Below are 55174 nucleotides of genomic sequence, written 5' to 3'. Positions count from 1 at the left end.
GCGATGCTGACCGAGTCGAGAGAAGTCATGAACCTCCGATATCGTCGCAAATACTTGCAATTGCATCCTTATCGTTGCCACACTTGATCGCCAACCCATTTATGCGATCGCGGCAATGTGCCCGATTTACCGGCCTGACCTTGCCCCGTTGCGGCGTATCGATGGCATCCGCACGTCGCCTGTGAGAATCTGCCTGCTATTCGCGAATCACCTTTGTCTGATGGGGCCAGAGCCTCGAACGAGAATTTCCGATGGACCTGAAAGAGATCATCGAGATCCTGCACAACGCCGCGCGTTCGGTCGGCGCGGAGGTCACCTCGCCCTGGTTCTATCTGCAACTGGGGCTGATCCTGACGGCCGCAGGCATCGCCTGGGCCGGCGCGACCGCCGTGCGCTCCAGGATAGACGTTTCGTCGGTTGCGATGGGCTGGCCGGCGCCGTTCCGGCTGTTCGTCCGCGTGCTGGTCGGCAGCACGTCGACGGCGGTGTTCGCCCTTCTGATGACGCTGGCGCGCGGGGTCATGATCGCGTCGACCTGGCCGAGCCGTAGCTATCTGCTCGCGGTTGCCGCCAAGCTCGCCTTCGCGTGGCTGGTCATCAACCTCGTTACCTCGGTGATCCGCAATACCTTCGTGGTCCGGCTGGTGTCGATCTCGGCCTGGCTGGTCGTGGCCCTGAGCGTCCTGGGCCAGCTCGAGCCGGTGGTCGAGGCGCTCGACTCGGTCTCGATCGTGCTCGGCGATCTCAGGTTGACGCCGCTGCTCCTTATCAAGCTCGGCGCGCTCCTGATCGTGGCGCTGTGGCTGACCAACATCGCCAGCAATTTCGTGGAAGGGCGCATCACCCGGTCCGGCGATCTGACGCCGTCGATCCAGGTGCTGCTGGTCAAGATCGTCCGGTTCACGCTGATGGTATTTGCCATCGCAGTTGCCCTGAGCGCGGTCGGCATCAACCTCGCGGCGCTCGCGGTGTTCACCGGCGCGGCCGGCGTCGGTATCGGCCTCGGCCTGCAGAAGATCGTCGCCAACTTCATCAGCGGCATCATCCTCCTGGTCGACAAGTCGGTGAAGCCGGGCGATCTCGTCACCATTGGCGACAACACCGGGCGCATCAGCACGATGAAGACGCGCTACATCTCGGTTGCCGCCGGCGACGGCCGCGAGTTCCTGATCCCGAACGAGGATCTGGTGACGCAGAAGGTCGTGAACTGGACCTATACCGACAAGAACACGCTGGTGAAGGTGCTGTTCAGCACCAATTACGACGCCGATCCGCGAGCGGTGTGCAAGCTGGCCATCGACATCGCCGGCGCCGTGCCGCGCGCCATCAAGAACAAGCCTCCGAACTGCATCCTGACCGAATTCGCCGAGGCCGGCATGAAGTTCTCCCTGACCTTCTGGCTGCCCGATCCTGACGGACTCGACAACGTCAAAAGCGACGTGATGCTGGCGCTGTGGGATGCGTTCAAGCGGGAGGGGATCCGTGTTCCCTATCCGGTCCGCGAAATCCGGGTCCGCGGCGGCGCGCTGCCGGTCGAGCCCGTGGTGGAAGTTTCCGGCTAGATGCAAGCCTTTTAAAGCCGCGCCGTGGCCCAACCTCGGCTTGCACTGACCGGTTGGATCATTAAATTAGGCATTCAAAATCAGCCCTTTTTCCGTTCCAGAAGTATGACCCGCCCATGAGCTATATCGAAGCCACCGACACCTCCTTGCGAAAAACCGGCCAGATCAAGCTGCATGGCGCCAGCGGCTTCGCCGGCATGCGCAAGGCCGGCGCGCTGGTGGCCAAATGCCTCGACGAGCTCACCGACGTCGTCAAGGCGGGCGTTCCGACGTCGCGGATCGACGAATTCGTCCGCGACTTCGCCTTCAGCCATGGCGCCTATCCGGCGACGCTGATGTATCGCGGTTACCGCTACTCGACCTGTACCTCGATCAATCACGTGGTCTGCCACGGCATGCCGGGCGACCGCGCGCTGAAGGAAGGCGACATCGTCAATATCGACGTCACCTTCATCGTCGACGGCTGGTATGGCGATTCCAGCCGGATGTATGTGATTGCTCCGATCGCCCGCAAGGCCGAGCGGCTGATCGAAGTCACCTATGAGGCAATGATGCGCGGCATCGCCGCGGTGAAGCCCGGCGCCACCACCGGCGACATCGGCCATGCCATCCAGAGTTTTGTCGAGCCGCAGGGCATGAGCGTGGTGCGCGATTTCTGCGGCCATGGCCTCGGGCGCATGTTCCACGACGAGCCCAACATCATCCATATCGGCCGGCCTGGTGAAGGCGTGATGCTCAAGCCCGGCATGTTCTTCACCATCGAGCCGATGATCAATCTCGGCAAGCCGCATGTAAAAATCCTGTCCGACGGCTGGACCGCGGTGACGCGTGACCGCTCGCTTTCGGCGCAATTCGAACATTCGGTCGGCGTGACCGCGACCGGCGTCGAGATCTTCACGCTGTCAGAGCGCAACGGCGAGAAGCCGCTGGCGGCCGCCTAAACTCCGCTTCGCCCCAATCCGGCTACATCGAACGCAGTCGGCTCAACTTTTTGGTTGCGATGAACGACGCGACTGCTTGCTGCCAAAGCGGCCTGTTGCAAGTCGTTCTCAATACGACATCGCCTTCCTGCCGCCAGTCAACTAATCCTAACCTTTGCGGAATAGGCCGGGCGCGCCGGTGTAGGACTCGGCACGGGGCGCCTTCCGGCAGCGAGAGCCTCTGGCGGGCTGGGGATCAACCAAGGGAGCAAGCGCAATGTTCGAGATTTCACGTCGCGATCTGGTCCTCGGGAGCACGGGGGCAGCACTCGTTTTCGGCCTCAAGGGACCGGTTTCTTTCATCGGCGCGGCGCATGCGCAGCGCGCCGCTGATAGCCTCAAATACAAGGTCGGCGAGATCGAGGCCTTCAGCCTGCATGAGGGCAGTGTCGAGCGCGCCGCCACTGAGGGAATGATCAAGAACGCCTCGCTTGAGGACATCAAGAAGGCGCTGACGGCTGCCAGCATCAACCCGGACAAGTTCGACAATCCCTTCACTGTCACCGCGATCCGGACTGGCGGCAAGGTCGTGCTGTTCGACACCGGTTTTGGCGGCAATGGCCCTGCGACAGTGGGCAAGCTCGCCGACAACATGAAGGCGGCTGGCCTTGATCCGGCGACGGTTTCAACGGTCGTGATCTCGCATTTCCATCCCGACCACATTTCCGGGCTGTGGGTGAAAGAAACCAACGCGCAGGTTTTCCCGAATGCGGAAATCCTGATGCCCGAGGTGGAGTACAAGTTCTGGACCGATCCGGCGCTGGTCGAGAAGATGCCCGAGAATATGCGGCCCCTCGTCAAGCGAATCCAGGCAACTTTCCCGACCTGGAAGAACATCAAGCAGTACAGTGACGGAGCCGACCTCGCGCCCGGCGTCAAGGCGATTGCCACGCCCGGCCACACCGTCGGCCACATGTCGTTCCTGGTCGCTTCGGGCGGGCAGCAGTTGTTCATCCAGAGCGACGTCACCGGGATGCACCAGTTGTTCGTGCGCAATCCCGGCTGGTTCTCGTCCTTCGACGCCGACGGGCCGAAGGGGGAAGCCACGCGGCGCGCGTTCTTCGACCGCGTCATCGCGGAAAAGGGCATGATCGCCGGCTATTACTTCGGCTTCCCGAATGTCGGCACGCTAACAAAGGACGGCAACGGCTACGCATTCGCGGCCGTGAAGGCCTGATCGCAGGTAAGAAGCGAAGGCGCCGCGCTATGTGTGCGGCGCCCTTTCTTCAGATGCTGTCGCACTTTAGAGTTGCAAAAGCTCGCAGGCGCGGCATGGTTACGGCCGATGCCCACCAAGACCAGCAATCCCCCGGATCAATCCACAGAGACGCCGCACTATCACGGCCATCGCGAGCGGCTGCGCGAGCGGTTTTACGGCGCCGGACCGGAGGCGCTGAGCGACTACGAGCTGCTGGAGATGGCGCTGTTTCCGGCCCTGCCCCGGCGCGACACCAAGCCACTGGCGAAAGCGCTGTTGAAAAAATTCGGCTCGTTTGCCGAGGTCATTCACGCGCCGGTGGCACGCCTGCGCGAGGTCGACGGCATCGGCGAGGCCTCGATCAACCAGATCAAGCTGCTCGCCGCGGCGGCGAGCCGGGTCGCGAAGGGTGAGATCAAGCGCAAGATTGCGCTCTCGTCCTGGAACGACGTGATCGAGTATTGCCGGAGCGGGATGGCGTTTGCCGACAAGGAGCAGTTCCGCCTGCTGTTCCTCGACAAGCGCAATCAACTGATCGCCGACGAGGTGCAGCAGACCGGCACCGTCGACCATACCCCGGTCTATCCGCGCGAGGTGATCAAGCGGGCGCTTGAACTGTCGGCGACCGCACTGATCCTCGTGCACAACCACCCTTCCGGCGATCCGACGCCGTCGCAGGCCGATATCCACATGACCAAAGCGATCATCCAGATCGCGACCCCGCTCGGCATTTCCGTGCACGACCACATCATCGTCGGCAAGAACGGGCACGCGAGCTTCAGGGGACTGAAGCTGATCTAATCTAGGCCGATAGGAACGGCGCACCTTGCTTGTATGAAGCGAAAGAGCGCGTCGCGATTCATGGATGGGCCAGGATATCTTCAATCATCTCAGCGACAAGCTCAGGGAACGTCTCCTCAACAAAGCGCTGAGCCCGATTGAGGGTAGGCCACAGAGCGTCGCCTTTATTGGCTTGCGCCACAGACACCCAATGTGTTGGGAAATAGCGCGCCAACATACCCAGCACAAATCCGACCATGTAAGTCACGCATAGCTGCGAGTATCTGTTACCGCTCGGCATCGGCGCAATGAGAAACAGATTTGGGATACTCCCGAACATCTTGTGGACATACGCGTGCATAAATTGAGGGGTACTCTTTGAAAACAGATCGGCACTACCCGTCAAGGTCGTCCATTGGTCGGCATCCTTCGTGACATATCCAAGCTTACAATAGGATTCTTCGAAGACCCTGAATGCCTTGCTCGGGACCTTGATGGTCACTCCACTCGCGTGTTCATATTTAATCTCATTGATGGAAGCGTACATAGCGTCGGCCCCTATGACGCGATGCTCTTTTGAAAGATCCGGAATGCGTGCCGTGAGCTGCCCGAGTGCGATTTCATCTCCAAGGATGGGCTGATCGTACTTAAGCCTCCAATCGACAGCACCAGACCTCACATGCATCGACAGTCGGTTCTCGGTATATTTCGCAAGGTCTGAGAAAAGTCCGGAACACGTCCGGATTTTCAATCCGCTCAACGCAGCTAGTCCAACCGATAGGTCGCCAGAGAGGTGTTTACTCCAGTCAATCGTCTCAAGTCCGTGGCCTTTCGTGAGCCCTTCTTCGCCGCCACCGCGCTTCAAGAGCAGCGTCAGCGCACGCGCCAAACTGGCCACGCCATAGAAAGTGAGTAGCGGTTTGACTGAATAATCGGCTGCATCCGAGTTACGAAAGAACTCCCGTCCTTGCTTCGCCGCCGCTGTAATCTCCTTCGCTCTGCGTGCGTTCAAGTCTCGACTATGTATCTTGTTGAACCACGCAGAAACGAGATCGCGACTTTCCAATGAGAGCAATTGCTGCCAGGTCTCGCGCTCCATTTGAACACCCCATAATCTCGAAAGTCACAAACGACAACCAACAGGTTAATATCATACCTAAATGCAACCAATGCACATGGTTATTGCGAACCGCATACCGCCACACAATCATCCCTCCGGCGATCCGACGCCGTCGCAGGCCGATATCCACATGACCAAAGCGATCGTCGAGATCGCAAAGCCGCTCGGCATTTCCGTGCACGACCACATCATCGTCGGCAAGAACGGGCATACGAGCCTGAAGGGGATGCGGCTGATCTAGCTAGTCGCCTGCATTTACCATTTATTAACTCTCCGCTTCGCGCTTTGGCGAACGCGTGAGAGAGTGGTTCATCGGATGAGAGGGGGTTGCTCATTCTCGATTGAGAGGGGATCGATGATGAATCAGCTAGCAGAGCGGATGAGAGGCGCGGCTCTTTCGATGAGCCCGGAGTACCTGGTCGACAAACTTCTGGACTGGCTTGAGGAACTGAGGGGCGCGCTGGCGCTTGCGGAAATCGACGGATTGGCCCGCAACGAGGTGCGAACCAGGATGCTGTACGATTGATCCGGCGACCATAGCGCGATGGCACGGTCGAACCACACAAAGGGCCGCCTCAAATGGGGCGGCCTTTTGCTCGTGCGGATCCGTCCCGCCGGAGGCGTTGTTTATGCGAAGCGCCTTGTCGCACGACATACGATCCCTATCGCTGCGCCACTCGGCATCTCCGTGCGCGACCACATCGTCGTCGGCGGGAACGGTCACGCAAGTTTGAGGGGACTGAAGCTGATCTAATGCTGTTTAGCTGAGGATGGCGCGCGCCGCATATTGGATCCGTGCGCCGCGATGATGGAGCCTCGGATGCAGACGACACGCCGAACGTTCCTGCAAACATCCTTTGCAACAACCGCTGCCGCGCTCTTGCCGACCTCTCTGCGTGCCCAACAAGGCCAGCCCGCGCGCCGTCCTATTCCCTCGAGCCGCGAGGAGATGCCGATCGTCGGACTGGGAACCTGGATCACCTTCAATGTCGGCAACGATCCGGTGCTCAGGGACGAATGCGCAAACGTCATGGCCGCCTTCTTCGAGGCGGGCGGCCGCATGATCGATTCCTCTCCCATGTATGGCTCGTCGCAACCGGTGGTCGGCTACGGCCTTCAAAAGCTCGGGCGGCCGGCTGCGCTCTTCTCGGCCGAAAAGGTCTGGACGTCCTCGGCGACGGCAGGCCCCGCCCAGATCGAGCAATCGCGTCGCTTCTGGGGCGTGCCGAAGTTCGACCTCGTCCAGGTTCACAACCTGCTCGCGTGGAAGGCGCATCTGCAGACGCTGCTCCAGATGAAAGCCGCCGGTACCGTGCGTTACGTTGGAATCACCACCTCCGAAGGCCGCCGTCATGATCTTGTCGAACAGATTATGCGAAACGAGCCTATCGATTTCGTGCAGCTCTCCTACAATGTCGTCGATCGCGAGGCGGAGGCACGGCTGCTGCCGCTGGCGGCAGAGCGCGGGATTGCGGTGATTGTGAATCGGCCGTTCCGGCAGGGCGAGCTGACCAATCGCCTCAAGAATAAGCCGCTGCCGGAGTGGGCGGCCGAACTCGGGGTGTCGAGCTGGGCGCAGCTCATGCTGAAGTTCATCCTGTCTCACCCGGCCGTCACCGTCGCAATTCCGGCGACCACCCGCGTCGACCACGTGCGCGAAAACCTCTCGGCCGCCGCCGGACCGATGCCGGACCTCGCCACGCGGCAGCGCATCTCGGCTCACGTGCAGGCGCTTTGATGTCGGAGTGGTGGACCTATCGCGCGGAGGATTTCCTGCTGTTTTCGCCGCGCGTCTACTGGCGCATGTTCGAAACGCACAATGCGGCGCTCTGGCCACTGCACGTCGTGACGCTCGCCGCCGGCCTCCTCATCATCCTGCTCATCGCGTGGCGGCCGGGAGTCTTTGCACGTTGGATCTCACTCATCCTGGCGATCCTCTGGATCTTCGTCGGGTGGTCCTTTCTGTGGAACCGCTACGCGACCGTCAACTGGGCTGCCGCCTATGTCGCGCCGGCTTTCGCCGTCGAAGCTGGGCTGCTCCTCATCTTGTCCTTGCGCGATGGCCTTGCCTTCGACCGCCGCGGGCCAGTCGCTTGGACAGGATATCTCCTCCTTGCCTCCGGAATTGCCGGACAGCCATTGCTTGCGCCGCTTCAGGGGCGCGGCTTGGCCTCATCCGAAGTCTTCGGCATCGCGCCGGATCCGACGGCGATCGCGACCCTCGGCGTTCTGCTGCTCGCCCGCGGCAGGCTTGTGCCATGGCTGCTGCCGATCCCCGTGCTCTGGTGCCTCCTGAGCGGTATGACACTCCGGACGATGGGAGAGCCGCAAGCCTGGGCTCCTTATGCCGCTGTGGCGCTTATCGCGATGGCCTGGATCTGGACGATCATCCGCCAGCGCGGATCGGCTCCGGCGGCGTGAATGCGCATCCGTCAGACGATCTGGGAAACATTGTAGGCGATGCCGCCCTCGACCAGGTATCCCGACCCGACGCAGACGATGTCGTTCATCCAGGCATATTGTTCCGCCCCGGTTTCGAACAGCGGGTTGGTGCGGAAGTAATAGCGCGACGGGTCAACCTGATACCGTTTCGCGGGATCAGCCATTTCTGATCGCAATTCGGGCGGCGTGATCCAGCGGCCGCCATAGGTCATGTGCACCAGCGCGCCGTCATGCGTGCGCAGCGTCAGGCGAACGTCGAGCGACATCGCGCCATCGGCTCGAAACAGCGCCCAGTCGCCGCCGCCGGGCACCACCTCGCCGCGCAGCTTTGGGCCTTCGAAGGTGCCTCCGGCCGCACCGAACAGGATGCGGCGGCCGAGCGGACCATCGCCGATGTTCAGTTTCGGATTGAGATCGACGACGATGTCGAACAATGGTGCCGTCCTGATCGCGGCGACCGGTTTGACGCGTGGATCTACTGTCATCATCTGGGTCCTGATTCGCGGGCGGAAGTCATTCGGCAGCAAGCTGCCGGACGCCGGCATCGCCAAATATCCTGCGGCGTACCGCGTCGGTTGAGACGCCGGACTGCGCGCAGAGTTCGGCAAGGTCAAAGAAGAACCGCTCGTGGACGATCCGGTCGTCCTTGAACGCAAACTGGATGAATACCGGGAGGTCTGCGCGACTGCCGTTCGGCACCACGCCGAAACGATCGCCGGTCATTGTCATCTGCACGCGGCCCCAGCAGACGAGCGTATCGTCATTGGCGGCATGGTCCTCCAGGGTGACATTGTAGTCAGGGAACGAAGCGAAGAACCGGCTCAGCACCTTCTCGTTCTCTGCAAGACCACGGGCGGTGGTTCCGAAGGCCGGGTTTTCCAGCACCATCTCGTCGTGGAGGACCTTTAGCGCTGCCGGCACGTCCTGGCGGCTCTTCGCGACCGCCAGAGCCTGCGCCAATTCAAACATTCGATCGCTGTTCATCACCTCTCCTCCCAAAGCTCCCACGGGTTCACCCTAAACTCATACCATATGTTTTTTACATACCGTATGTATGTTATATGTTGATAGGATCCTAAGCGTCAAGTGGTATGTCGGGGCATGCAGGAAGCTGGACGCGAACGAACCCGCCGCGAGGAATACACGGAAGCCACGAGGCAGGCGCTGCTGGCGGCCGGCCGGGACATTTTTGCGAGCGAGGGCTACCAGGCGGCGGGAATCGAGGCGATTTCGCGCGCGGCGCGCGTGACGCGGGGCGCCTTCTATCACCACTTCGAGGACAAGAAGGCGCTGTTCGACGCCGTGGTCGTCGCGCTGCAGATCGAGGCCGCGGCCCGGATCGAAGCGCGAGCGAAGATGGAGCGCAAGATATGGGACCGCCTGACCGAGGGCATCGAAGCCTATCTCGACGCCTGCCTCGAGCCGGCCTATGCGCGCATCGTCATCCAGGAAGCGCCGGCGGTGCTCGGCAATGCCCGCTATCGGGAGATCGAGGAAGCCCATCCGATGGCCCTGCTCACCGCGACGCTTGCCGCGCTAAAGCGCCAGGGCGAGCTCGATTTCGAGGATATCGAACTCCTGAGCCGCATGGTTGATGCGATGATCTGCGAGGTGGCGCTGTTGCTGCCCGGGGCAGAGAATCCGAAAAGGCTCCGTGCCCGCGGGCAAAAGATCATCGGCAGCCTGCTCGGCGCCTTCCGTACCACCTGAACGCAAGCGCACTCACGGCGCGACCCATCGTTGCACCGCCTCGGCGGTGTCAGCCGGCGTGGTGTTGAAGCAGATGCGCGTCTGCGGCGCGGCGAGGTGAACCAGATTGATGATCCGCTCGAACAAGTGCAGTCGCTCTCGCGGCTCACGTAGCCCGGCGCCGATCACCACGCAGTCATAATGCTTTGCGCCCAGCGCCGCCGCGGCGACGGCTTCGGCGGTGTCGCCGAGATCGATCAGGCAGCTATCGGCCTCATAGCCGATCGCGCGAAGCTGCTCGATCTGAGCTCCAACATAGCTCGTCATCAGTTCGGCCGTGAGCCCCGGGAAGGCGCTAAAGTCGACGAAGGAAGGCTCGATGCCGATGGCGAGCACGGTCTTTTTGGCCATGCGGCTGCTCCAGTCAAACTATCTCCGGGGAAACGCGCGCATCGCCAAGCTGGTTCCGGCTTCGACATTGACATCATTATTCGACATGTACCGAAGCATTCTTGTCGCAAGATCAGCCATTGTGATCCGCATCGCCGCTCCAACGAGCACGTGCTGGATGTTTCACAGGAGAACGCCATGGCTGTCACAAGCAACGCTAACCAGAACCTGGTCGTCACTGCATTCTGGGAAGTCAATTCGGGCGAGGAAGCCACCGTCGCGGAGCTTCTCAAGGATTTTCTGCCGCAGGCACAGCGTGAGCCCGGCGTCAGACAGTTCCAGATTCACCAGAACATCGCAAAGCCACGAGAATTCTTCTTTTACGAGGTATTTTCAGGCGAGGCGGCCTTTGCCGAGCATCAGCAGACCGACCACTTCAAGAACATCATTCTCGGGCAGGCGCTTCCGAAACTCGCCAAACGCGAGCGGTCGCAGTTCCGGTTCATCTGAAGTCAGGACGGCTTCGGCGCGCCACGGCTCGTCTCAGTGGCCCGCCGCCGCAACAATTCGCGTTCGCGCTTGTTGGTCGCAAGCGTTGACGCGAGCTCGAACGCCGCGCGGGCTTCTGCAACGCGGCCGAGCTTGCGAAGCAGATCGCCGCGGACGCTTGGGAAGAGGTGATAGGTCTTCAGCGCGGGCTCGCCCGCCAATCCGTCCACGATCGCAAGCGCAGCCGCCGGCCCTTCGGCCATACCGACCGCCACGGCGCGGTTGAGCTCGATGATCGGCGAGCGCACCAGCGCGCCCAATTTGGCGTAGAGCTCGGCGATGCGCGGCCACTCCGTTTCATCAGGTGTAGCGGCCCTGGCGTGACAGGCGACGATCGCGGCCTGCAGTGCATAGAATCCGCACCTGCCGCCGAGTTCGCAGGCTCGCGCCAGCGCCAGCAACCCGCGGCGGATCTGAAGCCGGTCCCACAGCGCGCGGTTCTGGTCCATCAGGAGAATCGGATCGCCGGATGCGTCGGTGCGCGCCGCGGTGCGCGAAGCATTCAACTCCATCAGCGCGAGCAGGCCGTGGGCTTCAGCTTCCTGCGGCGCGACCAGCGTCAGCACGCGGCCCATGCGCAGCGCGTCGTTGCAGAGCTGCGGCCGCAGCCATTCGTCGCCGCGGGCGGCCGTATAGCCTTCGTTGAAGATGAGATAGACGACCTCCAGCACCGAGGCGAGCCGTTCCGAAAGCTGCTCGCCGCGTGGCGTTTCGTAGGCCAGTCCGGATTCGGACAGCGTCCGCTTCGCCCGCACGATGCGCTGGGCGATGGTCGCTTCCGGCTGCAGGAAGGCGCGCGCGATCTCTTCCGTGGTCAGACCGCAGATCATCCGGAGCGCCAGCGCCGCGCGCGCCTCGCGCGACAGTCTCGGATGGCAGGCGGTGAAGATCAGCCGCAGCAGCTCGTCACCAATATCGTCGTCGAGTGCGGCGTCCGGGTCCGGCATCGCCAGTTGCTCCTGCTCGAGGTCGCGCGTCAGCATCTCATGCTTACGCGCGAGCATGCTGCGGCGGCGCAGATGATCCAGCGCACGGCGCTTGGCCAGCGCCATCAGCCACGCTCCGGGCTTCTCCGGCACGCCGCTGGCGGGCCAATGCTCCAGCGCCGCGACCAGGGCTTCCTGGGTCAAATCCTCCGCCAGCGGCACGTCGCGCAGCATTCGCGACAGCCCCGTGATCAGGCGCGGCTGTTCGATGCGCCAAACCGCGAGGATGGTGCGATTGATGTCGGCGGCCGTCATCGCCGCCGACTGTGTGCGCCGAACGTGCGCATCAGGCGTGAGCGCGAATGCCGACCTCGCATGCGCCATCCACGCCGGGCGTCGCCAGCACGCGAACTTCGCAGGTGCCTTCCCAGCCCGGCATATGCTCGATGTGCAGTTGCATGAACTCCCTCGCGGCGGCCACGGCCTCTTCCATGTCCCGCGAGCTCGAAGATTGCGTAACCGCCGATCAGCTCCTTGCTCTCGACGAACGGTCCATCGATCACGCCAAGCTTGCCGTCCGTTATCCTGACCTGCGCCCCGGTCATGGCAATCGGCATCAAGCCGCCGGTGTCGAGCATACGGCCGGCCTTGATCTCCCGTTCGGCGAGCTTGCCCATCGCCTCCATCAAAGCCGGCGTCGGGCCTTTGTCGGGCTGGGACGAAGTAACGATATACATGAAGCGCATGGCAAAACTCCCGTTGAGGCGAGTTGCGGCGGTGATCGCCCGCAAAACTGGCTCGCTATGGGAGACGACGAACGGGACGGCGCCGGATCGACAGGCGTTCTGGAAATATTTCGGGAGCCAGCCCAGCCGGGCGGCCGGCCGCCGGTCTACTGCCCCCGGACCATGATCAGCGGATCGGCGGTATCAGGCACGCGCCGCCATTGCGCATTGTCGTCGGCCTCGAACTGCCAGGTTTCGCCTTTGGCCGACATCAGGATCATCTGTCCGCGCTCCAGCCGCCACTGGTTTGGCGCAAAGGCCGCAACCGCCGGATCGCATTTCGGCTTCAGGAACACCTGGAAATTATCGCCCGTCGCCTCGGTGTTGGTCAGGGTCAGGCCGCAGACCGTCTGCCCATTGCCGCGAACCATCGACCAGTCGCCGATCATCTGGTCCATCGACTTGGCGAGCGAGCGGGCGGCAGCGAGGTTCTGCAGGATGTAGACGCCCTCGCCGGTCCGCAGGCCCTCGAAAATGCCGCTCTCGACTTCGGTGAAGTCGATCACCGGCTGGCCCGCCGCGTCCTGCAGCCGCACGATGTCCAGCCCCTTGATATTCCAGGCCGTGATGTCCTTGGTGAACGGCAATGCCTTGGCGCAACCGGGCTCAAGCTCGAGCTTGAGCCCTTGCGGGGTCGCATCGCCCTTCATCGTGATGACGCACGTCTTGCTGCGCTCGGTCGTCGCAAGCTCCCACTGCCCGACCATTTCCTTTTTCAGGGCCGAGGCATCCTGCGCCGAGACCTGCGGCGCAAGCGCGAGCAGCGCCGTCAGCGCTGCTGCCGTAATGCCTGAACGCCCAAGCACCATCAGCGTCCCTTCACCGGGGTCTCCGGAACAGGCGTCAAGGGCGCCTTGCCGGCAAACCAGTTTTTCAGGTTGTCGACGACCAGTTGATCCATGGCGTTCCGCGTTACCACCGAAGCTGAGCCGATATGTGGCAACAGCACGACATTTTGCATGGCCATCAACTCGTCCGGCACGTTCGGCTCGTTGGCAAACACATCGAGCCCGGCGGCGAGGATAGTGCCGGATTTCAGCGCCGCGACCAGCGCCGGCTCGTCGACGACGGAGCCGCGCGCGACGTTGATCAAAACGCCGCGCGGACCAAGCGCCTGCAACACGTCGGCATTGATCATCTTGGCGGTCGAGGCGCCGCCGGGGACGATGACGATCAGCGTATCGACCGCCTTCGCCATCTCCATCAAGTCGGGATAATGCTGGTAGGACACGGCCGGCGACGGATTGCGCGAATGATAGCAAACCGGGACGCGCGAGGCCTCGAGCCGGCGGCCGATCGCCTGTCCGATGCGGCCCATGCCGACGATGCCGATCTTGCGGTCGCGCAGCGAACCGGCGCTCAAGGGATAGTTCTGGGTCTGCCACTGGCCGGCGCGCAGATAGCGGTCGGCCTTGACGAATTCGCGCAAGGTCGCGATCAGAAGCCCCATCGCGACGTCGGCGACTTCTTCCGTCAGCACATCGGGCGTATTGGTGACGACGATATTGTGCTCACGCGCATAAGCCGAATCGACGTGGTCGTAGCCGACGCCGAAGCTCGCGATGATTTCGAGCTTCGGAAATTGCGACAGCGCCTTCGCGTCGGCCGGCACCATGTGATAGGTGACCGCCATGCCGCGGATTTTTGCGACCGTATCTGATGTCAACCGCTCGAGGTCGGCGCGGCTCTCCGCCATATGCAGGACGTACTGATCCGGAAAGCCGTTTTCCAGGATCGGCCTGACAGGTCCGTAGATCAACAGATCGATCTTCTCGGACGAAATATTCGCGGCAGCCATCAATTTTCCTTTCCAAGCGCGCTCTCATGCCAGCGCCGTAGTACCAGATGCGAAACTAGCGCCAGCAGCCCATAGATGACAATCCCGGCCACCGACAGCAACAACAACGCCGCGAACATTCGGGGAATGTTTAGGCGATAACCGGACTCGGCGATCCGGAAGGCAAGGCCGGAGCCGGCGCCTGCCGTACCCGCGGCGATTTCGGCGACCACGGCGCCGATCAACGACAGGCCGCCCGCAATCCGCAAGCCACCGAGGATGAACGGCAGGGCCGCCGGCAATTTCAGGTACCGCAACGTCTGAAGCCGTGACGCGCCATAGAGCTGAAAAAGCCCGGCCAGATTGCGATCCACCGAATTCAGCCCGAGCGTGGTGTTGGACAGAACCGGAAAGAAACCGACGATCCAGGCGCAGACAATGACCGCGGTCTGCTGCGGCAGATAGATCAGCAATAACGGCGCAATTGCGATCACCGGCGTGACCTGCAGGATCACCGCATAGGGAAACAGCGAATATTCCAGCCATTTCGATTGGTTGAACACGAGCGCCATCGCGACGCCGCCGACGGCTGCGGCGATGAAACCTTCCAGCGTGGTGAGCAAGGTGACGCCCAGCGATTCCGACAGCACCGGCCAGTCACTGACGAGCGTCTGAAACACGGTTGTCGGACTCGGGAGCACATAGGGCTGGATATCGTTGACGCGTACCACGAATTCCCACAACGCCAGGCCCGCTGCGAGCACGACAACGGGAAGCAGCATGCGGCCGATGTTCTGCAGGGAACTCATGCGCTACGCTGCCCGGAATAGGAAGGCGCCAGCGCATTCGAGACCTCGCGGCAATAGCCGGCATAGTCGGCCGAGGTGCGAAACTCCTCCCCGCGCAGCTCCGGCGTTGCGATGCGAAACTCGGCGCGGACGCGCCCCGGGCGCGCCGTCATCACGATCACCCGCTGCGACAGATAGACCGACTCGAATACCGAGTGGGTGACGAAAATGACGGTCTTGTGCAGCTTCCGCCACAGCGCCAGCAGGTCGTTGTTGAGCCGAAAGCGCGTGATCTCGTCGAGCGCCGCGAACGGCTCGTCCAGCAGCAGAATATCCGGGTCGGTGACCAGCGCCCGCGCCAATGACACCCGCATCTTCATGCCGCCCGACAATTCGCGGGGATATGCACCGGCAAATTCGGCAAGGCCAACCTGCGCCAGCGCCTCCTCGATACGCCGATCGGCTTCGGCCGCCGCCGCATGCGCAAGCTTCAGCGGCAGGCAAACGTTGTCGCGCACGCTCGCCCACGGCATCAGCGTGGGCTCCTGGAACACGAAACCGATGGGATGCCGCCCATCCGCCTTGTTGGCGCGATGGGAAACGCTCACCGCGCCCGCACTCGGCGCGCCGAGCCCCGCGATCAGCCGCAGCGCGGTGGATTTTCCGCAGCCGGAAGGCCCGAGCAGCGAGACGAATTCGCCCTTTGCGACATCAAGGTCGAGCGGCCCGAGCGCGGTCACGCCATTGTCATAGGTCTTGCTCACCGCGCGCAGACGCACTGCAAGGCCCGCCGCATCGCTATCCGTCTCCGACAATGCGGGCCCAGCCATCTTGCGTCAGTTCTTCGGCCGCAGATCGAGACCGACGGCCTTGTTGACGAAGCGAAGCGTGTAGGCCTGGCGGTAGTCGATATCGCGGCGAACCACGCCGGCCCGCACCATCTTGTCGAAGAAGCTCGCCACGCGCGCGTCGTTCATGGCGCCGATGCCGTCGCGCAAGGTATCGCCGGAATCGACGATGCCGTATTCCTTCATCTTGGCGACGGAATAGCTCAGCAGTTCGTCGGTCATTTCGGGGTTGATCTTCTTGATCATCGCGTTGCCGGCGGAATTGTCGCCGTAGAGATAGTTGTACCAGCCGATGACGGAGGCATCGACAAAGCGCTGCACCAGGTCCGGCTTCTTGTCGACGATCTCGCGGCGGGTCTCGATCAGCGTCGAATAGGCGTTGAAGCCGTGATCGGCGAGCAGGATCACCCCGGGCTTGAAGCCGGCCGCCTTCTCGACGGCGTAGGGCTCGGAGGTAACGTAACCCTGCATCGCGCTCTGCTTGTTCACGATGAAAGGCTGCGGATTGAAGGTGTAAGGTTTTACCTTGCTCTCGTTGAAGCCGTATTCCGACTTCAGCCACTGAAAGTAGCTCGCCACGCCTTCCTTGGAGACCAGCAGTGTCAGCGGCTTGAGATCTTCGAGTTTTGCAATCCTGGTTTCCGGATGGGTGAGGAATACCTGCGGATCCTTCTGGAAGATCGCGGCGACCGCAATCAGCGGCACGTTATTGGCAACGGCGTCGAACGATTGCAGCGTGTTCGCGCTCATGAAAAAGTCGAGCTTGCCGGCGGTCAGCAGGATGCGGTTATTGGTGTTGGGCCCGCCGGGAACGATCGTGACGTCGAGCCCGTATTTCTTGTAGGTGCCGTCGGCGACCGCCTGGAAGAAGCCGCCATGCTCGGCCTCCGCGACCCAGTTGGTTCCGAACGACACCTTGTCGAGGGTTTCGGCGCGCACAGGCATCGGTCCTGCGGCCAACGCCAGAAGACCTGCGGTTAACGCTCGCAGCAAAAAGGCCGGGTTCATGGTTGGACTCCGTCGATCATTCTGGCCCATGATGAGAGGCTAAGGACAACGTCCCCGAGGGGTTTGATCCAGGGATCGGACCATCCCCGGACTATCTAACAAACTACCCTGCAAATTTATCCAAAGAAACGCTTCGCTCGATGGCCTCAACCGTTCCGCCCCGCGACTGGACCGACATCCGCTGGCCCGACATCGCCGCGGCCGACGCCGCGCGCTGGATCGCGGTGCTGCCATTGGCAGCCACCGAACAGCACGGCCCGCATCTGCCGCTGGAAACCGACGTCCTGATCGGCGAGGCCTATCTGGCGCGGGTGCGCGAGCTGTTGCCCGTCGCGCTGCCCGTTACCTTTCTGCCGCTGCAGCCGGTCGGCATCTCCACCGAGCACATCGATTTTCCGGGCACGCTGACGCTGCCGACCGACGTCGCATTGAAGGAGTGGATGGCGATCGGCGAGCGCGTCGCGCGGTGCGGAATCCGCAAGCTCGTGATTGTGACGAGCCATGGCGGCAACAGCGCGGCGATGTCGCTGGTCGCGCAGGATCTGCGCGCACATCACGGGCTGCTCGTGGTGACCACCAGTTGGTCGCGCTTCGGCGCGCCGGATGGATTGTTTTCCGCGGAAGAGCTGCGTCACGGCATTCATGGCGGCGCGGTCGAGACCTCGATCATGCTGGCGCGCTATCCGCACGCTGTGCGGATAGAGGCGATCGCCGATTTTCGCCCTGCCAGCATCGCGATGGAGAAAGAATTTCGTTGGCTCTCGGCGCATCGGCCGGTCCCTTTCGCGTGGCAGGCGCAGGACCTTAACGAAAGCGGCGCAGTGGGCGACGCCACCAAAGCCACTGCGGAGAAGGGCGAACAGCTGCTCGATTACGGCGCGCGGGCGTTCTGCGAACTGCTCGATGACGTCGACAAATTCGATCCGGAATTGTTTCTTCGTAAAGCATAGAATCGCGATTTATTCTCGTAACTATCTGAAATATCGAAGAAATAAACGACGAAACCATATTTCCGGCCGTCTTTTCGAACCGCTTTCCAGCGCGTTCCGTCCAACTGGGCATGCGGACCACAATGGCCGCTTAACAGAGGATGGAGACTTCCATGTCGATCAAGACCAAGTTCGCCGCTCTCGCTCTCGCTACCCTTGCCGTTACCGGCGGCATGGCTTCCACACAGGCTCAGGCCAAGCCGCTGCACTGGGGTGTCGGAGCCGGCCTCGTTGGCGCAGCCATCGTCGGCACTGCGATCGCAGCTTCGGGCCCCCACTACTACTATGACGGCTATCGCCGTTGCGGCTGGGTCCGCCAGTTCGACGCTTTCGGCAATTACATCGGCCGCGTCCGGACCTGCGCTTACTGATTTCTGCGGCTGACTTGGTTGCTGTTTGAGAAGCGATTTCTTTGCAAGCAAGCCACTTCAGACCCTGAAAACGCTTCTCTTGTCTAACGCGCTTTCTTCACGCGAACCGGAAGGGCCACTTCGCTCGAAAACGCTTTGTCGTGGATCAGCGTCCGGCACGGGCGCCTCATCCACCCCCGTGCCGCACCCGACCCGCCCGGTTGTCCCCCCGGGCGGGTCACCCATTTGCGGACTATCGCCCTGACCGGGCCCGGTATGTTGCGCGCACGTCACGCAACGATGTCATTTAGACGAAGCAGTTCAATGCTTCTTGCAATTGCGAATTGTTCCCAACAAAGCTCGCAAAGCGGATTGCGCTCCTGCTCGATCCGGCTTCGGCCGGGAACAGCCGCTAATCCACAAAAAGAGGCTGGGCCGACGATTTCAGGCGATCTCTTTGGTGGTGGCGCGCCGGCAAATCTGCAGTGATAAGAGCGACCGCCGGAACGTTAGCGCCCAGAGTGCCCACACGATGACCCGCCGCAGCCAATACCGAGTTTACTTGCTGGCTGGCCTGGGCTTCGGCCTGCTCGCATTGGATGGCGTTGCCAGCGCTGCCGACATGTCCCTAAAGGCCCCGGCCGTCAGAGCCGTCCATAGCTGGACAGGTTTCTATCTCGGCGGCCATGCCGGTTATGGCGGCGGCAGCTTCGGCCCCGGCACCAATCCGCTGCCGCTGCAAGGCGTGTTTTTTCCCCACAGCATCACGGGCCTGATCGGCGGCTATCAGGCCGGCTATAATTTCCAACTCCCGAACGATCTGGTGTTGGGCGCCGAGGTCGATATTTCATTCGTGAGCACGCTTGACCGTGCACGGCTTGTGCCGGCCCCTTTCAACACCACCCTCGACTACATTGCCACGGCCCGGGGCCGCGTCGGGTACGCCTTCGGAACGCTGCTGCCCTACGTGACCGGCGGTGTCGCCTGGGCCCGGACCCACGTCGACATCAACGATGTCGACGGCAGCGTGGTATCCGAGCGCGGGCACGCGCCTCTCGGCTGGACCGCAGGCGCTGGCGTCGAATATGCCGCCGATGCCAAGTGGAGCGCGAAACTCGAATACGGCTACATCGATCTGGGTACCCGAACGCACGGGCTTGCGGACGTACCGCTGCCGGACGTCGCAGTCGACCCGAAGATCCACACCGTCAAGCTCGGATTGAACTACAAGATCTGGGACGGTCTGCCTTCGGCGACGGCAGGCGATTACGCCATCAAGCCACCCATCCCTCCTGCATCCAGGGGCTGGAACGTCCACGCTCAGACGACCTTCATATCTCAGGGCTATCCGAGCTTCCGCTCGCCGTATCAAGGCACGAACAGTCTGCCCGGCGCCGGACGCGTCAGAGAGACCTGGACGGTCGGAGCCTTTCTCGGCTGGCGATTGTGGGACGGCGGAGAGCTCTATTTTGGTCCGGAGCTTGCGCAGGGCTTCGGAATCGGCGGCACATTAGGCTTGGCAGGTTTTTCAAACGGCGAAGCGCAAAAAGGCGGCGCCGAGTATCCGAGATTCCGCGCGCAGCGCTATTTCTTCCGGCAGACATTCGGGCTGGGTGGCGAACAGGAAGAAGTGGCCGATGCGGCCAATCAGTTGCCGGGCAAGCGCGACATCGACCGCGTCACGGTAACGGTCGGGCGATTTGCGGTCGGAGATTTTTTTGACGGCAATTCCTACGCAAAAGATCCGCGCATCGATTTCATGAACTGGGCAATGTGGGCGTCCGCGGCCTATGACTTTCCGGCCGATCTCCCCGGATTTACGCGTGGCGCCGTCGTCGAACTCAATCGCAAGGACTGGGCCGTGCGCGCCGGCCTGTTCCAGGTGCCGTCCGCTCCCAACAGCGACGTCCTCACTTTTAAGACCGGCGGCGCGGTGGTCGAGTTCGAAGAACGTCACACCGTGCTTGACCAGCCCGGCAAATTGCGACTCGGCATCTTCGCCAACCGCGGCAATACCGGCAACTACCGCAACGCGCTGACGATCAGCGCCGCAGACCCGACGCTCGACATCAACAACGTCATGACAGACATCCGGCGCCAAAATCTCAAATACGGATTCTACGTCAACGCCGAGCAACAGGTCATGAACGACGTCGGCGTGTTCGCGCGCGCGAGCTGGAACGACGGCCGGAGCGAAATCCTGTCGTTTACCGACATCGACCGCAGCGTCTCGGCAGGCCTATCAGTCAAGGGCGGCTATTGGGGACGGCTGAGCGATACATTCGGTCTGGGTGGCGCAATTAACGGGCTTTCCGGCGCGCACCGCGATTTCCTGGGGGCCGGCGGTCTCGGCCTGCTGATCGGCGACGGCCGTCTCAACTACAGCAACGAACGAATCCTCGAGACCTACTACGCTTACGCGCTCACCAAGCAGATCACGCTGACGGCAGACTACCAGTTCATCACCAATCCCGCCTACAATGCCGACCGCGGCCCGGTTCACGTGTTCTCCGGCAGGCTGCACGGAGAGTTCTAGTGCCCCTCGAGGCACCCCATGCTCTACTTCGTGATCAAATGCGCCCTGTCCGGCATTATCATCGCGGCGGTGTCGGAAATCGCCAAGCGCAGCCCGGCGTTCGCTGCGCTCATCGTGTCGCTGCCGCTGCTTTCGCTGTTGAGCTTCCTGTGGCTCTGGCATGACACCGGCGATGCGGAGCGCATTGCCGGTGTCGCGGAATCGACGTTCTGGTACGTGCTGCCGTCGCTACCGCTGTTCCTGATATTGCCGGCGCTGCTCAGGGCGGGCGTGGGCTTTTGGCCCAGCCTCGCCGCCGGCTGCGCGGTGACGATTGCGCTTTACTTCCTCACCGCCTGGATGCTCGCCAAATCCGGCATCCGCCTTTGAAGCGACAAATTCTCCCGGCCGCGCCTTTCGCAGATGCGCCCTGCCGCCTAGATGCAGGTGGCTCTTGGGGGATGTTCGGCCGGCTGCGGGAGACCGCTGGGATTTTATCCCGCCGGTTGGAACGAATCTGCGCGCGCCATCGCCCATGCATCGCGGAAGCGCGGATCCTGGGTGCCTTCGATCAACTCGCCCGGACGCAGCGACGGATAGAGTTTCGCGAATGACATGACCTCTGTGCTCGACGTGCGCTTCGAGAAGTGGATTGGCCGCAGTTGCTTCGGGTGGTCGAGGCCGGCGGCCGCGAGAAGCTCGGACAGCGCGTGCAAGGTGGCATGATGGTACATGTAGACCCGCTCGGTCTTGAGTGGCACCACCAGCGCCCGGGCGCGGGTAGGATCCTGCGTCGACACGCCGGTCGGACAACGATCGGTGTGGCAGCTCAAGGACTGGATGCAGCCCAGCGCGAACATGAATCCGCGCGCGGAATTGCACCAGTCGGCGCCGATTGCCATGGCGCGCGCCATGTCGAAGGCGGTCGCGATCTTGCCGGCAGCGCCGATCTTGATGCGGTCGCGCGCATTAATGCCGATCAACGCGTTGTGGACGAAACTGACGCCCTCGCGCATAGGCATGCCCAGATGATCCATGAACTCCAACGGCGCCGCGCCGGTGCCACCTTCATTGCCGTCGACGACGATGAAGTCCGGATAAATGCCGGTCTCCAGCATCGCCTTGCAGATGCCTAAGAATTCCCAGGGGTGGCCGATACACATCTTGAATCCGGTCGGCTTGCCGCCCGACAGCCTGCGCATCTCGCCGATGAATGCCATCATCTGCAGTGGTGTCGAAAACGCGCCGTGAGTGGCTGGCGAAATGCAATCCTCGCCCATCGCGACGCCCCTGATCTTGGCGATCTCCGCAGAGACCTTGGCTGCCGGCAGCACACCGCCATGCCCGGGCTTGGCGCCCTGGCTGATCTTGAGTTCGACCATCTTGATCTGGTCGTCGGCCGCGACGCGGGCGAATTGCTCCGGGTTGAACGAACCATCGCGGTTGCGGCAGCCGAAATAGCCGGAACCGATCTCCCAGATGAGGTCGCCGCCGTTTTCGCGATGATAGGGACTAACACCGCCTTCGCCGGTGTCATGCGCGAAGCCGCCCTTCCTGGCACCTATGTTCAGCGCGCGCACGGCGTTGGGGCTGAGCGCGCCAAAACTCATCGCCGAGATGTTGAAGACCGATGCCGAATAGGGTTTGGTGCAATCCGGGCCGCCGATGGTGACGCGGAATTCCGACGCGCTACGAGTCTTCGGCGCCACCGAATGATGCATCCATTCGTACCCCTCGCGATAGACGTCTTCCTGGGTGCCGAACGGCCGCTTGTCGAGCTGCATCTTGGCGCGCTGATAGACCAGAGCGCGGGTGTCGCGGGAAAACGGCATGCCGTCCTTCTCGCTCTCGAAGAAGTACTGCCGTATCTCCGGACGAATTTCTTCGAGCAGAAAACGAATGTGCGCCGAGATCGGATAATTGCGCAACACCGCGTGGTTCTTCTGCAGGAGATCGCGAATGCCCAGCAATGTAAACGCGCCGAAGATCACGATCGGCAGCAGCAGCAACTCCCACACTTTCAGATTATTGTCGAAGATCCCGATGCCGATCAGCAATGCCGTGATGACGGCGCAGATCGTCAGCACGATGTAGCGTGGCGAGAACGGAAGCAGCAGCGTTTCCATGGAACCCCCTACCCAAATTATCCTTGCCGGACGGCAGCTTAGTCCAATCGCCGGAACGGGCGCTACACGATATACGGAGCGACCTTCACGGAAGTGACGGCAGCTTGAAAAATAAACGGGATGCTCCCGGTCCGAATGAACCTATCGCCTTTTTGCAGTGCAGCGTAATGGCGTGGAGACGAGTGCAGTCCTTGCCGCACAACCTCACCACGCACCGGCACGCACGCTCTATCAACCGTCGCGGGCAACGAGCCGCGCGACGTCCGAGAGTGGTTATAGCAGTGAGGGAGATTGGAGGTAACGTTCCCCGGATGCTGCGCAACGCGCCGCACTTACGGCGTGGTGCGCTGCTGATCCGGGGTCCATCCAAGGTGGCAGGTCCCGGCTCTGCGGCGCACCGCCGAAGAAGCGCTGCACCGCGTCCGGGACAAGAAGTCTCAGCGCTCGACGAACGCCTTTTCGATCACGAAATGGCCGGGCGTGTTGCCGCTGCCTTCGATGAAGCCGCCGGATTCGAACATCTGCTTCAGCTCCTCCAGCATGGCCGGGCTGCCGCACATCATGATGCGGTCGGTCTCGATATTGAGCGGCGGCTGGTGGATGTCGTTGAACAACTGCTCGGATGAGATCAGGTCGGTGATGCGGCCGCGATTGCGGAACGGCTCGCGGGTCACGGTCGGGTAGTACAGCAGCTTCTCCGACAGCAGCGGCCCGAACAGCTCGTCGTCGCGCAGCTTGGCGACCAGGTCTTCTCCATAAGCAAGTTCGGAAACCTGGCGGCAGCCGTGAACGAGCACGATGGTCTCGAACCGCTCATAGACGTCGGGGTCCTTGATCAGGCTGGCGAACGGCGCGAGGCCCGTGCCGGTCGAGAGCAGCAGCAGGCGCTTGCCCGGAATCAGATTGTCGGTGATCAGCGTGCCGGTCGCCTTGCGGCCGACCAGAATCTCGTCGCCCTCGCGGATCTTCTGCAGCTTCGAGGTCAGCGGCCCGTCCGCGACCTTGATGGAGAAGAACTCGAGCTCTTCCTCGTGATTGGCGCTGGCCATGCTGTAGGCGCGCAGCAGCGGCCGGCCCTCGACCTCGAGGCCGATCATCGCGAACTGGCCGTTCTGGAAGCGGAAACCGGAATCGCGGGTGGCCCGGAAGCTGAAAAGCGTATCGGTCCAGTGGCGGACAGAAAGGACTTTCTCTCTATAGAACGCGCTCATGTGTTTTCGTTTTTCCTGACGTCTCGATGTAGAACGTTTCGGTCTTCGGGCCTCAAAGTGCCAAAAATCAGCGAAATCATCGGCGATTTGGCGCTTCATTTGCGCACAGCAGACACATAGTCAATATGACCTGCAGCACAATTGAGAACTCGGAATGGCTGTCGGTCTAATTTGCAAAAAGGTTCGATCACCTTCGTTAACGCTTTCTCGCGCAATTAACTTGCTGAATTCGCCATCGATCTGGCAATAAATGACTACCTCGAATTAAGAACGTTTCAAAAGAGATCGCATGCGAAGCCCAACTGAGTTTCGAAAGGGAAAACCGGGCTTCTATCCGGACCAGGCGGTCTATGCGGAATTTGCCTGCGCCGAATTCGGACTGGCGTTTCGCGACCTCGACGGCGGCTCGGGCCTGATCTTCAGCGTCGCCGCGCGCGACAGGCTGCTTCATTTCGGCGCCGGCCGATGCTCCTGGTATCCGCAGAATAACGCGACGGCTTCGACACTGGCGTCGGACAAGTTCTTTGCCAGCAGGATTCTGCAAGACGCCGGCGTGCCGGCGCTCGGCGGTGAATATTTCTTCCTGCACGACCGCCACCGCGCGCACCGCCCGGCAGGCCACGAGCGCAGCGATGCAATCGCCTGTTTCAGGACATTGGGCGGGGCGGCCTTCGTCAAGCCTCTCACGGGGTCGCGCGGCGATTTCGCGCAAGCGGTTCATAGCGAAGCGGCGCTCGCCCGCTATCTCGATGAGGTGACGAAATATTACGACTCCGTCCTGATCCAGCCGATCATAGATGGCACAGAGTATCGCGTTTTCCTGCTCGACGATGACGCGCTGTATTGCGCGCGAAAACGCCCGCCGTTCATTTCGGGCGATGGCGTGCGCACGTTCCGCGAACTGCTGACGGCCCATAATGACGCTTTGCGGGCCCGCGGCCTTTCGCCGGCTTCGCTGCCCGATCACGATCCGTCACTCGACACTGTGCCGGCAAATGGCGAACGGCGCGAGATCCCCGGGCGGATGAATCTCAGTGCTGGCGGCACGATGGTGCTGGCGGATGCACCGTCCGAGGAGGCCATCGTGCTGGCGCGGCAGGCGGCGCGCGCGATCGGGCTTCGCGTAGCGGCCATCGACATGTTCGTAGATATCGGTGGCCAACCGGATTCCATGCAAGTCATCGAGGTCAACTCCAACCCGGCGATCCGGCTGCTGGAGGATTCCGACCGCGGCGACCTAATCCTGAAGATCTGGCATCACACCTTCTCGACGATGGGATTGCTGTAGTGTTCGACCTGCCGAAATATGGCGACGGCGTCTGTCTTGCGCGCATGGCCGAGCTGTTGAATGCGCTCAGGATCGATCGCGTGTGGCTGCAGCGCGTCTCGGTCGTGGTGACCGGCTCGAACGGCAAGGGCAGCACGGCGGCGATGGTTGCCAGCATCGGCCGCGACTACGGCCTCCGAACCGGGCTCTTCACTTCCCCGCATCTCTTCCGCTTCAACGAGCGGATCCAGGTCGACGGCATCGAAATCGGCGACGACGCCTTCGCCCAGCGCAAGCGGCTCGTCGACGCCGCCATCGCCGACGTCTCGAAGCGCCGCGGCGAAAGGTTCGGCGCCTTCGAGGCGCTGTTTGCGCTGGCCTGCCTATACTTTCAGGACAGCCAATGCGATTTCGCGGTGTTCGAGGCCGGCATCGGCGGCCGCTATGATCCAGTCCGCCTGATCGGCGCGCGCGAGACTTGCGTCACCTCGGTCGATTTCGAGCATGTCGATCTGCTCGGCAACTCGCTTGAACTGATCGCTTCCGACAAGAGCGATGCCTGCGCCGCCGGCGGCACGATCCTGTATGGCGAAAACTGCCGCCAGCTTCGGCCGCACCTCCTGGAATATAACCGCTCGCGGGGCTGCACCTCGCTGTTTGTTCGCAACGAGGTCCGCATCGACAACGAGGCCGTGGCGGCGTCTGGGCAACAATTTGACTACCAGTTTGGATATCATGATTTTCGTCGCCTTGAGCTTAACCTGGCCGGCGCGTTCCAGTTCAACAACGCGGCCATCGCGGTCACGCTGTTCCTGCTCTGGCTGCAACGCGAGCAGCCGCGCAAGGCTTCTGATCGCATCGAAGCAGCAATACGCGCCGGCCTGCGCAACGTCCGCTGGCCCGGCCGCCTGGAGGTCATCCAGCAAGACCCGCTCACGGTGATCGACGTCGGCCACACGCCGGACGGCATCCGGCAATCGCTGGCGAGCCTCACGTCGATTCATGGGGCCGACGGCTGGATTCTCGTCACTGGCGCCTCGCGCGACAAGAAGGCCGACGAGATCGTCGGCGCGCTGGCGCCGTCGTTCGATACGATCATCTGCACGGCGGCACATCACAAGGGCGCGGACCCGCAAGCCATCGCCGCCGCCGCGCGACTTGGCAATTCCAAAGCAACCATTCATGTCGCGACGACAATCGCGGATGCCGTGCGGCTCTCGCAGGAGATGGCTCGGGAACCAAAGCGCAGAGTGTATGTGGCCGGCGGATTATTCCTGGCGGTCGAATACGCAACCGTCGCGAAGGGCGGCCGCGCGGAGGATTTGGATTTTTTTTGAACGTGGCGCACAATCCCTGCAGTCGAGCGGCTTTTCCGCCGCCAAGCGCATCGGAAAGCGCCCGAATGCGACACCGAGGGGAGAGAACACCATGAGCGACACCGTCAATCGTCAGATCCTGCTGGTCGAAAAGCCGACCGGAAAGCTCGGACCTGAGCATTTCAAGATGGTCAACGGGAGTGTTCCCGAGCCGAAGGACGGCGAGGCGCTGGTGCGGACGCGCTATATTTCGCTGGACGCCGCCAACCGTGCGTGGATGCACGGCGCCACCTATCGCGCTGCCGTCGAGGCCAACACGGTGATGGCTGGTGGCAGCATCGCGGAGGTCGTCGCCTCGAAGGCTTCAAGCCTCGCGCCGGGCGATATCGTATTCGGCGATACCGGCTGGCAGGATTACGCCGCCGTGCCGGCAAAGCATCTGAACAAGATGCCGAAAATGGAGCCGATGACGCATCTGCTCAGCGTCTACGGCATCGCCGGCCTCACTGCCTATTTTGGTCTCCTGCATGTCGGCAAGCCGAAGCAAGGTGAGACCGTCGTCGTGTCGGCTGCCGCCGGCTCCGTCGGATCGATCGTCGGACAAATCGCCAAGATCAAGGGCTGCAACGTCATCGGCATTGCCGGCGGCAAGGACAAGTGCCAGTGGCTCACGTCCGAACTCGGCTTCGACGCCGCGGTCGATTACAAGGACGGCGCCACCTTCAAGGCGCTGCGATCAGTCGCGCCGAAGGGCATCGACGTCTATTTCGACAATGTCGGCGGCGAGATCCTCGAAGCCTGCCTTTCGCTGATGAACAACCGCGGCCGCATCGCCTGCTGCGGCGCGATTTCGCAATATGACGGAGTGCCGTCCGCGCACGGTCCACGCGGCGTGCCCGGCCTGATCGTGGTGAAGCGCCTCGTCATGCAGGGCTTCATCGTGATGGACTTCATGGACCAGAGCGCCGCCGCGCTTGCCGATCTGCAGTCCTGGGTCGCCGCCGGCAAACTGAAGGTGCAGGAGGACGTGATCGATGGAATCGAGAACACGCCGAACGCGCTGATCGGCCTGCTCGCCGGCGAGAACCGCGGCAAGCGCATGGTGAAGGTGTAGCGCCAGCCTTTGTAGGGTGGGCAAAGCCGCTCTTGCGCCGTGCCCACCACCCCTCCGTTCGCGCGCTGGTGGTGGGCACGCTTCGCTTTGCCCACCCTACGGGATCTTAATGCGTCGCCACCGTCGCCTGCACGTCCGCCTTCTTCCGCTTCCGCTCCTTCAGCCAGTTCTCGAACCGCTGGATCACGACGAAGAAGGTCGGCACGAACAGCACCGCCAGGCACGTTGACGCCAGCATGCCCGAGAACACGGTGATGCCGATCGACTTCCGCGCATTGGCGCCGGCGCCGGTGGCGAGCACCAGCGGCACGACGCCGAGGATGAAGGCGAACGACGTCATCAGGATCGGACGGAAGCGAGCGCGCGCCGCCTCGACGGCCGATTCCAACAGCGGCTTGCGGTCGCGCACGTGGAGCTCGAGCGCCACCTCGACGATCAGGATGGCGTTCTTGGCCGACAGCGCGATCAACAGGATGATGCCGATCTGGGTGTAGAGGTTGTTCTCGATCCTCAGCCCGCTCAGCACCAGCATCGGGCCGAGCAGCGACAACGGCACCGCGAGAATGACCGAGATCGGCGCGTACCAGCTCTCATACTGTCCGGCTAGCACGAGGTACACCAGCAGCAGCGCCAGGCCGAACGCCCAGTAGATCTGGCCGCCGACGACCTTCTCCTGATACGACATCGCCGTCCACTCGAAGCCGGTGCCCGGCGGCAGCGTCTTGGCAGCGATCTCTTCCATCAGATTCATCGACTGGCCGGAGCTGTACCCGGTCGCCGGCAGCCCGATGATGGATGCCGATGGATAGAGATTATACAGGCTGATCAGCGACGGCCCGACCGCCGGCGTGATCTTCGCCACCGCGCCGAGCGGGATCATGTCGCCCTGGCTGTTGCGCACCGTCAGTCTTTCGATGTCGCGCGGGGTCAGGCGGAATTGCGCATCTCCCTGCGCATAGACCTGGAAGGTGCGGCCGAACTTGTTGAACTGGTTGACGAAGCTCGACCCCATGTAGGACGACAGCGTCGAGAACACCTGGTCGGTGGTGACATGCATGGTCTGGGCCTTGACCCGGTCCACCTCGACGTCGAACTGCGGCACCATCGAACGGAACGGCGAACTGACCCGTTGCAGCGCGGTTTGCGTTGACGCATTGGAAACGACAGCACCGGTGATCGCCTGCAACTTGCTGAAATCGGAATTGCCGTCGCGGAGCTGAACCTGCATCGCAAAGCCGGCCGCATTGCCGATGCCCTGGATCGGTGGCGGCGGGACCACCAGGATCCGTGCTTCCTCGATCACCGACAACTTTTCGTTCAAGCCGACGAACAGCGACCGCAGATCCTCGCCCTCGCCGCGCGCACTCCACTCTTTGAGGATCAGATAGGCCACGCCGGCATTGGCGAGGCTGGATGAATTGTCGAGCGCGGAAATGCCGGCGATGGTGATCACCTGCTCGACGCCTGCGGTTTTGCCTGTGATGTCGCTGACCCGCGTCAGCACACGCTGGGTCCGCTCGAGCGCCGCACCGTCGGGCAGTTGCACGGCCACCAGCAGATAGCCCTGGTCCTCGATCGGAATGAAACCGGTGGGCACCCGCGACAGGCCGTAACCGCCGATCGCGATCAGGATCAGCGCGCAGATGACAGATATATTGCTGTGCGCGACCAGGCGGCCGATCAGCCGGCCATACCAGGCATCGAGCCGGTTATAGACCCTATTGAAGCCGCGGTAGAAAAAGTTGCGCTGTTCCGGAGGCGCGGGCCGGCGTAGCCACAACGCGCACTGCGTCGGCTTCAAGGTTGCGGCATTGATGGCGCTGAGCAGCGCGGTGGCCGCAATCACCAGCGCGAACTGCGCATACATCCGCCCGGTCAATCCCGGCAAGAACGCTGACGGCAAGAACACCGAGACCAGCACCAGTGTGATGCCGATGATCGGCGCGAACAGCACGTCCATCGCGCTGATCGCCGCGTCATGGCCGGACATTCCCTTCTCGATATTGTGGGCGGCGCCTTCGACCACGATGATGGCGTCGTCAACCACGATGCCGATCGCCAGCACGATCGCAAACAGCGTCGAGATGTTCACGGTGAAGCCGAGTGCCGCCATCGCCGCGAACGCGCCGATGATGGTCACCGGCACCGTGGTCGCCGGCACCAGCATCGCGCGCCAGTCCTGCAGGAAGATCAGGATCACGACGAGCACAAGCAAGCCCGCCTCGATCAGCGTCTTGTAGACCTCATTGATCGATTCGGAGACGAATTTGGTGGTGTTGAACGGCGTGTCGTACTTGATGTCCTGCGGGAATCCCTTCGCCAACTCCGCCATTTTTCTTTGAACCGCTTGCTCGACCTCGAGCGCGTTGGCGCCCGGCGACTGGAACACGCCGATGCCGGTGGCTGGCTTGTTGTTGAGCGAGAACATCTGGCTGTAGGTCTGCGCGCCGAGTTCGACCCAGCCGACGTCGCGCACCCGCGTGACGTCGCCGCTACTGCCGGTCTTGACGATGACGTTCTCGAACTCAGTAGTGTCGTCGAGTCGGCCGCTGACGTTCAGCGTATATTGAAACGCCTGCCCTGCTGGCGCCGGCGGCGCACCGACCTGGCCGGCGGTGACCTGCTGGCTCTGCTGCTGGATCGCAGAGATCACATCCTGCGGCATCAGGTCGCGCGCCTGCAGCTTGTTCGGATCGAGCCAGACCCGCATCGAATACTGGCCAGCCCCGAACACGGTCACGTTGCCGACGCCGGGCAGGCGCGACAGCTCGTCGCGAATGTTGATGGTGGCGAAATTACTCAGGAACAGGCTGTCATAGGTCGCTTTCGGCGATGTCAGCGTCACGAACAAGAGGATCGCCGTCGACCTCTTCTGCACGGTGACACCCTGGTTCTGCACCGATTGCGGCAGTTGCGAGAGCGCGCTCGAGACCCGGTTCTGCACCAGCACCTGCGCGAAGTTGAGGTCGGTGCCGATCTTGAAGGTAACCGTCAGCGAATAGGAGCCATCGGCGCCGCTGTAGGACTGCATGTAAAGCATGTCCTCGACGCCGTTGACCTGTTGCTCGATCGGCAGCGCCACCGTGTCGATCACGGTTTTCGCGCTGGCGCCGGGATAGCGGGTGGTGACCTGCACCGTGGGCGGCACGACATCGGGATATTGCGCAACCGCGAGCCTGAACAGGCAGACGCCGCCGATCAGGATCATCAGGATCGCGATGACGTTGGAAAGAACGGGCCGCTCGATGAAAAATTTTGAAATCATGGCCGGCTCCTACTTGGCCGACGCCGGCTGCGCTTCGACTGTCTTCAGTTGCGGATCGACCTTCTGGCCCGGGATCGCACGCAACAGCCCGGCGGTAATCACACGGTCATCGGCCTTGAGGCCTTCCTCGATGACGCGTAACTCGCCTTCCAACGGCCCGACGCGCACCTTGCGCTGCTCGACGACATTTTCGCCGTTCACGACCAGCACATAACGTCCGGCCTGGTCGCTGCCGAGCGCGACGTCGGGCACGAGCAGCGCGTTCTGCACCTGGTCCAAAGGCACGCGAATTCGGATGAAGAATCCCGGCAGCAGCGCGCGGTCCGCATTGGGTAGCACGCCGCGCACGGGAAGCGTGCCGGTCGACTGGTTCAGCGTGGTGGCGGCATAGTCGAGCGTGCCCTTGTGCGGAAAGCCGGTCTCGGTCTGCAATCCGACCTCGATCGGCACTTGCCTGAGGTCATCGGGCGTCAGGCCGCGCCGGCGCGCTTCCTCGCGGATCCGCAGCACGTCCTGTTCGTTGACGCTGAAATTCACATAGATCGGGTCGAGCGCCACGATGGTGGCGAGTTGCGTCGGCGACGATGCGCCGACCAGTTCGCCGACGGAGACGAGATGCGCGCTGACGACGCCATCGAACGGCGCGACCACATTGGTGTAGCCGTAGTTGACCGCCGCGATCTTGGTATTGACCTGGGCCTGCAGCAGGCTCGCCTGCGCATTGTCGCGGGCCGCGGTGGAATTATCCAGCGTGGCCTGGGAAACGGCCTGCCGCTGCACCAACTCCTGCTGACGCTTGAAATCCGCCTCGGTCTGTCGCACCGATGCCTGCGCGCCGGATTCCGCGGCCTGCGCCTGTTCGAGCTTCAGCTTGTAGGTGTCGGGCTCGATCGTGAACAGGGATGTGCCCTCCTTTACGAAGTCGCCGTCCTTGTAGTTGATCGATTGCAGAAAGCCCTGCACGCGCGCGACCAGATCGACATTCTTGATTGCCGCCGTATTGCCGGTCGCTTCCAGATAGCGCGTGAAAGGCCGCTGCAGGGGCGGCGCAACTTCGACCTTCGGCGGCGGTGGAGGAACAAAAGTATTTTGTTCGCAGGCACTTAAGATGCCCATCGCAGCAACGGCGAAAGCTGCACGGCAGGCGGCGGCGCCTTTTTGCGTGACAGTGCCGTGTGATCTCAAGCGTGCAGGCGAACGCGAAGCCTTCATTTTTGGTGCCTCAATCGGTCTTGTTCTGGAAAAGGCTTTATTCAGAAATCGGCTTTCCGCCATCCCATGAAAATAGCAACAATCCGCTTGCGGCGGAACTGGAAAGCGAAAATGATGCGTCCCGAATTTTTTCAGCAGACGCATTCAAAACTTCCCTTCGGTTGAAGCGGTGGCTTCCGGCGACAACAAAAGGATTTACATAAATGATCGACATGTTGACGTGCGCGAGAAAGCTTGGGCCGTTGTTGGCGGCCGTGACATTCGCAATTGCAGCACCGGCGTTTGCGCAAGCGCCGAGCCAGGCGCAACGCGACGCGATCAAGTCGCAGTGTCGTTCGGACTATATGGCGCGTTGCTCCAGCGTGCCGCCGGGCGGCGAGGCCGCGCTGCAATGCCTGCAGAAGAACATGTCGAGCTTGTCATCAGGCTGCCAGGGCGCGGTGCGCGCGGTGGAAGCGCCGGCGGCGCCAAAAGCTGAGACGGCGCCCGCGGCAGCGCCCGCAAAACCTGCCGCGGTGACAACGGCGCCCAAGCCCGCAGCACCTGCTGCTGCAGCGCCCGCAGCCGCGGCGCCGGCATCCGGCGGCGCCGCACCGGCCGCTGCAGCAGCGCCGACGGCGATCGTGCTGCGGCCGATGCGGCCCCGCGAAGAACTGTTCGTGCTGCGGTCGACCTGCGGCGCCGACGTCCGCTCGATTTGCGGCGGCGTGCCAGCTGGCGGTGGCCGCATCGTGCAGTGTCTGGCGACCAATGCCGCCCAGCTTTCACCTGCCTGCAAGGAAGTGCTATCGCAATTCGCGGCGCGCTAGATCCTACGCCCTACGGCGATCTTCCGCTGCAGCCGAGCCTATCGCGTCTTCGGCGGAAAGCCGGTCTCAAACCTGAAAAACCTGATGGCGCGAGAGGTGCCGGCTCGTGCGCTAGCGTTCAGGTAGAGCGTGCAACCCAGTCCTGATTACCATCAGGACCAGGCCGCGGAACGGTTCCCGGCGATATTTTCCTCTGGCGCAAATTTCCGGCACGGATTAGTCTCCACCTCAAATTAGTAAGTATACTGTCGATTGGGAGGGAGAAGACGTGCGTATCGCCGTCATTGGCGGAGGCCCCGGCGGCCTCTACTTCGCCTATCTCTGGAAGCGCCGTCATCCGGACGCGCAAATTGACCTGTTCGAACAGAACCCCGAAGGCGCGACCTGGGGGTTTGGCGTGGTGTTCTCCGAACAGGCGCTGGAATTTTTGCGCGCCGACGACCCCGAGACGGTCGACGCCATCACGCCGCGGATGGAGAGCTGGAAGAATATCACGCTCAATTTGCGTGGTGAGAGCGTCGAGATCGACGGCGTCGGTTTCTCCTCGATCGGCCGGCTCGAACTGCTCACCATCCTGCAGCAGCGCGTGCGCGGGGCGGGCGTGACGGCACGATACGACACCACGATCCAGTCGATCGACGAACTCGGCGGATACGACCTGATCGTTGCCGCCGACGGGCTGAACTCGCTGGTGCGCCGCGGGTTTGAGAAGGAATTCGGCGCCTCGGTTTCACACTCGACCAACAAGTTCGCCTGGTACGGCACCAGCAAACGCTTTGCCACGCTGTCGCAGACGTTCGTGAAGACCGATCTGGGCTTCTTCAACGCGCATCACTATCGCTATTCGCCCGCCATGAGCACGTTCCTGGTCGAATGCGATGCGGCGACCTGGCAGGCCTATGGCTTCGAGCACAAGACGATCGAACAGTCGCAGGCGATCTGCGAGGAAATTTTTGCGGAGACCCTCGACGGTCACTCGCTGGTGTCGAACAAATCGGTGTGGCGCAATTTTCCCTGGATCTGGAATGAGCGGTGGTCGCACGGCAACATGGTGCTGATCGGCGACGCCCTGCATACCGCGCATTTCTCGATCGGCTCAGGCACGCGACTCGCGATCGAAGACGCGATCGCGCTGACCAAAGCGCTGGAGGCGGAAAACGATATTCCGGCAGGCCTCGCCCGCTACCAGGCTGAACGCAAGCCGATCGTGCAGAAGCTGGTGACGGCGGCGCGCACCAGCGCCGACTGGTACGAACATTTCCCCGAACACATGAAGCTCGACCTGATGGATTTTGCCTACAGCTACATCACCCGCTCCGGGCGGATCGCCGACGCGCGGCTGCGCGCGATGTCGCCGGAATTCATGACGCGTTACGAGGCAGCGAAGAAAATCGGGAGCCAGGCATGACGTCAGAAATTTCCGATTTGGTCCCCCGCGACAATCCGGGAGCGCGCGAGATCGGCTTTGCGATCCCGGAACGCTATAACGCGAGCCGCATCCTGTTCGATAACCTTGCGGCCGGTCGAGGCGACCGGCTGGCGCTGACCGGCCCCGGCGGCACGCACACTTATGCAGAGCTCTGCACTGAAGCCGCGCAATGGGGCCACGGCTTTCAGTCGCTGGGCTTGAAGCGCGGCGACCGCATCCTGATGTTCCTCGATGACACGCCGGCCTACCCGACGGCATTTTTCGGCGCGGTGCGCTCAGGCTTCGTGCCGCTGTTGATCAACACGCTGACGCCGCCGGAGCTCCTGCAGTTCTACCTCTCGGACGCCGGCGCAGCGGTAGCGGTCGCGGAGGCCGAGTTTACCTCGCGGTTCAACGCGGAGGCCTGCAAGGATACGCCGCTACAAACCCTCATTGTGGTCAATGGCGTAGCGGGCGAGCACGCCGTGCCGCACACGGTCGACGCGGCGAAGTGGCTACAGGGCTTCGCCACCAACCTTCCGGAAGCCGACACCCACCGCGACGAGATGGCGTTCTGGATGTATTCCTCCGGCTCGACCGGACGTCCCAAGGGCATCGTTCATCTGCAGCACGACATGGCCTATAGCGAGCAGGCGTTTGCCCGCAGCGTGCTCAAGCTGACGGCTGACGACATTTGTTTCTCGGTGCCGAAGATCTTCTTCGCCTACGGCTTCGGCAATGCCATCACCTTCCCGTTCTCGGTCGGCGCGGCCACGCTGCTGCTGCCGGGACAACCGAAGCCGGCCACGATCTTCCAGGCGATCGAAAAGTATCGACCGTCCGTGTTCTACGGATTGCCGACACTCTACACCTCGCTGACCAAGGCCGAGGGTGCGGCGACAACCGATTTCTCGTCGCTGCGGATGGCGCTGTCGGCGGCCGAAGTCTTATCGGCGGAAGTGTTCAACGGCTGGAAAAAGCTGACGGGGCTCGAGATCATCGAAGGGCTCGGCTCGACGGAAGTCCTGCACATCTATCTCTCCAACCTTCCCGAGAAGAAAAAACTCGGCGCCGCGGGCCTGCGCGTGCCCGGCTATGAAATCCTGCTCAGGGACAAGGACGGCCGCGAAGTCGCCGACAACGAAGAGGGGATCTTGTGGGTCCGCGGCGATTCAAACACGCCGCTGTACTGGAACCGGCCGGACAAGTCCGCCGAGACCATTCGCGACGAGGGGTGGATCTACACCGGCGACCGTTTCATGCGTGATGCCGATGGCTTCCATTTCTTCCGCGGCCGCGCCGACGACCTGGTCAAGATATCAGGCCAGTGGGTCTATCCGCTCGAGGTCGAGCTCTGCCTTGCCGAGCATCCCGATATCAGGGAATGCGCGGTGTTTGCGGCCGAACTGCCGGACCGCCGGATGACGCTGAAAGCGGTGGTAGTGATGAACAAGGGCAAGTTCGATGCGACGAAGGCCACCAAGACATTGCAGGACTACGTCAAGGCAAAGCTGCTGCCTTACAAATATCCGCGCGAGATCACCTTCATCGGGGAACTGCCGAAGACCGGCACCGGCAAGATCGACCGGCAGGCATTGATGAGGATGTAACGTATCCGCAAACTAGCCGTCGTCCCTGCGAAAGCAGGGACCCATAACCACGGGCGTCAGTTGTGGACCTTACCCTGCAGCCACAGCCTACCTGACTCAAATATCTGTGGTTATGGGTCCCGGCTCAAGGCCGGGACGACGGCGGAGTTTTTGGCATTGACTCCACGTCCCTGACGCGCCCCCTCACCCCGCCTTCCCCAGATGCTCCAGCGCATCTTCCGCGCGCAGCGGCACGCGCGAGGCTTCATTGTTGAGATCGACGAGTTGCGTCAGGAGCGTCAGCAGGGTCTTGCGGTCCGCAGGCTTCAGCGGCTGCAGCATCCTGACCTGCGCGCGCTCGACCGACGGCATGATGTCACGCAGCACGGCTGCGCCCGATTTCGAGAGATAGAGCAGCTTGACGCGCTTGTCCTCGCGCGAGGGCTTGCGCTCGATCAGCGCCTTGCTCTCCAACCGCTCGATGACGCTGCCGAGGGTCGAGCGGTCGAACGCGATCACCGCCGACAGCCGGGTGGCATCGATGCCCGGATGGGTGTGGATCGCGACCAGCGCGGCATATTGCACCGGCGTCAGATCGAACGCACTGCACTCCTCGACGAAGATAGAAACCGCGATCTGCTGCATCCGCCGGAACAGATAGCCGGGCGCGGTATAGACCGCATCCATCGTGATCGTTTGTGGCTTACTCGGCATCGGGCTGCCTGTCCGGTGCGGCCTCAGTGAATGCCTTCATTTGCTTTGCCGCGGCTTCCGCCTCGAGCAGGCGGGAAAAGCCTGATACGTCGACGCCGAAGCGCCGCGCGTTGGCAAGCTGCGGCACCAGGCAGAGATCGGCAACCATCGGCGCGTCGCCGAAGCAGAACGGCCCGTTCTCGCCCTTGATCAGGGCCTCGCAGGCAGCGAGGCCTTCGCGATTGGCCCAGGCCGCCCATTCCGTCACCTTCTCTTCCGGCAGGCCGAGCTGGCGCAGGCGGGCCAGCACCTTCAAGTTCTGCACCGGATGGATGTCGCAGGCGATGGCGAGCGCAAAGGCCCGCACTTTGGCGCGGCGCAGCGGATCCTTTGGCAATAGCGGCGGATTGGGATGGGTCTCGTCCAACCATTCGATGATGGCCAGCGACTGGGTCAGCACCGCGCCATCGTCGCCCTCCAGCGTCGGCACCAGCCCCTGCGGGTTGAGGGCGAGATAGTCCGGCGCAATCTGTTCGCCCTTGCGAAGGTGATGCGGCAGGTGCTCTGCCGTGAGACCCTTGAGGTTGAGCGCGATCCTGACGCGATATGCCGCGCTGCTGCGGAAATAGCCATGCAGCTTCATCGGAACCTCCCTGATTCTTATGGCCTGTCCGGGTTTATCACATTGACGCTACCGATATTGTAAGTATACTGTCAATCTACACGATAAAGAATGACGGGAGGCTTGCCATGGAAGCCGTGCAGAAGACGCCGGAACGCGAGGCGTTCTACAAGAAGATCGATGGCGACAATCTCTCCGCGCTGTGGAACGTGCTGGGCGATCTCGTCACGCCGGAGCCGCGCAGCGCCTGCCGGCCGCATCTGTGGAAATTCGATTCGATCCGCGACTACATGACTGAGGCCGGCAAGCTGATCACCGCCAAGGAAGCCGAGCGGCGGGTGCTGGTGCTGGAGAACCCGGGGCTGCGCGGCCAGTCGAAGGTCACGACCTCGCTGTTTGCCGGCGTGCAGATGGTGGTCCCCGGCGATGTCGCGCCCGCTCATCGGCATAGCCAGTCGGCGCTGCGCTTCGTGCTCGAAGGCAAGGGTGCCCATACCACCGTCGACGGCGAGCGCACGGCGATGGAGCCCGGCGATTTCATCATCACGCCATCGATGACCTGGCACGATCATTCCAACGAGACGAATGAGCCGATGTTCTGGCTCGACGGTCTCGATATCCCGATGGTGCAGTTCTTCGATGCTTCGTTTGCCGAAGGGTCAAACGAGGACCAGCAGAAGATCTCCAAGCCAGCCGGCGACAGTTTTGCGCGCTACGGCCACAATCTGCTGCCGGTCGACGAGAAACGCAAATCCAAGACCTCGCCGATCTTCAACTATCCCTACAGCTACACCCGCGAGGCGCTGGAGCGCGCCAAGGCACGCGACGAATGGGACGCCTGCCACGGGCTGAAACTGAAATTCTCCAATCCCGAGACAGGCGATTTTGCGATGCCGACGATCGGCACCTTCATCCAGTTATTGCCTAAAGGTTTCAAGACCGCGCGTTACCGCTCGACCGATGCCACCGTGTTCGCCGCGATCGAAGGCAAGGGCCGCACGCGGATCGGCGACCAGACGTTCGAGTGGGGCGCCCGCGACCTGTTCGTGGTGCCGAGCTGGCACTGGGTGACGCACGAGGCGGACGTTGATTCAGTGCTGTTCTCTTTCTCCGACCGCCCGGTGCAGCAGAAGATCGACCTATTCCGCGAAGACCGCGGCAATGCGTGAGGAGTGGCGAAGACTCGTAGGGTGGGCAAAGGAGCGCTAGCGACGTGCCCACCATCACGGACTCCCCGCGCAATGGTGGGCACGCTTCCGCCTTCGCTCGTTGAGCTACGGCGGACAAGTCGCTTTGCCCACCCTACAATTCTACGCCTCACCTCACCGCCAGTGCAGTAACCTCGTCTCCAGCACGTTGATCGCCTTTCCCACCGCCAGCCCGAACAGCGACAGGATCACGACGCCGGCGAGGAGCTGATCGGTCTGCATCAGGTTGCCGGCCTGCAGCACGAAGGCGCCGATGCCGAACTGTGCGCCGATCATTTCCGCGCTCACCACCAAGAGCAGCGCCACCGACGCCGTAATGCGGAATCCCGCAAGAATCGAGGGCAGCGCGCCCGGCCAAATCACGCGGCGGACGATGGCATGGAACGGCACGTTAAAACTCTGCGCCATCCGGATCAGGTTGCGCGGCACCGCATCGACGCCGCTATAGACCGAAATCGCCGTGGAGAAGAACACCCCTAACGCAATGGTCGCGATCTTCGGCTCTTCGCCGATCCCGAGCCAGAGGATCAGGAGCGGCAGCAGCGCGATCTTCGGGATCGGAAACAGCGCGGAAATGAAGGTGATGCCGACGCCGCGTGCCAACGTCGAGAGGCCGATTGCAAAACCGACGATCACGCCGGCCGCCGTGCCGATCAGCCAGCCTGAGCCGATGCGAACGACCGAAGCGGAAACGTGCTGCCAGAGTGCGCCACTGACGGCGAGCTTGTAGATCGCGACCGCAATCGCCGAGGGCGCCGGCAGGAACAGCGGATTGACCCAGCCGGCGCTGCCGGCGAGTTGCCACAGCGCGATCACCAGCACCAGCGCGATCCACCCGGAAGCGCGGCCACCGCCCGGCATAAAACCCGCACCGCGGAAGGCGACCGGCCGCGGAACGCTCCCGTCCTGTTGGGTATCCTGCGAGGGCGCGCGCTCAAGCATGTTGAACCTCGCGCTCGGCATCGATCGCCTCCTCGCGGATCAGCGACCACAACTGGTTCTGCAACGTCAGCAACTTGCCGCGGGCATCGATGCCGCCGCGTTCGGCACGCGTCATCGGAATGCTCACGACCTCGCGCACGCGGCCGGGCCGGCGCGACAGCACCACCACGCGGTCGGCAAGCCGCACCGCCTCTTCCAGATTATGCGTAACGTAGACCGCGCCCATCGCGCCGTCGGCCAGCAGGCGGACAAAATCCTCCATCAGCAATTCGCGGGTCTGGGAATCCAGCGCCGACAGCGGCTCGTCCATCAACAGGATCGCCGGCCGCACCGCAAGCGCCCGCGCGATGCCGACGCGCTGGCGCATGCCGCCGGACAGTTGCTTCGGATAGGCGCCGCGAAAATCAGACAGGCCGGTGCGGCGCAGCGCGTCATCGACGACGGCCTGGCGCGCGGCGGCATCAAGCGCGGTATGAATCAGCGGAAACTCGACATTCGCTTCCACCGTGCACCACGGCAGCAGCGCAAAATCCTGGAACACGAAGGTCAGCGGATTGAAACTGTTGTCCGGCGGCGCTCCGCGCAGCTCTGCCCTCCCTTCGCTCGGCCGCAACAGGCCGCCCAGGATCGACAGCAACGTGCTCTTGCCGCAGCCGGACGGCCCCACGATCGCCACCACCTCGCCGGAGGCGACGGTGAACGACACGCGGTCGAGTACGTCAAGGCCGCCGAAGCGGTGACTGATATGGTCGGCGATCAGGTCCATGTGGTTCCGAACTCGTTACTTGCTCCGTCATTGCGAGGAGCGCAGCGACGAAGCAATCCATCTATCCCCGTACCGAAGCATGGATTGCTTCGCTTCGCTCGCAATGACGGCACCGGCGTAACTTGCATCAATCCGCCTTCACATATTCCTTCGCGATGATCGCATCCGCGGCAAATCCCTTGTCGACAAAGCCCTGCTCCTGCAGCCACGCGATCTGGTTATCGACGTTCTTGACGTCGAGCTTGCCGTCCGGGTCGATATAGGCGCAATTGCCGACCACCTGCTCGACCGGCAGATTGGTGTATTTGGCGATGATCTCGAGTAGCGGCTTTGTCTTGTCGTTGATCCCGGCCTTGCCGTCCTTCACGGAGGCCAGGATCACGTCGTGATATTCGCGGTCGGCGCGTACCAGCGCGCCCAAAAGCTTCGTTACCAGCGCCTTGCTGGCAAGCGTCTTCGGTGAAGCAAACACCGCACCTAACTGCCACGGCGTCTCATCGCCGACCCAGCCGAGAAACTTGGCGCCACCGGAATCCACCAGCGCCCGTGCGGTCGAGATCGGCAGCAAGGCCGCATCGACGGTTTCGCCCTTCAGCGCCGCGGCGGCATTGGACAGCGACTGCAGCGGCATCACCTTTACGTCGGCGAGTTTGAAGCCGTATTTGTCGGCGAGCAGCCCCAGCGAATAGTGAAAGCTGGAGCCGACCTGCGTCACCGCGATGCGCTTGCCGGCGAGATCTTTCGGTGTCTTCAGCCCCGTGGCATAGGCATTATTGCTGGCGAAGTAGCCGATCAAGGGATAGCCGGCCTTCTCGCGGCTCATGCCGCCGATCACCTTCAGCGTGCCCTTGCCGGCGAGATTATAGAGCCCGGCGGTAAATGCCGTGATGCCGAAATCGACGTCGCCGGACGTGGTCGCCACCGCGATCGGCTGCGCCGCATCAAAGAATTTCAGCTCGATGTCGAGCCCGGCCTCACGGAAATAGCCCTTGTCCTGCGCAATGAACACCGGCGCCGACGACGACAGCCGCAGCACGCCGATTTTTGCCTTCAGAGCATCATCGGCCCGTGCAAGCCCGCCCGCCGCCATCGCCAACAGTCCCGCCAGCGCGAGCCGCGCAAACTTCATCATCCCGTTCCCTCCGTCTCTTGTTTTTCGCATGCTATCCACTCGGGTCGTCCCTGCGAACGCAGGGACCCATACGCCGCGGCCTTACTTTGGGCACAAGGGCGCACGGCTTTTGCTATTATCAAGTCCTGTGGTTATGGGTCCCTGCGCCCGTGCGCAATTGCGCACTAGGCAGGGACGACGTAGCACATTTCGAAACTCACCGATCTATAATCCCTCGGGCACCGCCTGGTCCCGCCCGATGAACGCACCCTGTTGTTTCAACGTTTGTTGCAACTTTTCAACTGCAATGTCGCGCGGAATCGTATTGCCTGATAGCGCCAGCGCCGCGGCGAGACCGGCCGCCTCCCCCATCACAAAGCAGGCGCCGGAGACCCGCGCCGCCGACTGGCCCTCATGGGTCATCGAGGCGCAGCGCCCGGCCATCAGCAGATTGTCTATGCCCTCAGGCACCAGCATGCGATAGGGCAATTCGTTGAAGCCGCGCGATTCCGGGATCGGCGGAAACTTGAAGACGACGTCGCCGGCGACATGCTGCTCCATCGGCCAACCATTGACGCCGATGGAATCCTCGAACGAGGCGCAGCCGAGCACATCCTCGCCCGACAGCATATAGCCGCCGACCACCCGGCGCGTCTCGCGGATGCCGAGCTGCGGCGGCAGGTCGACGATGTAGGATTTTTCGAAGCCGGGCACCGTGCGCAGGAATTCGAACGCCTGCACGGCCTGACGGCGGCCTTCGATCTCGCCGCGTGTCATCTGATCAGGGTCGATGCCGCTGACCGCCGTGCCGTCCTCGCGCGCGAGCTGGGTGAAGTTCACCCGCCATTCGATCGCCGAACGCTGCGGCCGCACGATCGCGGACTTGCGCGGAAAACGATGCGTGCCCGCGGCCTCCGCCTTTTCCATCAGCGCCGGAATCGTCCGCCACGCCTCGCCCGCCCTTTCGGGATCGATGCCGTTGAGACGGAGCATCATCGATGGGTAAAGCATGCTGCCGGCATTGTCGCCGACTTCGAAGGGTGCGCCCGCCCAGGCCGCGAGATCGCCGTCGCCTGAGCAATCGATGAGTATGCCCGCGCGCACCGCCTGACGCCCCGCCTTGGTTTCCACCATCAGCGCGTGGATGCGCTTCTCGTCATCCATCACCACACCGGCGCCAAGTGCATGAAAGAGAATATCGACCTTGTGCGCGGCCAATAGGTCGTCGGCCGCGATCTTGTAGGCCGCGGTGTCATAGGCCTGCGCGAAAATCTTGCCGAGGATCAGATGCGGCGCATTGAGCCCATCGAGCCGGTCGATCCGCGCGAGCAGGTCGGACGCAATCCCCTGCACCACCCGACGCATCTCGCCATGAACGTTGGCATGCAGTCCGCAAAAATTGGTCACGCCGGCGGCGGTGCCCATCCCGCCGAGAAAGCCGTAGCGTTCGATCAGGAGCGTGCGGCGGCCTGCGCGCGCAGCCGCCACGGCGGCCGCGATGCCGGCGGGCCCGCCGCCCAACACGGCAACTTCATATTCGCCATAGATGGGCACCCGGCGCGCGGGTTCTTCGATCGTTTTCGCCGACACTGGTCGCCTTCCGTCCCTGTTTCTTGTTGCCGGTACTATGAATTGATGCGTAACGTACTACAATCCAGCAAATTGCGCGATCAGCTTTCTCAAATCGTGAAAAGTGGATGGATACGCTCACCAATCTTCAGGCCTTTTTGGCCTCCGCCGAGGCCGGCGGCTTTTCGGCCGCCGCCCGCAAGCTCAACGTTTCGACCTCGGTCGTCTCCAAGCGGGTTACGCAACTCGAGGACCAGGTCGGCATCGCGCTGTTCCGCCGCTCGACCCGCCAGCTGCGATTGACGGAAGCGGGTCAACGATATCTGCATCGCGCGCGCGGCGTGGTGGCTGACGCCAGCGACCTGCTCGCGCGCATGGGCGAGAAGGACCGCGACCTCGTCGATCACCTTCGCATCAAGGCCCCCACCTCGCTCACCATCGCCCGGCTTGCCGATGCGTTCAGCGCCTTCCAGACGCAAAATCCGCGGCTGAAGCTTGAAATCGTGCTGATCGACCGGCCGGTCGATCCGGTGACGGAAGGATTTGATATCGCCATCGGCGCGTTTCCGCATTCATTCGGCGGCGTCGTTGACGAGCCGCTCTGCTCGCTCACGCGGCTGCTATGTGCCTCGCCCGCCTATCTCGCAGCCCATGGCGTGCCCCAGCACCCGCGCGAACTGGTCGATCATCATTGCCTGAGCTTTCTTCCCACCGGATCGGAATGGACGTTTGACGGGCCACGTGGCCGAACCAGCATCCAGGTACGCCCCCTCTTGAGCTCAAACGAGGGCCATGTGCTGGCGAAAAGTGCGATCGCGGGCAACGGCATTGCCTTGATCTCGCACTATCTCGTGGCCGATGCGCTGCGCAGCGGCACATTGCAGGCGGTGCTGCCGGATTTTGCGATCCCCGAACTGTGGGTCAAGGCAGCCATTCCGGAGCGGCGGGTGAATGCCGCAGCCGTCCAGGCGCTGCTACAGCATTTGAGACGCGCGCTCTCGCCGGCGCTGTAAGGCGCAGCAGGCGCTTACGTTCCGACCTGCAGCGGCGAAGTCAGCTTGCGCAGCGCCGCGATCACCGAGAGCGCGGTGATGCGGCCGGTCTTCGGATTTTCCGAGGGGATATTCTCGATCGACATCGTGAACGAGGCCGAATCGGATTCGACCCTGATCTGGTGACAGTTTCGCGTCACCGCCGGATCCGCCCAGATTTCGATCGTCGTGCGATCAGGCCCGATGCCGGCCAGCGATAACGCAGCCACCACATTGACATTGGCGGGAAAGGCGGCAGCCGCATCGCGCGCCGAGCCCTTGAAGACACACAGCGCAGATGTCAGGCCCTCCATGGAAATCCCGTTCTCGACGAGATAAGGCGCGCCGGCAAGGCCTCCGGGCGGCTTGCGCGTGACCATCTGCACCGAATCGATGGTTCCTTCGGCAGCCGCCGAAACCGCATCGAAGCCGATCAAAGCGCCGGTCGGCACAATGATCTGGCCGCCATGCGCCCGCGCCAGATCGACGAGGTCGGGACGCGACAACAGCGCGCTGGCGCTCAGCACCATCACCTGCTTTCCGGCGATCAGCATCGGCCGGCAGATCTGGTCGAGGATGTCAGCCGGCGCGCATTCGACGACGAGGTCGGCATGGTCAGGCAACTCATCGAGCGAAACCAGCGGGCAGGAAATGCCTTCGCGATCGAGCCAGGCCTGCGCCTTCGTCTGATCCCTGGTCGCGATGCCGGCGAGAACGAGACCCGGCATCCCCTGTGCAAGCTTGCGCGCTACCGTTCGGCCGATCTCGCCCAGTCCGGCGATGGCGATGCGTTTGGATGGCAAGCTGTGGCGCTCCTGTGATCGCGTCGTCATTCGCGTTCTCGATCCTGGGCCGCATGGAATACGCCGAGGATCAGCACCTCGTCAGGATCGGCCGCGCCGGTTTGATAGACAATAATATAGTGTAAGCCGCGTACTACCCACTCATGGGTACCAGGTACACGACCGGCATGTCCCATGCGCGGAAATTCCGCCAATCGCTCGGCAGCCAAACCGATGCGGCCGACCACCTGCGTGGCTGCAGCAGGATTGCGATCTCTGATATAGCTGTAAATCGCGGCAATATGTTCCCGCGAAGCGCAAGCTTACAGGCCGCATGACTTCCAAAGCGCCGCCATCTGCTCATCGATTGCGAGCTTTCCTCGACCTTCGCGGATATCGCGCTGGATGCGGGCGACCTCTTCGGCTTGAGCATCAGTCAAACGATAGCGGCTCGCGTCCTGCCGCTCCATTTCAAGCAAGACTTCCGCCGCGTCCTCCTGGCGCTCCTTGGGCCAGTGGCGGACGCGCTCCATGAGCGTCTCAAGGTCCTTCGCTGTCATGACTCCAATATAGCAAACTCTTCCGCATCTGCCACTGTTGTTCAGATGGGTAATGAAACAGCTATTTTGCCGTCGCCCCCCATCTCGCCGCCCGCTTCTCTGCAAACGACGCCAGGCCCTCCGACGCTTCCGCCGTCTGCCGCCGCGCCGAATGCATTTTCACCAGCCGCGCGTAAGCCTCGTCGTCGACGCCCATGCCGCCGAACGAGCTTTCCATCGCCAGCCGCTTGGTTTCGGCCAACGCTTCGGGACCGTTGGCGAGCAGTTGCTCGACCACCTTGGCGCCTTCCATTTCCAGCTCCGCCAGCGGCACCACCTCATGCACCAGCCCGATGCGGCGGGCCTCCTCCGCGCCGAAGCGTTCGCCGGTCAGGGCGTAGCGGCGGACCTGGCGGACGCCGATGGCGTCGCAGAGCTGCGGAACGATGATTGCGGCGGTCAGGCCCCAGCGCACTTCGGTGATCGAGAACAGCGCATTGTCGGCGGCGATCACGACGTCGCAGGCCGAGATCACGCCGGTGCCGCCGCCGAAGCAGCCGCCCTGCACCAGCGCGACCGTCGGGATCGGCAGCGTATTCAGCCGCTGCACGGCCTCGAATGTCGCGCGCGACACCGCCTCGTTCTCGTCAGCCGATTTCGGCCGCACGCCGTTGACCCATTTCAGGTCGGCGCCGGCCTGGAAATGCTTGCCATTGCCCTTGAGCACGACGACCCGAAGATTTTGCTTCTTGCCAAGATCGTCCATCGCCGCGAGCACGCCACCGATCAGGCCCGCGTCATAGGCGTTATTCACCTCGGGGCGATTGAGCGTGACCGTTGCGACGCCGCGCTCGTCGAGATTCCACAAAACCGGATTGGCAGTCATTCGGTAGCCTCTTTGTTCGGCATGTTGTTATGCCGAACCATAGGCCGGGATCGCAGGCGTTGTCACCGCCGACGATCTATCGGCGGCTGCGCCGCTGCATCATGTCAGCCCTGTCGGCAAAGGACGTCCGCCGTGGGCCGATCGCCTCGAATTGGGCTTTTTGCTCGTCGTTCAAGGTCAGATAGAAGTCATCGAGCGCGGTGCGCACTTGCTTGACCGCCTGCAGCATGACGTCGAGCCGCTTGCCGGCCGCTGCAAGCCGCGCGGACGGCGTGGCGGCTTCCTCGGGCCGGCACGATGCGCTCAGCATCTCGCTGGCTTTGGCGCCTGCGTCCTGCAGGGCTGTGAGCTTGGCGCGCTGCGCGTCGGTCGGATGCAGCCGCGCCTCGATTTCCTCGGTCGGCCATCGCAAGCTAGACGATTGCGTGATGTCGCAGGCCCGCGCCAATGACCTTCTGCCGCGCCGCTCGGCCCTTCCTTTCCCGCTCCTCGGCGACCGCGTTCAGCCGCGCCTTCTGCTCGTCATTCAGAAGACCATAGAACTTGTCGAGCGCCGGCTGCACGGTAGCGACGCCCGCGATCATCGCCTCGATGCGCTGCTGCATCGAGGCGAGCCGGCCGGCCGCCGTCAGCGAAATCGAAGCCGGGCACGCCGCCTTGATCTTTTGCGCCGATGTCACCGACGCATTGGCGAGATCGTCGAGCGCTGTGCGTTGCGCCTCGGTGGGCTCGATCACCTGCGCGATCAGATCGATCGGCAGGCCGGCGATTTCGCGGCTGTCGTCACCGCAGAATTGCGCCAGCCGGTCGTCACCCGGAGAGCCACGCGGCGGCAAATAGCCGGCCAAGCCTTCGTAGTCATAAGGTCCGAACAGGCCGGCATAGATGTCGTCGTAGCCATAGAACCAGAACGGCGCGCCGACACCCGGTCCCCACAGCGTATAGTCGTAGATATCGTTGTAGGCGAACGGCCAGAACAGCGGCCCGACCCAGCCATACCCGCCATTGCCGTGCTGCCACCAGCCACCGCCCCGCGGCCGGCCATATTGCCAACCTGCCAGCGCCGCGCCCGCGGTCAGGCTGGCGCGGGCGGCGGGATTTTTCAGGACGGCAGTGCTGCGAGCGAGCGCACGCGCGTTCATCGCGCGGTTGCCGGCCGCGGCGCGGTTGATGCGATGAGCGTGGAACGAGCGGAAACGCGCCGCTCTGCCGTGAAAATGGCCGCCGCCATGATGGCGCGCGCCGAAATGTTTATGGCCGTGGCCGCCGCCATGATGCCCATGCCCGCCACCGCGACCGCCGCCGTGTCCACCGCCATGGCCGCCTTTCGCGACGGCATATCCGGCGGCCGACAGCGCAGTCGCGAGAACAATGACGGCAATTCCCAGCCCAAGTTTTGTTATGGCACGCCCCACCATCGTTGCGTCACGAACCCTGACGCGCGCTGATGAACGCCAGCGGAACAGCAAAGTTCCCTCGGGCCAGGGCCGCGCGATCGCGCAACCCACCCTGTCGAACCGAGCCGGTTGAAACAGGACAACGCTTGTGAAAACTAGCAACGGCACTCCTTCCCTTCCCAGCAGGATTTTCCATCCATGCGGATTTGCGTTTTCGGTGCGGGCGCCGTCGGCAGCCATTTTGCGGTGCGGCTGGCACTGGCAGGACATGACGTTTCCTGCGTGATGCGCGGGGCGCAGCTGGATGCCGTGAAAGCCGACGGACTGACGCTGCGGGTTGGAGATGGCGAGTTCAAGGCGAAGGTCAGCGCATCCAGCGATCCCGCCGCGCTGGGCCGGCAGGACGTTGTTCTTTGCACGTTGAAAGCGACGGGCCTCTCCAGCCTCGCCGCCGGGCTGCAGCCGCTGCTCGGCAGTGACACCGCCGTGGTGTTCGCGCAGAACGGCATTCCCTGGTGGTACGATATCGGGCTCTCGCCAAGCCATCCGCCGGTGCCGGATCTGGCCTTCCTCGATCCCGGCGGACGCCTGCGTACGGCGATCCCGAGAGAGCGCGTCGTCGGCGGCGTGGTGTTCTCATCGAATGAAGTGTTGGCGCCGGGCGTGGTCGCGAATCTGTCGCCCGAGCGTAACCGGCTCCTGATCGGCGAGTGCGACGACCGCGTCAGCGAGCGCGTCAAGAAGCTGCGCGCAGCGCTCAATGACGCTTCGATCGACTCGCCCGAGGTCACGCAGATCCGGGAGACGATCTGGTCCAAACTCCTGACCAACATGTCGATGTCGGTGCTGTGTTTGCTGACCGGGCAGACTGCGCGCGCCGTACGCGACGATCCTGATCTCGCCGACATCGTGCCGCGCCTGCTGGACGAGGCCAACAGCGTGGCGCAAAGCTGCTTTCCGCAAGTCAAGCGCGTGACGCGATCCGGCCCCGCGCCGGACCACAAGCCGTCGATCCTGCAGGATTACGAGCTCGGCCGGGCCATGGAGATCGACGTTTTGGTCCGCGCGCCCGCCGCCTTCGCCCGCGCCGCCGGACTTTCGACACCGATGCTCGACATGATGGCCGCGCTGGCGATCCGCCAGGCGCGCGACAAGGGGCTGTACTAGACCTGAGAACAAGCAAGGGAAACCGCATCATGCATGTCAAAGACAAGGTCTGCGTCGTCACGGGAGCCGCGAGCGGCATCGGCGAGGCGGTGGCGCGCGCCTATGCGGAAGCCGGTGCGCGTGGCGTCGTCGTCGCGGACCTAAAAACCTCGCGCGAGAAGCTTGCCAAGGTCGCGGGCGACATCGACGGGCTGCCGATCACGGCCGACGTCGGACTGGAGGAAGACATCAAGGCACTGATCGCGGCGGCCGAAGACAAGTATGGCCCGGTCGACGTGTTCTTCTCCAACGCCGGCCTCTCGCGCAAGGGACAGGAGACCGCGTCTGACGCCGATTGGGACGTGAGCTGGCGCGTCCATGTCATGAGCCATGTGTTCGCGGCCCGCGCGCTGGTGCCCGGCATGCTCGCACGCGGCTCCGGCTATCTCATCAACACCGCCTCCGCCGCGGGCCTGCTGGCGTCGCTGAACTCGATGCCTTACGGCGTCACCAAAAACGCCGCGGTGGCGCTCGCCGAGCATCTCGCCATTCAATATGGCGACCGCGGCATCCGCGTTTCCGTGCTCTGTCCGCAATCGGTGCAGACCGGAATGACAACGCCCGGCCCGAGCGCCGCAAGGGTCGATGGCGTGCTGCAGCCGCCGGAAGTGGCGCGCATGGTGATCGAGGCGATGGAGGAAGAACGCTTCCTCATCCTGTCGCACCCGCAGGTCGCCGAATACATCCAGCGCAAGGCCTCCAACCGCGACCGCTGGCTCGCCGGCATGCGCCGACTGCGCGACAAGATCTACGGCGCGCCGCAATCAGCCTGAAGCTTTCGGCGCGAACGGCGCTAGTATCCCGGTGTAATTCTTCACGCCCGGCGACGCATAAGAGCCGCGCCGCGAGGTCGTCAGCTTCAGGCCGGCCAGCGCCTCGGCCTGCTTCACCGCTGCCGCCACGCCGTCGACGACGGGGACGCCGAACTTCAGCGACAGTTTTTGCGCGAGATCGGCCATGCCCGCACAGCCGAGCACGACCGCCTCCGCGCCCTTCTCCAGCGCACGGCCAATCTCGGCTTCAAGCTTGGCTTCCGCGCCGGAGCCCGGCTTTTCGAGATCGAGCACCGCGACGTCGCAAGCGGTGACCTGCGCCCTCTCCGCAAAACCATAGCGGCGCACCAGCTCTTCGAGCGGCACGATCGAGCGCGGCAGGGTGGTGACGATCGCGATGCGTTTTGCGATCTGGCCGGCCATCACCAGCGCCGCCTCGCAAATGCCTACCACGGGAAAGGGCGCGGCGGTGCGGGCCGCGTCGAGCCCGGTGTCGTCGAAGCAGGCGATGATCGCTGCATCGGCATCCGGCGCATTCATCAGCGCCTGGATCAGGCCAGGCACGGCGAAGGCCTCGTCGTAATAGCCTTCGATCGAGACCGGCCCCATCGCCGAGGTGACAGCGGATATTTCGGTGCTTGGTGCGGCGACAGCGCGCGCGGCGGCGCCGATCGTTTCGGTCATCGAGGCGGTGGTATTCGGATTGACGATCAGGATTTTTGTCATGACGCATCGTAGTTCAGAAAGCGACGAGCGCAACTATATCCGTCGTCCCTGCGAACGCAGGGACCCCGAGCGTGAGCGCAATTGCGCTCATCGCGGCGCCGTGGCCAGCGGAAGAGGCACGAGGGGAGACGGCTTCTTTCAACTACGTGCTCCTGTGGTTATGGGTCCCTGCGTTCGCAGGGACGACGTCGGAGAGCTTAACTCACGACCGTCTGAACCCATTCGGAAAACACATCCAGCGCCTCGTCCATCACCTCACGGTCATTCCGTCCCGAACTCTTCAACACATGGAAGGAATGATCGGCGCCATCAAGTAGATGCAGCGCCGCGCGCGATCCCAGGCTCTTGACGACAGGCTCGAGCAGACTCAATTCCGCCAGTGCGTCGCGCGTGCCCTGCAGAAACAGCATCGGGACTGTGACGTCGGCGAGATGCCTGGCCCGCTCGCTGGAAGGTTTTCCGGCCGGATGCAGCGGAAAGCCGAGAAACGCCAACCCGCGGACACCCGGCAACGGCGAAAGCGCCTGTGCCTGCGACGTCATCCGCCCGCCGAACGATCGGCCGCCCGCGATCAGTGGCAACGAGGGAAAGCGTCGTCCGGCTTCCGCCACGGCCGCTCGCACTGTTGCATGCGTAACCGCAGGCGGATCGGGCCGCTTGCCGCCGTTTTCCATGTAGGGAAACTGATAGCGCAGCGTCGCAATGCCGCGCTCGGCAAGGCCCGCGGCAACCGTCTCCATCGACTTGTGTATCATGCCCGCGCCGGCCCCGTGCGCGAACACGTAACAGGCGCGAGGCTGTGGTGGCTGCATCACCAGGCCGGAAACCGCCTGACCGGAGCCGATCTCAATTCGCAAGCGTTCTAGCGCTTCTGCCGTCATGTGATCTGTCCGACACTTTTTCTGCATGATGGAGACTCTATACTGGAAAACGCGCGGCGAAAGATGACCGGCGAGGACCGCATCCCGCGGCCCTCAAGGATTTGGATTTATGGACAGACCTACGGCGCCACTATAAGATGGCATCATGTTCAACCGCACGCCGAGGGTGATTCGCCTTGCGGCGTTTTTTGATAACAGACCGATATTGCGCGCCAACGGCGCATTTTTAACGAGGGGCAGGCCATGCGGGGCAAAAGGATTGCAAAAATTGTGATCGTGCTGGCGGTCGTCGGCATCGGCTATGCCGCCGTCAAGGACGACATCGCCAAGCTCTGGCAGGATCTTCACGTCAAGATCGTGGAGCATCCCACACCGAATAAGACCGTCTGGCTCGACCAGGGCATCGCCAAGGAAAAACTGAGCTGGTTCTATCACGCCGATCAGGGAACGCGGACCTTCGGCTTCCCCTATGAGTGGTTCATGGCGCTGGAGCAGCCGACGATTTCGTGGCTGCCGTTCACCAAGGTCGGCCTCTTCAGCGACACCGCCTATCTCGATCGCTACGGCTTCATCCCCGATACCATCATCCCCGGCAAGGAGGCGCTTCCGATCGGCTTCGCGAAAGGCACCCCGATGCTGGATCCGACGGGCGCGCCGTGGAAGAACCCGCGCAACAAGCAGGACATGACCGGCGTCGGCCTGACCTGTGCGGCCTGCCACACCGGCAGCTTCACCTACAAGGACACTGCTGTCGTCATCGACGGCGGATCGGCGCTCACCAACCTCTTCGCGATGAAGCAGGGTATGGGCATCTCGCTTCTGCTGACGCGCTACTGGCCTGGGCGGTTCGACCGCTTCGCCGAGCGCATCCTTGGTCCGGATTCCACCGTCGACGACCGCGAGACGCTGAAGAACCAGCTCGACCAAGTCCTTGCCCAATACAAGCAGGTCAAGAATCTGGAGGAACGCGTGGCCTCCCAGAGCATCCTGGAAGGATATGGACGGCTCGACGCGCTGAACCGGATCGGCAACCAGGTGTTTTCGATCGACCTGAAGAAGCCGGAGAACTATGCCGGCTCCTCCGCGCCGGTGCATTTTCCGCGGATCTGGAACACGCCGTGGTTCGACTGGGTGCAGTACAACGGTTCGATCATGCAGCCGATGGTGCGCAACGCCGGCGAGGCGCTTGGCGTATCGGCGGAGCTCAATCTGACCGAGCCGTCGAAGGGTCTGTATAAATCAAGCGTCGACCTGAAGTCGCTCGACGAAATGGAGCAGATGATCAAGGGCAAGAATCCGCCGAACGCGAAGGACGGATTCTCAGGCCTGAAATCCCCGAAATGGCCGGGTGATATCCTGCCGCCGATCGACCAGAAGCTGGCCGACAAGGGCGCCGAACTCTACAAGACCCACTGCCAGGAGTGCCACCGGCCGCCGGTGACGAGCGAGGCGTTCTACGATTTCAACAACAAGGACTGGTGGACCAAGAACGAGGCGGGCGAGGCGATCCTCAAGGTCGAGAACGTTCCGATCTCGCACATCGGAACCGATCCCGCGCAGGCGGCGGACATGCTGGCCCGCACGGTCGCGGTTCCCGACCATCTCGGAATCAAAAGCAGCAGTTTTGCATTCGCACTCGGCGAACTCGTCGAGAAGACCGTCAACACCATCTTCGATCAGCAGAAGCCGCCTGCGAGCGCTGCGGAGCGGAAGCGGATGGATGGCTACATGCCGAACGAACTCCGGGGCGAACTGGCCTACAAGGTCCGTCCGCTGAACGGCGTGTGGGCGACGCCGCCCTATCTGCATAACGGCTCGGTGCCGACCATCGACGATCTGCTCGGCGACCCGGAAAAGCGGCCGACGAAATTCTATCTCGGCAGCCGCGAATACGACCCCGTGAAGCTCGGTTACAAGACCGACCCGATCGCCAATGGATTCGAATTCGATACATCCATTCGCGGCAACTCGAACAGGGGGCACGAGTTCAGGAAGGACTTCAGCAAGGAAAGGGAAGTCAAGGGCGTCATCGGACCGGAGTTGTCCGCCGACGATCGAAAGGCGCTGATCGAATACCTCAAGACGCTCTGATTCATTCGAACTGATTCATTCGAGCACCTTCGCGGCCGGACTTCGCCCGGCCGTCGCCACCTGCGCGCCTGCCTCGCAGCGTCGGAATCGAACGGCTGGCCTTAACGGCTGGCCACCAACCGCAAATGCGGCTTGATCTTTTCCTCAAGCTCGGCCTTGAGCTGGTGCACGCGCGGATCAGCCGAGCGCGCCGCGCACAGCGAATATTGGTTGACCGAGCACGCCAGCGCGCCGCTCGTCGGCGGTCCGCGTCACTTCCGGGCTGGACAGTTTCAGCACCATCCCGCCGAGTTGCACCAGCATTTCGTCGAGCACCCGATCCATTCCGGCAATTTGATCCATCGCACCACTCCCTCTGGAAGGAGTAATGATCGGCGCGCCCGGCCGTTCCCCGCGCGCGCTCGGTTAGGGATAACCAGAAGTAAACGGACCGCGATTCTATCGACGCTGCCCGCATATCGTCTTGAAGGAATCATTATCAATTGAAGGATGCGGGCCCGGTCTGCTCTGGGAAACGCCGCAATTGCGGCGGCCGCCGCCGTTACCTATGCTGCCGTCCTGTTCCGCAACGAGGCCCCGCATGATCCCGCCGCTCGATCCCGTCGTCGCCCAGATCATTCCGCTGCTGCCGCTGCGCGATCCCGCGACGATGACACCGCAGAGCGCGCGCGATGCGCTCCGCGCATTGGCGGCCTCGCGCGCGGCAGTGCCGCCGCCTCCGGTGATGAGCACGGAAGACATCAAGGTGAAAGGCCCGGCCGGGTTCCTTGCCGCGCGGGTCTACCGGAACTCGAACGAAAAATCGCCGACGGTGGTGTTCTTTCACGGCGGCGGCTGGGTTGCAGGCGATCTCGAAACCCATGACCGGCAGGCGCGCTGGCTCGCGATCGAGACCGGCGCCGTCGTCGTCTCGGTCGATTACCGCCGCCCGCCCGAGGTGTGCTTTCCCGGCGCCTTCGAGGATGCCTTCACGGCCACACAGGACGTCATCGCCCGCATCGCCGAATTCGGCGGCGATGCCGCGCGCGTCGGCGTCGCCGGCGACAGCGCGGGCGGCAATCTGGCGGCCACCACCGCCATCGCCTGCCGCGACGCCGGCATCAGGCTATCCGCGCAACTGCTGGTCTATCCCGTTACCGACGTTGCCGGAAATTTCGCGGACCCGACGGAAAACGCCCGCTTCCCCTCGCGCGCCGAAAACGCAGAAGGCTATTTCCTCACCCGCGCCACCATGGAATGGTTTTGCGGCCATTACCTCGAAGACAAGACACACGGCACCGACTGGCGCGTCTCGCCGCTGCGCGCCAAGAACCTTGCCGGCGTAGCGCCGGCGATTGTCTGCACCGCATGGTTCGATCCGCTCCGCGACGAAGGCAAGGCCTACGCCGACGCGCTCAAGGCCGCCGGCGTGCCGACCAGCTACTATGACGGCCTCGGCCTGATCCACGGCTATTTCGGCCTCGGCGAGGCCTCCGAGACCGCCAAGCGCGAGGCGCAACGCGCGCGGGCTGATTTCAAGGCACGGCTCGAAGCCGGCGCCTAGCCAGACGTCTCGCTATCACGCCGTGCCGCGCAATTTGGCTACCGGCACGACCTCGTCGACCGACGTCGAAAGATCGACCGCCGGAGTTAGAGTGATGGTGACAATGTCTGTCATGCGCCGGTTCGACCCGCGGACGGCTGCGTTGTGGAGCTGGCGTGCTGGCGATCCCGGGAAGACTCGAACTTCCGACCTACGGTTTAGGAAACCGTCGCTCTATCCGGCTGAGCTACGGGACCGCGGACCCGCGTGGCAAGGCAGGTGCTTGGGAGGGTTCATAGCAAAGCAGGCGTGGCATCGCCAGCCCCTCCGGGCCGACGCTTTGGCCCCGCAGAGAGATCCCGCGTCGATCGAAAACCAAAAAGGAGCCGCCCGCCGACGGCTCCAGTTGCGGCTTT

The 55174-nt window shown here is 62.9% G+C and carries 57 protein-coding genes, 1 tRNA gene and 2 pseudogenes (1 of these 60 cut by a window edge); 28 read left to right on the top strand and 32 right to left on the bottom strand.

The genetic code is table 11. From position 1 onward, the window contains the following. A protein-coding gene (locus V1277_RS17070; RefSeq protein WP_334417336.1) for a potassium/proton antiporter crosses the window boundary here: on the bottom strand, positions 1 to 29 show its start. It extends 1765 nt beyond the left edge of the window; only the first 29 of its 1794 coding nucleotides appear in the window; it begins with the start codon at positions 27 to 29; its stop codon lies off the left edge, out of view. A gap of 222 nt (positions 30 to 251) precedes the next feature. Here V1277_RS17070 and V1277_RS17065 point away from each other — a divergent pair, with 222 nt between their 5' ends. The 4 genes from V1277_RS17065 to radC all read left to right on the top strand — a co-directional run bounded on the left by V1277_RS17065 (position 252) and on the right by radC (position 4541). Then, the gene (locus V1277_RS17065; protein WP_334417335.1) at positions 252 to 1562 is read left to right on the top strand and encodes a mechanosensitive ion channel family protein; all 1311 of its coding nucleotides are present in this window, start codon (positions 252 to 254) and stop codon (positions 1560 to 1562) included. A gap of 116 nt (positions 1563 to 1678) precedes the next feature. Next, the gene (map, locus tag V1277_RS17060) at positions 1679 to 2503 is read left to right on the top strand and encodes a type I methionyl aminopeptidase (protein ID WP_334417334.1); all 825 of its coding nucleotides are present in this window, start codon (positions 1679 to 1681) and stop codon (positions 2501 to 2503) included. Positions 2504 to 2759: 256 nt separating this feature from the next. Beyond that, the gene (locus tag V1277_RS17055; protein ID WP_334417333.1) at positions 2760 to 3719 is read left to right on the top strand and encodes an MBL fold metallo-hydrolase; all 960 of its coding nucleotides are present in this window, start codon (positions 2760 to 2762) and stop codon (positions 3717 to 3719) included. 108 nt (positions 3720 to 3827) lie between these two features. Further along, positions 3828 to 4541 (top strand): RadC family protein, encoded by a 714-nt coding sequence (gene radC / locus V1277_RS17050; protein WP_334417332.1) that lies wholly within the window; start codon positions 3828 to 3830, stop codon positions 4539 to 4541. 58 nt (positions 4542 to 4599) lie between these two features. On the opposite strand, the gene V1277_RS17045 is transcribed toward radC, so the two are convergent. Further along, positions 4600 to 5619: a YaaC family protein gene (locus V1277_RS17045; protein WP_334417331.1), complete on the bottom strand. Its 1020-nt coding sequence runs from the start codon at positions 5617 to 5619 to the stop codon at positions 4600 to 4602. A gap of 103 nt (positions 5620 to 5722) precedes the next feature. Here V1277_RS17045 and V1277_RS17040 point away from each other — a divergent pair. The 5 genes and pseudogenes from V1277_RS17040 to V1277_RS17025 form a co-directional block, all read left to right on the top strand. Then, a pseudogene (locus tag V1277_RS17040) lies at positions 5723 to 5881 on the top strand (JAB domain-containing protein); the annotation flags it as partial. Positions 5882 to 5998: 117 nt separating this feature from the next. Further along, positions 5999 to 6166 (top strand): hypothetical protein, encoded by a 168-nt coding sequence (locus V1277_RS17035; RefSeq protein WP_334417330.1) that lies wholly within the window; start codon positions 5999 to 6001, stop codon positions 6164 to 6166. Between the two features lie 138 nt (positions 6167 to 6304). Next, positions 6305 to 6394, top strand: a pseudogene (locus V1277_RS35015) (RadC family protein); the annotation flags it as partial. Between the two features lie 66 nt (positions 6395 to 6460). Then, on the top strand, positions 6461 to 7378 hold the full coding sequence (locus V1277_RS17030; RefSeq protein ID WP_334417329.1) for an aldo/keto reductase: 918 nt from the start codon (positions 6461 to 6463) through the stop codon (positions 7376 to 7378). Beyond that, the gene (locus tag V1277_RS17025; RefSeq protein ID WP_334417328.1) at positions 7378 to 8061 is read left to right on the top strand and encodes a DUF6064 family protein; all 684 of its coding nucleotides are present in this window, start codon (positions 7378 to 7380) and stop codon (positions 8059 to 8061) included. Before V1277_RS17030 ends, V1277_RS17025 begins: the two co-directional genes overlap by 1 nt. 11 nt (positions 8062 to 8072) lie before the next feature. Here the strand turns inward: V1277_RS17025 and V1277_RS17020 are convergent, their stop codons facing one another. Both V1277_RS17020 and V1277_RS17015 read right to left on the bottom strand, forming a co-directional pair. After that, positions 8073 to 8567: a DUF3237 domain-containing protein gene (locus V1277_RS17020; protein ID WP_334417327.1), complete on the bottom strand. Its 495-nt coding sequence runs from the start codon at positions 8565 to 8567 to the stop codon at positions 8073 to 8075. Positions 8568 to 8595: 28 nt separating this feature from the next. Next, positions 8596 to 9066 (bottom strand): ester cyclase, encoded by a 471-nt coding sequence (locus V1277_RS17015; RefSeq protein WP_334417326.1) that lies wholly within the window; start codon positions 9064 to 9066, stop codon positions 8596 to 8598. A gap of 117 nt (positions 9067 to 9183) precedes the next feature. Between V1277_RS17015 and V1277_RS17010 the strand changes: the two genes are divergently transcribed. Further along, positions 9184 to 9792: a TetR/AcrR family transcriptional regulator gene (locus V1277_RS17010; RefSeq protein ID WP_028351014.1), complete on the top strand. Its 609-nt coding sequence runs from the start codon at positions 9184 to 9186 to the stop codon at positions 9790 to 9792. 12 nt (positions 9793 to 9804) lie between these two features. Here the strand turns inward: V1277_RS17010 and V1277_RS17005 are convergent, their stop codons facing one another. Continuing rightward, entirely contained in the window at positions 9805 to 10182 is a 378-nt protein-coding gene (locus V1277_RS17005) for a hypothetical protein (protein WP_334371027.1), read from the bottom strand. Positions 10183 to 10359: 177 nt separating this feature from the next. Here V1277_RS17005 and V1277_RS17000 point away from each other — a divergent pair, with 177 nt between their 5' ends. Further along, the gene (locus V1277_RS17000; protein WP_334417325.1) at positions 10360 to 10671 is read left to right on the top strand and encodes a putative quinol monooxygenase; all 312 of its coding nucleotides are present in this window, start codon (positions 10360 to 10362) and stop codon (positions 10669 to 10671) included. A gap of 2 nt (positions 10672 to 10673) precedes the next feature. Here V1277_RS17000 and V1277_RS16995 read toward each other — a convergent pair whose 3' ends face one another. The 7 genes from V1277_RS16995 to V1277_RS16965 form a co-directional block, all read right to left on the bottom strand. Further along, positions 10674 to 11951, bottom strand: a complete 1278-nt coding sequence (locus V1277_RS16995) for an RNA polymerase sigma factor (RefSeq protein ID WP_334417324.1) — start codon at positions 11949 to 11951, stop codon at positions 10674 to 10676. After that, complete coding sequence (locus V1277_RS16990; protein WP_334417323.1) at positions 11948 to 12427, bottom strand: YciI family protein; 480 nt, start codon at positions 12425 to 12427, stop codon at positions 11948 to 11950. The genes V1277_RS16995 and V1277_RS16990 overlap by 4 nt, the downstream gene beginning before the upstream one ends. Positions 12428 to 12528: 101 nt before the next feature. Further along, complete coding sequence (locus V1277_RS16985) at positions 12529 to 13230, bottom strand: AprI/Inh family metalloprotease inhibitor (protein WP_334417322.1); 702 nt, start codon at positions 13228 to 13230, stop codon at positions 12529 to 12531. After that, complete coding sequence (locus V1277_RS16980) at positions 13230 to 14219, bottom strand: 2-hydroxyacid dehydrogenase (RefSeq protein ID WP_334417321.1); 990 nt, start codon at positions 14217 to 14219, stop codon at positions 13230 to 13232. Before V1277_RS16980 ends, V1277_RS16985 begins: the two co-directional genes overlap by 1 nt. Continuing rightward, complete coding sequence (locus V1277_RS16975) at positions 14219 to 15007, bottom strand: ABC transporter permease (protein WP_334417320.1); 789 nt, start codon at positions 15005 to 15007, stop codon at positions 14219 to 14221. The genes V1277_RS16980 and V1277_RS16975 overlap by 1 nt, the downstream gene beginning before the upstream one ends. Beyond that, positions 15004 to 15816 (bottom strand): ABC transporter ATP-binding protein, encoded by an 813-nt coding sequence (locus tag V1277_RS16970; RefSeq protein WP_334417319.1) that lies wholly within the window; start codon positions 15814 to 15816, stop codon positions 15004 to 15006. The genes V1277_RS16975 and V1277_RS16970 overlap by 4 nt, the downstream gene beginning before the upstream one ends. Before the next feature lie 6 nt (positions 15817 to 15822). Continuing rightward, a complete protein-coding gene (locus V1277_RS16965) occupies positions 15823 to 16842 on the bottom strand; it encodes an ABC transporter substrate-binding protein (protein ID WP_334417318.1) in 1020 nt (339 codons plus the stop codon). Between the two features lie 140 nt (positions 16843 to 16982). Here V1277_RS16965 and V1277_RS16960 point away from each other — a divergent pair, with 140 nt between their 5' ends. The 4 genes from V1277_RS16960 to V1277_RS16945 all read left to right on the top strand — a co-directional run bounded on the left by V1277_RS16960 (position 16983) and on the right by V1277_RS16945 (position 21086). Further along, positions 16983 to 17792, top strand: a complete 810-nt coding sequence (locus V1277_RS16960) for a creatininase family protein (protein ID WP_334417317.1) — start codon at positions 16983 to 16985, stop codon at positions 17790 to 17792. A gap of 152 nt (positions 17793 to 17944) precedes the next feature. Beyond that, entirely contained in the window at positions 17945 to 18202 is a 258-nt protein-coding gene (locus V1277_RS16955; RefSeq protein ID WP_028351026.1) for a hypothetical protein, read from the top strand. A 511-nt stretch (positions 18203 to 18713) separates the two neighbouring features. Next, the gene (locus V1277_RS16950) at positions 18714 to 20717 is read left to right on the top strand and encodes a carbohydrate porin (RefSeq protein WP_442894494.1); all 2004 of its coding nucleotides are present in this window, start codon (positions 18714 to 18716) and stop codon (positions 20715 to 20717) included. Between the two features lie 18 nt (positions 20718 to 20735). Next, on the top strand, positions 20736 to 21086 hold the full coding sequence (locus V1277_RS16945) for a DUF3147 family protein (RefSeq protein ID WP_334417316.1): 351 nt from the start codon (positions 20736 to 20738) through the stop codon (positions 21084 to 21086). A 104-nt stretch (positions 21087 to 21190) separates the two neighbouring features. Here the strand turns inward: V1277_RS16945 and V1277_RS16940 are convergent, their stop codons facing one another. Both V1277_RS16940 and V1277_RS16935 read right to left on the bottom strand, forming a co-directional pair. After that, on the bottom strand, positions 21191 to 22822 hold the full coding sequence (locus V1277_RS16940) for an FMN-binding glutamate synthase family protein (protein ID WP_334417315.1): 1632 nt from the start codon (positions 22820 to 22822) through the stop codon (positions 21191 to 21193). Positions 22823 to 23259: 437 nt separating this feature from the next. Then, entirely contained in the window at positions 23260 to 24033 is a 774-nt protein-coding gene (locus V1277_RS16935) for a ferredoxin--NADP reductase (protein WP_057841999.1), read from the bottom strand. A gap of 289 nt (positions 24034 to 24322) precedes the next feature. Here V1277_RS16935 and V1277_RS16930 point away from each other — a divergent pair, with 289 nt between their 5' ends. The 3 genes from V1277_RS16930 to V1277_RS16920 all read left to right on the top strand — a co-directional run bounded on the left by V1277_RS16930 (position 24323) and on the right by V1277_RS16920 (position 27730). After that, entirely contained in the window at positions 24323 to 25321 is a 999-nt protein-coding gene (locus tag V1277_RS16930; protein WP_334417314.1) for a hypothetical protein, read from the top strand. Next, positions 25321 to 26637: a bifunctional folylpolyglutamate synthase/dihydrofolate synthase gene (locus tag V1277_RS16925; protein ID WP_334417313.1), complete on the top strand. Its 1317-nt coding sequence runs from the start codon at positions 25321 to 25323 to the stop codon at positions 26635 to 26637. The genes V1277_RS16930 and V1277_RS16925 overlap by 1 nt, the downstream gene beginning before the upstream one ends. Before the next feature lie 91 nt (positions 26638 to 26728). Beyond that, positions 26729 to 27730 (top strand): NADP-dependent oxidoreductase, encoded by a 1002-nt coding sequence (locus V1277_RS16920; RefSeq protein ID WP_334417312.1) that lies wholly within the window; start codon positions 26729 to 26731, stop codon positions 27728 to 27730. 106 nt (positions 27731 to 27836) lie between these two features. On the opposite strand, the gene V1277_RS16915 is transcribed toward V1277_RS16920, so the two are convergent. Continuing rightward, positions 27837 to 30995: an efflux RND transporter permease subunit gene (locus V1277_RS16915; RefSeq protein WP_334417311.1), complete on the bottom strand. Its 3159-nt coding sequence runs from the start codon at positions 30993 to 30995 to the stop codon at positions 27837 to 27839. Between the two features lie 9 nt (positions 30996 to 31004). Continuing rightward, complete coding sequence (locus tag V1277_RS16910; RefSeq protein WP_334417310.1) at positions 31005 to 32111, bottom strand: efflux RND transporter periplasmic adaptor subunit; 1107 nt, start codon at positions 32109 to 32111, stop codon at positions 31005 to 31007. Here V1277_RS16910 and V1277_RS16905 point away from each other — a divergent pair. From V1277_RS16905 to V1277_RS16890, 4 genes are all read left to right on the top strand, one after another. Further along, positions 32104 to 32277 (top strand): hypothetical protein, encoded by a 174-nt coding sequence (locus V1277_RS16905; RefSeq protein WP_334417309.1) that lies wholly within the window; start codon positions 32104 to 32106, stop codon positions 32275 to 32277. The genes V1277_RS16910 and V1277_RS16905 overlap by 8 nt on opposite strands. Before the next feature lie 133 nt (positions 32278 to 32410). Next, on the top strand, positions 32411 to 33016 hold the full coding sequence (locus V1277_RS16900) for a hypothetical protein (RefSeq protein ID WP_334417308.1): 606 nt from the start codon (positions 32411 to 32413) through the stop codon (positions 33014 to 33016). Between the two features lie 268 nt (positions 33017 to 33284). Beyond that, positions 33285 to 34424: an FAD-dependent monooxygenase gene (locus V1277_RS16895; protein ID WP_334417307.1), complete on the top strand. Its 1140-nt coding sequence runs from the start codon at positions 33285 to 33287 to the stop codon at positions 34422 to 34424. Further along, positions 34421 to 36034, top strand: coding sequence for a benzoate-CoA ligase family protein (locus V1277_RS16890; RefSeq protein WP_334417306.1), 1614 nt, complete (start codon positions 34421 to 34423; stop codon positions 36032 to 36034). Before V1277_RS16895 ends, V1277_RS16890 begins: the two co-directional genes overlap by 4 nt. Positions 36035 to 36217: 183 nt before the next feature. Here V1277_RS16890 and V1277_RS16885 read toward each other — a convergent pair whose 3' ends face one another. Both V1277_RS16885 and maiA read right to left on the bottom strand, forming a co-directional pair. After that, positions 36218 to 36727 (bottom strand): MarR family winged helix-turn-helix transcriptional regulator, encoded by a 510-nt coding sequence (locus V1277_RS16885; protein ID WP_334417305.1) that lies wholly within the window; start codon positions 36725 to 36727, stop codon positions 36218 to 36220. After that, positions 36717 to 37349 (bottom strand): maleylacetoacetate isomerase, encoded by a 633-nt coding sequence (gene maiA / locus V1277_RS16880; protein ID WP_334417304.1) that lies wholly within the window; start codon positions 37347 to 37349, stop codon positions 36717 to 36719. The genes V1277_RS16885 and maiA overlap by 11 nt, the downstream gene beginning before the upstream one ends. A 107-nt stretch (positions 37350 to 37456) precedes the next feature. Between maiA and gtdA the strand changes: the two genes are divergently transcribed. Then, a complete protein-coding gene (gtdA, locus tag V1277_RS16875; RefSeq protein ID WP_334371067.1) occupies positions 37457 to 38497 on the top strand; it encodes a gentisate 1,2-dioxygenase in 1041 nt (346 codons plus the stop codon). A 153-nt stretch (positions 38498 to 38650) separates the two neighbouring features. On the opposite strand, the gene V1277_RS16870 is transcribed toward gtdA, so the two are convergent. The 4 genes from V1277_RS16870 to V1277_RS16855 all read right to left on the bottom strand — a co-directional run bounded on the left by V1277_RS16870 (position 38651) and on the right by V1277_RS16855 (position 42945). Continuing rightward, positions 38651 to 39478, bottom strand: a complete 828-nt coding sequence (locus tag V1277_RS16870) for an ABC transporter permease (RefSeq protein ID WP_334420396.1) — start codon at positions 39476 to 39478, stop codon at positions 38651 to 38653. Next, positions 39471 to 40244: an ABC transporter ATP-binding protein gene (locus V1277_RS16865; RefSeq protein WP_334371069.1), complete on the bottom strand. Its 774-nt coding sequence runs from the start codon at positions 40242 to 40244 to the stop codon at positions 39471 to 39473. The genes V1277_RS16870 and V1277_RS16865 overlap by 8 nt, the downstream gene beginning before the upstream one ends. A 127-nt stretch (positions 40245 to 40371) precedes the next feature. Further along, complete coding sequence (locus V1277_RS16860; protein ID WP_334417303.1) at positions 40372 to 41376, bottom strand: ABC transporter substrate-binding protein; 1005 nt, start codon at positions 41374 to 41376, stop codon at positions 40372 to 40374. Positions 41377 to 41580: 204 nt separating this feature from the next. Then, positions 41581 to 42945 (bottom strand): FAD-dependent oxidoreductase, encoded by a 1365-nt coding sequence (locus V1277_RS16855; RefSeq protein WP_334417302.1) that lies wholly within the window; start codon positions 42943 to 42945, stop codon positions 41581 to 41583. Between the two features lie 107 nt (positions 42946 to 43052). On the opposite strand from V1277_RS16855, the gene V1277_RS16850 reads away from it, so the two are divergent. Beyond that, positions 43053 to 43937: a LysR family transcriptional regulator gene (locus V1277_RS16850; RefSeq protein ID WP_334417301.1), complete on the top strand. Its 885-nt coding sequence runs from the start codon at positions 43053 to 43055 to the stop codon at positions 43935 to 43937. Between the two features lie 14 nt (positions 43938 to 43951). On the opposite strand, the gene V1277_RS16845 is transcribed toward V1277_RS16850, so the two are convergent. From V1277_RS16845 to V1277_RS16820, 6 genes are all read right to left on the bottom strand, one after another. Beyond that, positions 43952 to 44788, bottom strand: coding sequence for an aspartate dehydrogenase (locus V1277_RS16845; protein WP_334417300.1), 837 nt, complete (start codon positions 44786 to 44788; stop codon positions 43952 to 43954). Then, positions 44785 to 45039, bottom strand: a complete 255-nt coding sequence (locus V1277_RS16840) for a type II toxin-antitoxin system RelE/ParE family toxin (RefSeq protein ID WP_334420395.1) — start codon at positions 45037 to 45039, stop codon at positions 44785 to 44787. The genes V1277_RS16845 and V1277_RS16840 overlap by 4 nt, the downstream gene beginning before the upstream one ends. Positions 45040 to 45060: 21 nt before the next feature. Further along, positions 45061 to 45297, bottom strand: a complete 237-nt coding sequence (locus tag V1277_RS16835; RefSeq protein WP_334417299.1) for a hypothetical protein — start codon at positions 45295 to 45297, stop codon at positions 45061 to 45063. Between the two features lie 61 nt (positions 45298 to 45358). Then, entirely contained in the window at positions 45359 to 46162 is an 804-nt protein-coding gene (locus tag V1277_RS16830) for an enoyl-CoA hydratase-related protein (protein ID WP_334417298.1), read from the bottom strand. 76 nt (positions 46163 to 46238) lie between these two features. Beyond that, positions 46239 to 46574 (bottom strand): Spy/CpxP family protein refolding chaperone, encoded by a 336-nt coding sequence (locus V1277_RS16825; protein WP_334417297.1) that lies wholly within the window; start codon positions 46572 to 46574, stop codon positions 46239 to 46241. Position 46575: 1 nt separating this feature from the next. After that, positions 46576 to 47580 carry a Spy/CpxP family protein refolding chaperone gene (locus V1277_RS16820; RefSeq protein WP_334417296.1) on the bottom strand — a complete coding sequence of 335 codons (1005 nt, stop codon included), beginning with the start codon at positions 47578 to 47580 and terminating at the stop codon, positions 46576 to 46578. A 177-nt stretch (positions 47581 to 47757) separates the two neighbouring features. Here V1277_RS16820 and V1277_RS16815 point away from each other — a divergent pair, with 177 nt between their 5' ends. Together V1277_RS16815 and V1277_RS16810 are read left to right on the top strand one after the other, a co-directional pair. After that, positions 47758 to 48726: a ketopantoate reductase family protein gene (locus tag V1277_RS16815; protein ID WP_334417295.1), complete on the top strand. Its 969-nt coding sequence runs from the start codon at positions 47758 to 47760 to the stop codon at positions 48724 to 48726. A 29-nt stretch (positions 48727 to 48755) separates the two neighbouring features. Further along, complete coding sequence (locus V1277_RS16810; protein WP_334417294.1) at positions 48756 to 49538, top strand: SDR family oxidoreductase; 783 nt, start codon at positions 48756 to 48758, stop codon at positions 49536 to 49538. On the opposite strand, the gene V1277_RS16805 is transcribed toward V1277_RS16810, so the two are convergent. Together V1277_RS16805 and V1277_RS16800 are read right to left on the bottom strand one after the other, a co-directional pair. Continuing rightward, on the bottom strand, positions 49530 to 50264 hold the full coding sequence (locus tag V1277_RS16805; protein ID WP_334417293.1) for an aspartate/glutamate racemase family protein: 735 nt from the start codon (positions 50262 to 50264) through the stop codon (positions 49530 to 49532). The two genes, V1277_RS16810 and V1277_RS16805, sit on opposite strands and share 9 nt — an antisense overlap. 197 nt (positions 50265 to 50461) lie before the next feature. Then, positions 50462 to 51145, bottom strand: coding sequence for an alpha/beta hydrolase family protein (locus V1277_RS16800; protein WP_334417292.1), 684 nt, complete (start codon positions 51143 to 51145; stop codon positions 50462 to 50464). Positions 51146 to 51388: 243 nt separating this feature from the next. On the opposite strand from V1277_RS16800, the gene V1277_RS16795 reads away from it, so the two are divergent. Next, positions 51389 to 53236, top strand: a complete 1848-nt coding sequence (locus V1277_RS16795) for a di-heme-cytochrome C peroxidase (RefSeq protein WP_334417291.1) — start codon at positions 51389 to 51391, stop codon at positions 53234 to 53236. A 177-nt stretch (positions 53237 to 53413) separates the two neighbouring features. Here the strand turns inward: V1277_RS16795 and V1277_RS16790 are convergent, their stop codons facing one another. Further along, positions 53414 to 53578: a hypothetical protein gene (locus tag V1277_RS16790; protein ID WP_334417290.1), complete on the bottom strand. Its 165-nt coding sequence runs from the start codon at positions 53576 to 53578 to the stop codon at positions 53414 to 53416. A 238-nt stretch (positions 53579 to 53816) separates the two neighbouring features. Here V1277_RS16790 and V1277_RS16785 point away from each other — a divergent pair, with 238 nt between their 5' ends. After that, positions 53817 to 54779, top strand: coding sequence for an alpha/beta hydrolase (locus tag V1277_RS16785; RefSeq protein ID WP_334417289.1), 963 nt, complete (start codon positions 53817 to 53819; stop codon positions 54777 to 54779). A gap of 159 nt (positions 54780 to 54938) precedes the next feature. On the opposite strand, the gene V1277_RS16780 is transcribed toward V1277_RS16785, so the two are convergent. After that, positions 54939 to 55015: transfer RNA gene (locus V1277_RS16780), tRNA-Arg, on the bottom strand. Positions 55016 to 55174 lie beyond the last annotated feature (159 nt).

It is taken from the genome of Bradyrhizobium sp. AZCC 1588 (assembly GCF_036924735.1).
Classification (GTDB): domain Bacteria; phylum Pseudomonadota; class Alphaproteobacteria; order Rhizobiales; family Xanthobacteraceae; genus Bradyrhizobium.
The sequence above is the reverse complement of the archived record's forward strand: the minus strand, read 5'-3'. Positions and strand labels throughout refer to the sequence as shown.

What these genes read in the sequence shown, in the direction of transcription:
- V1277_RS16955 (WP_028351026.1), top strand. Translation starts at nt 17,945, where the DNA reads ATGTCGATCAAGACCAAGTTCGCCGCTCTCGCTCTCGCTACCCTTGCC.
- V1277_RS17005 (WP_334371027.1), bottom strand. Translation starts at nt 10,182, where the DNA reads ATGGCCAAAAAGACCGTGCTCGCCATCGGCATCGAGCCTTCCTTCGTC.
- V1277_RS16945 (WP_334417316.1), top strand. Translation starts at nt 20,736, where the DNA reads ATGCTCTACTTCGTGATCAAATGCGCCCTGTCCGGCATTATCATCGCG.
- V1277_RS16870 (WP_334420396.1), bottom strand. Translation starts at nt 39,478, where the DNA reads ATGCTTGAGCGCGCGCCCTCGCAGGATACCCAACAGGACGGGAGCGTT.
- gtdA (WP_334371067.1), top strand. Translation starts at nt 37,457, where the DNA reads ATGGAAGCCGTGCAGAAGACGCCGGAACGCGAGGCGTTCTACAAGAAG.
- V1277_RS17025 (WP_334417328.1), top strand. Translation starts at nt 7,378, where the DNA reads ATGTCGGAGTGGTGGACCTATCGCGCGGAGGATTTCCTGCTGTTTTCG.
- V1277_RS17065 (WP_334417335.1), top strand. Translation starts at nt 252, where the DNA reads ATGGACCTGAAAGAGATCATCGAGATCCTGCACAACGCCGCGCGTTCG.
- V1277_RS16980 (WP_334417321.1), bottom strand. Translation starts at nt 14,219, where the DNA reads ATGGCTGCCGCGAATATTTCGTCCGAGAAGATCGATCTGTTGATCTAC.
- V1277_RS17020 (WP_334417327.1), bottom strand. Translation starts at nt 8,567, where the DNA reads ATGACAGTAGATCCACGCGTCAAACCGGTCGCCGCGATCAGGACGGCA.
- V1277_RS17000 (WP_334417325.1), top strand. Translation starts at nt 10,360, where the DNA reads ATGGCTGTCACAAGCAACGCTAACCAGAACCTGGTCGTCACTGCATTC.
- V1277_RS16830 (WP_334417298.1), bottom strand. Translation starts at nt 46,162, where the DNA reads ATGACTGCCAATCCGGTTTTGTGGAATCTCGACGAGCGCGGCGTCGCA.
- V1277_RS16850 (WP_334417301.1), top strand. Translation starts at nt 43,053, where the DNA reads ATGGATACGCTCACCAATCTTCAGGCCTTTTTGGCCTCCGCCGAGGCC.
- V1277_RS16970 (WP_334417319.1), bottom strand. Translation starts at nt 15,816, where the DNA reads ATGGCTGGGCCCGCATTGTCGGAGACGGATAGCGATGCGGCGGGCCTT.
- map (WP_334417334.1), top strand. Translation starts at nt 1,679, where the DNA reads ATGAGCTATATCGAAGCCACCGACACCTCCTTGCGAAAAACCGGCCAG.
- V1277_RS16960 (WP_334417317.1), top strand. Translation starts at nt 16,983, where the DNA reads ATGGCCTCAACCGTTCCGCCCCGCGACTGGACCGACATCCGCTGGCCC.
- V1277_RS16800 (WP_334417292.1), bottom strand. Translation starts at nt 51,145, where the DNA reads ATGACGGCAGAAGCGCTAGAACGCTTGCGAATTGAGATCGGCTCCGGT.
- V1277_RS17030 (WP_334417329.1), top strand. Translation starts at nt 6,461, where the DNA reads ATGCAGACGACACGCCGAACGTTCCTGCAAACATCCTTTGCAACAACC.
- V1277_RS17010 (WP_028351014.1), top strand. Translation starts at nt 9,184, where the DNA reads ATGCAGGAAGCTGGACGCGAACGAACCCGCCGCGAGGAATACACGGAA.
- maiA (WP_334417304.1), bottom strand. Translation starts at nt 37,349, where the DNA reads ATGAAGCTGCATGGCTATTTCCGCAGCAGCGCGGCATATCGCGTCAGG.
- V1277_RS16965 (WP_334417318.1), bottom strand. Translation starts at nt 16,842, where the DNA reads ATGAACCCGGCCTTTTTGCTGCGAGCGTTAACCGCAGGTCTTCTGGCG.
- V1277_RS16805 (WP_334417293.1), bottom strand. Translation starts at nt 50,264, where the DNA reads ATGACAAAAATCCTGATCGTCAATCCGAATACCACCGCCTCGATGACC.
- V1277_RS16865 (WP_334371069.1), bottom strand. Translation starts at nt 40,244, where the DNA reads ATGGACCTGATCGCCGACCATATCAGTCACCGCTTCGGCGGCCTTGAC.
- V1277_RS16930 (WP_334417314.1), top strand. Translation starts at nt 24,323, where the DNA reads ATGCGAAGCCCAACTGAGTTTCGAAAGGGAAAACCGGGCTTCTATCCG.
- V1277_RS16860 (WP_334417303.1), bottom strand. Translation starts at nt 41,376, where the DNA reads ATGATGAAGTTTGCGCGGCTCGCGCTGGCGGGACTGTTGGCGATGGCG.
- V1277_RS16995 (WP_334417324.1), bottom strand. Translation starts at nt 11,951, where the DNA reads ATGACGGCCGCCGACATCAATCGCACCATCCTCGCGGTTTGGCGCATC.
- V1277_RS17045 (WP_334417331.1), bottom strand. Translation starts at nt 5,619, where the DNA reads ATGGAGCGCGAGACCTGGCAGCAATTGCTCTCATTGGAAAGTCGCGAT.
- V1277_RS16935 (WP_057841999.1), bottom strand. Translation starts at nt 24,033, where the DNA reads ATGAGCGCGTTCTATAGAGAGAAAGTCCTTTCTGTCCGCCACTGGACC.
- V1277_RS16815 (WP_334417295.1), top strand. Translation starts at nt 47,758, where the DNA reads ATGCGGATTTGCGTTTTCGGTGCGGGCGCCGTCGGCAGCCATTTTGCG.
- V1277_RS16785 (WP_334417289.1), top strand. Translation starts at nt 53,817, where the DNA reads ATGATCCCGCCGCTCGATCCCGTCGTCGCCCAGATCATTCCGCTGCTG.
- V1277_RS16915 (WP_334417311.1), bottom strand. Translation starts at nt 30,995, where the DNA reads ATGATTTCAAAATTTTTCATCGAGCGGCCCGTTCTTTCCAACGTCATC.
- V1277_RS16910 (WP_334417310.1), bottom strand. Translation starts at nt 32,111, where the DNA reads ATGGGCATCTTAAGTGCCTGCGAACAAAATACTTTTGTTCCTCCACCG.
- V1277_RS16820 (WP_334417296.1), bottom strand. Translation starts at nt 47,580, where the DNA reads ATGGTGGGGCGTGCCATAACAAAACTTGGGCTGGGAATTGCCGTCATT.
- V1277_RS16905 (WP_334417309.1), top strand. Translation starts at nt 32,104, where the DNA reads ATGCCCATCGCAGCAACGGCGAAAGCTGCACGGCAGGCGGCGGCGCCT.
- V1277_RS16795 (WP_334417291.1), top strand. Translation starts at nt 51,389, where the DNA reads ATGCGGGGCAAAAGGATTGCAAAAATTGTGATCGTGCTGGCGGTCGTC.
- V1277_RS16900 (WP_334417308.1), top strand. Translation starts at nt 32,411, where the DNA reads ATGATCGACATGTTGACGTGCGCGAGAAAGCTTGGGCCGTTGTTGGCG.
- V1277_RS16890 (WP_334417306.1), top strand. Translation starts at nt 34,421, where the DNA reads ATGACGTCAGAAATTTCCGATTTGGTCCCCCGCGACAATCCGGGAGCG.
- V1277_RS16975 (WP_334417320.1), bottom strand. Translation starts at nt 15,007, where the DNA reads ATGAGTTCCCTGCAGAACATCGGCCGCATGCTGCTTCCCGTTGTCGTG.
- V1277_RS16950 (WP_442894494.1), top strand. Translation starts at nt 18,714, where the DNA reads ATGACCCGCCGCAGCCAATACCGAGTTTACTTGCTGGCTGGCCTGGGC.
- V1277_RS16885 (WP_334417305.1), bottom strand. Translation starts at nt 36,727, where the DNA reads ATGCCGAGTAAGCCACAAACGATCACGATGGATGCGGTCTATACCGCG.
- V1277_RS17035 (WP_334417330.1), top strand. Translation starts at nt 5,999, where the DNA reads ATGAATCAGCTAGCAGAGCGGATGAGAGGCGCGGCTCTTTCGATGAGC.
- V1277_RS16790 (WP_334417290.1), bottom strand. Translation starts at nt 53,578, where the DNA reads ATGGATCAAATTGCCGGAATGGATCGGGTGCTCGACGAAATGCTGGTG.
- V1277_RS17055 (WP_334417333.1), top strand. Translation starts at nt 2,760, where the DNA reads ATGTTCGAGATTTCACGTCGCGATCTGGTCCTCGGGAGCACGGGGGCA.
- V1277_RS16845 (WP_334417300.1), bottom strand. Translation starts at nt 44,788, where the DNA reads ATGACGACGCGATCACAGGAGCGCCACAGCTTGCCATCCAAACGCATC.
- V1277_RS17015 (WP_334417326.1), bottom strand. Translation starts at nt 9,066, where the DNA reads ATGAACAGCGATCGAATGTTTGAATTGGCGCAGGCTCTGGCGGTCGCG.
- V1277_RS16985 (WP_334417322.1), bottom strand. Translation starts at nt 13,230, where the DNA reads ATGGTGCTTGGGCGTTCAGGCATTACGGCAGCAGCGCTGACGGCGCTG.
- radC (WP_334417332.1), top strand. Translation starts at nt 3,828, where the DNA reads ATGCCCACCAAGACCAGCAATCCCCCGGATCAATCCACAGAGACGCCG.
- V1277_RS16810 (WP_334417294.1), top strand. Translation starts at nt 48,756, where the DNA reads ATGCATGTCAAAGACAAGGTCTGCGTCGTCACGGGAGCCGCGAGCGGC.
- V1277_RS16835 (WP_334417299.1), bottom strand. Translation starts at nt 45,297, where the DNA reads ATGACAGCGAAGGACCTTGAGACGCTCATGGAGCGCGTCCGCCACTGG.
- V1277_RS16920 (WP_334417312.1), top strand. Translation starts at nt 26,729, where the DNA reads ATGAGCGACACCGTCAATCGTCAGATCCTGCTGGTCGAAAAGCCGACC.
- V1277_RS16940 (WP_334417315.1), bottom strand. Translation starts at nt 22,822, where the DNA reads ATGGAAACGCTGCTGCTTCCGTTCTCGCCACGCTACATCGTGCTGACG.